The sequence below is a fragment of the Auritidibacter sp. NML120636 genome (assembly GCF_003185945.1).
GTDB lineage: Bacteria > Actinomycetota > Actinomycetes > Actinomycetales > Micrococcaceae > Auritidibacter > Auritidibacter ignavus.
Genome location: NZ_QHLO01000005.1, coordinates 1 through 57,671, shown reverse-complemented (window position 1 = coordinate 57,671; position 57,671 = coordinate 1). Strand labels below are relative to the sequence as shown.

55 protein-coding genes, 1 tRNA gene and 2 pseudogenes (1 of these 58 running past the window's edge) are annotated in these 57,671 nt (G+C 59.6%); 19 read left to right on the top strand and 39 right to left on the bottom strand.

The genetic code is table 11. The features are described from left to right. The 3 genes in view from DCC25_RS06040 to DCC25_RS06030 are tightly spaced (at most 39 nt apart) and all read left to right on the top strand, a layout consistent with a single transcriptional unit that may run on beyond the window. A protein-coding gene (locus DCC25_RS06040; RefSeq protein WP_110101010.1) for a DUF1846 domain-containing protein crosses the window boundary here: on the top strand, positions 1 to 1,194 show its 3' portion. It extends 342 nt beyond the left edge of the window; the window shows 1,194 of its 1,536 coding nt (coding positions 343-1,536); the start codon falls outside the window, past its left edge; its stop codon occupies positions 1,192 to 1,194. A gap of 39 nt (positions 1,195 to 1,233) precedes the next feature. Further along, positions 1,234 to 2,514, top strand: coding sequence for an amino acid deaminase/aldolase (locus DCC25_RS06035; RefSeq protein WP_146206425.1), 1,281 nt, complete (start codon positions 1,234 to 1,236; stop codon positions 2,512 to 2,514). Then, positions 2,514 to 3,878 carry a D-arabinono-1,4-lactone oxidase gene (locus DCC25_RS06030; protein WP_146206424.1) on the top strand — a complete coding sequence of 455 codons (1,365 nt, stop codon included), beginning with the start codon at positions 2,514 to 2,516 and terminating at the stop codon, positions 3,876 to 3,878. The genes DCC25_RS06035 and DCC25_RS06030 overlap by 1 nt, the downstream gene beginning before the upstream one ends. On the opposite strand, the gene DCC25_RS06025 is transcribed toward DCC25_RS06030, so the two are convergent. The 7 genes from DCC25_RS06025 to DCC25_RS05995 are packed head-to-tail and all read right to left on the bottom strand — an operon-like array spanning position 3,875 to position 9,527. After that, the gene (locus tag DCC25_RS06025) at positions 3,875 to 4,813 is read right to left on the bottom strand and encodes a ribokinase (protein ID WP_110101007.1); all 939 of its coding nucleotides are present in this window, start codon (positions 4,811 to 4,813) and stop codon (positions 3,875 to 3,877) included. The genes DCC25_RS06030 and DCC25_RS06025 overlap by 4 nt on opposite strands. A gap of 33 nt (positions 4,814 to 4,846) precedes the next feature. Further along, positions 4,847 to 5,629, bottom strand: a complete 783-nt coding sequence (locus DCC25_RS06020) for an amino acid ABC transporter ATP-binding protein (protein ID WP_110101006.1) — start codon at positions 5,627 to 5,629, stop codon at positions 4,847 to 4,849. Then, the gene (locus tag DCC25_RS06015) at positions 5,626 to 6,594 is read right to left on the bottom strand and encodes an amino acid ABC transporter permease (RefSeq protein WP_110101005.1); all 969 of its coding nucleotides are present in this window, start codon (positions 6,592 to 6,594) and stop codon (positions 5,626 to 5,628) included. The genes DCC25_RS06020 and DCC25_RS06015 overlap by 4 nt, the downstream gene beginning before the upstream one ends. 12 nt (positions 6,595 to 6,606) lie before the next feature. Continuing rightward, positions 6,607 to 7,551, bottom strand: coding sequence for an ABC transporter substrate-binding protein (locus DCC25_RS06010; RefSeq protein ID WP_110101004.1), 945 nt, complete (start codon positions 7,549 to 7,551; stop codon positions 6,607 to 6,609). A gap of 49 nt (positions 7,552 to 7,600) precedes the next feature. Then, the gene (locus tag DCC25_RS11780; RefSeq protein ID WP_110101003.1) at positions 7,601 to 7,993 is read right to left on the bottom strand and encodes an anion permease; all 393 of its coding nucleotides are present in this window, start codon (positions 7,991 to 7,993) and stop codon (positions 7,601 to 7,603) included. Between the two features lie 26 nt (positions 7,994 to 8,019). Next, positions 8,020 to 9,054, bottom strand: coding sequence for an SLC13 family permease (locus tag DCC25_RS06000; RefSeq protein WP_146206423.1), 1,035 nt, complete (start codon positions 9,052 to 9,054; stop codon positions 8,020 to 8,022). 29 nt (positions 9,055 to 9,083) lie between these two features. After that, entirely contained in the window at positions 9,084 to 9,527 is a 444-nt protein-coding gene (locus tag DCC25_RS05995) for a TetR/AcrR family transcriptional regulator (RefSeq protein WP_233487928.1), read from the bottom strand. A 352-nt stretch (positions 9,528 to 9,879) separates the two neighbouring features. Here DCC25_RS05995 and DCC25_RS11775 point away from each other — a divergent pair, with 352 nt between their 5' ends. The 3 genes from DCC25_RS11775 to DCC25_RS05975 all read left to right on the top strand — a co-directional run bounded on the left by DCC25_RS11775 (position 9,880) and on the right by DCC25_RS05975 (position 14,962). Further along, positions 9,880 to 11,103: a type ISP restriction/modification enzyme gene (locus tag DCC25_RS11775; protein ID WP_255410762.1), complete on the top strand. Its 1,224-nt coding sequence runs from the start codon at positions 9,880 to 9,882 to the stop codon at positions 11,101 to 11,103. Next, positions 10,989 to 12,035: a type ISP restriction/modification enzyme gene (locus DCC25_RS05980; RefSeq protein WP_158524743.1), complete on the top strand. Its 1,047-nt coding sequence runs from the start codon at positions 10,989 to 10,991 to the stop codon at positions 12,033 to 12,035. Before DCC25_RS11775 ends, DCC25_RS05980 begins: the two co-directional genes overlap by 115 nt. Before the next feature lie 269 nt (positions 12,036 to 12,304). Next, on the top strand, positions 12,305 to 14,962 hold the full coding sequence (locus DCC25_RS05975) for a choice-of-anchor M domain-containing protein (protein WP_110101000.1): 2,658 nt from the start codon (positions 12,305 to 12,307) through the stop codon (positions 14,960 to 14,962). 253 nt (positions 14,963 to 15,215) lie between these two features. Here DCC25_RS05975 and DCC25_RS05970 read toward each other — a convergent pair whose 3' ends face one another. Further along, positions 15,216 to 15,497 (bottom strand): hypothetical protein, encoded by a 282-nt coding sequence (locus DCC25_RS05970; RefSeq protein WP_199445890.1) that lies wholly within the window; start codon positions 15,495 to 15,497, stop codon positions 15,216 to 15,218. Between the two features lie 8 nt (positions 15,498 to 15,505). Further along, positions 15,506 to 16,162, bottom strand: a complete 657-nt coding sequence (locus DCC25_RS05965) for a TIGR02391 family protein (protein WP_233487927.1) — start codon at positions 16,160 to 16,162, stop codon at positions 15,506 to 15,508. Positions 16,163 to 16,324: 162 nt separating this feature from the next. On the opposite strand from DCC25_RS05965, the gene DCC25_RS05960 reads away from it, so the two are divergent. Further along, complete coding sequence (locus DCC25_RS05960; RefSeq protein ID WP_233242955.1) at positions 16,325 to 16,534, top strand: BRO family protein; 210 nt, start codon at positions 16,325 to 16,327, stop codon at positions 16,532 to 16,534. Here the strand turns inward: DCC25_RS05960 and DCC25_RS05955 are convergent. From DCC25_RS05955 to DCC25_RS05930, 6 genes and pseudogenes are all read right to left on the bottom strand, one after another. Further along, a pseudogene (locus DCC25_RS05955) lies at positions 16,531 to 16,842 on the bottom strand (integrase core domain-containing protein); the annotation flags it as partial. The gene DCC25_RS05960 and the pseudogene DCC25_RS05955 sit on opposite strands and share 4 nt — an antisense overlap. Before the next feature lie 4 nt (positions 16,843 to 16,846). Then, a pseudogene (locus tag DCC25_RS05950) lies at positions 16,847 to 18,267 on the bottom strand (IS30 family transposase). Between the two features lie 139 nt (positions 18,268 to 18,406). Continuing rightward, positions 18,407 to 18,529, bottom strand: a complete 123-nt coding sequence (locus DCC25_RS11905; RefSeq protein ID WP_370443911.1) for a hypothetical protein — start codon at positions 18,527 to 18,529, stop codon at positions 18,407 to 18,409. Between the two features lie 113 nt (positions 18,530 to 18,642). Next, positions 18,643 to 20,010 carry a group II intron reverse transcriptase/maturase gene (ltrA, locus tag DCC25_RS05940; protein ID WP_233487926.1) on the bottom strand — a complete coding sequence of 456 codons (1,368 nt, stop codon included), beginning with the start codon at positions 20,008 to 20,010 and terminating at the stop codon, positions 18,643 to 18,645. A gap of 602 nt (positions 20,011 to 20,612) precedes the next feature. Continuing rightward, a complete protein-coding gene (locus DCC25_RS05935) occupies positions 20,613 to 21,020 on the bottom strand; it encodes an IS3 family transposase (RefSeq protein WP_158278425.1) in 408 nt (135 codons plus the stop codon). A gap of 80 nt (positions 21,021 to 21,100) precedes the next feature. Then, on the bottom strand, positions 21,101 to 21,283 hold the full coding sequence (locus tag DCC25_RS05930; RefSeq protein ID WP_110100995.1) for a hypothetical protein: 183 nt from the start codon (positions 21,281 to 21,283) through the stop codon (positions 21,101 to 21,103). A 648-nt stretch (positions 21,284 to 21,931) separates the two neighbouring features. Here DCC25_RS05930 and DCC25_RS05925 point away from each other — a divergent pair. Then, positions 21,932 to 22,933, top strand: a complete 1,002-nt coding sequence (locus tag DCC25_RS05925; RefSeq protein ID WP_233487925.1) for a GNAT family N-acetyltransferase — start codon at positions 21,932 to 21,934, stop codon at positions 22,931 to 22,933. Positions 22,934 to 23,451: 518 nt separating this feature from the next. Here DCC25_RS05925 and DCC25_RS05920 read toward each other — a convergent pair. The 3 genes from DCC25_RS05920 to arsB form a co-directional block, all read right to left on the bottom strand. Continuing rightward, a complete protein-coding gene (locus tag DCC25_RS05920; RefSeq protein WP_110100993.1) occupies positions 23,452 to 23,880 on the bottom strand; it encodes an arsenate reductase ArsC in 429 nt (142 codons plus the stop codon). A 108-nt stretch (positions 23,881 to 23,988) separates the two neighbouring features. Further along, positions 23,989 to 24,534, bottom strand: a complete 546-nt coding sequence (locus DCC25_RS05915) for a hypothetical protein (protein ID WP_110100992.1) — start codon at positions 24,532 to 24,534, stop codon at positions 23,989 to 23,991. A 140-nt stretch (positions 24,535 to 24,674) separates the two neighbouring features. After that, on the bottom strand, positions 24,675 to 25,787 hold the full coding sequence (gene arsB, locus DCC25_RS05910) for an ACR3 family arsenite efflux transporter (RefSeq protein WP_183145627.1): 1,113 nt from the start codon (positions 25,785 to 25,787) through the stop codon (positions 24,675 to 24,677). Between the two features lie 443 nt (positions 25,788 to 26,230). Between arsB and DCC25_RS11900 the strand changes: the two genes are divergently transcribed. Further along, positions 26,231 to 26,539: an HIRAN domain-containing protein gene (locus DCC25_RS11900; RefSeq protein ID WP_110100991.1), complete on the top strand. Its 309-nt coding sequence runs from the start codon at positions 26,231 to 26,233 to the stop codon at positions 26,537 to 26,539. A 1,011-nt stretch (positions 26,540 to 27,550) separates the two neighbouring features. Here DCC25_RS11900 and DCC25_RS05895 read toward each other — a convergent pair. The 3 genes from DCC25_RS05895 to DCC25_RS05885 form a co-directional block, all read right to left on the bottom strand. Then, the gene (locus DCC25_RS05895) at positions 27,551 to 28,195 is read right to left on the bottom strand and encodes a TetR/AcrR family transcriptional regulator (RefSeq protein WP_110100989.1); all 645 of its coding nucleotides are present in this window, start codon (positions 28,193 to 28,195) and stop codon (positions 27,551 to 27,553) included. A gap of 82 nt (positions 28,196 to 28,277) precedes the next feature. Beyond that, complete coding sequence (locus DCC25_RS05890; protein WP_158524741.1) at positions 28,278 to 29,942, bottom strand: AMP-binding protein; 1,665 nt, start codon at positions 29,940 to 29,942, stop codon at positions 28,278 to 28,280. Positions 29,943 to 30,039: 97 nt separating this feature from the next. Continuing rightward, entirely contained in the window at positions 30,040 to 31,203 is a 1,164-nt protein-coding gene (locus tag DCC25_RS05885; RefSeq protein ID WP_110100987.1) for an acyl-CoA dehydrogenase family protein, read from the bottom strand. A 265-nt stretch (positions 31,204 to 31,468) separates the two neighbouring features. Here DCC25_RS05885 and DCC25_RS05880 point away from each other — a divergent pair, with 265 nt between their 5' ends. The 6 genes from DCC25_RS05880 (at position 31,469) to DCC25_RS11895 (ending at position 39,870) form a co-directional block, all read left to right on the top strand. Next, the gene (locus DCC25_RS05880) at positions 31,469 to 33,265 is read left to right on the top strand and encodes an acyclic terpene utilization AtuA family protein (RefSeq protein ID WP_233487924.1); all 1,797 of its coding nucleotides are present in this window, start codon (positions 31,469 to 31,471) and stop codon (positions 33,263 to 33,265) included. Then, entirely contained in the window at positions 33,262 to 34,857 is a 1,596-nt protein-coding gene (locus tag DCC25_RS05875) for an acyl-CoA carboxylase subunit beta (protein WP_110100985.1), read from the top strand. The genes DCC25_RS05880 and DCC25_RS05875 overlap by 4 nt, the downstream gene beginning before the upstream one ends. Before the next feature lie 8 nt (positions 34,858 to 34,865). Beyond that, on the top strand, positions 34,866 to 36,971 hold the full coding sequence (locus DCC25_RS05870; RefSeq protein WP_110100984.1) for a biotin carboxylase N-terminal domain-containing protein: 2,106 nt from the start codon (positions 34,866 to 34,868) through the stop codon (positions 36,969 to 36,971). Then, positions 36,968 to 37,753, top strand: a complete 786-nt coding sequence (locus tag DCC25_RS05865) for an enoyl-CoA hydratase-related protein (protein ID WP_110100983.1) — start codon at positions 36,968 to 36,970, stop codon at positions 37,751 to 37,753. Before DCC25_RS05870 ends, DCC25_RS05865 begins: the two co-directional genes overlap by 4 nt. 873 nt (positions 37,754 to 38,626) lie before the next feature. After that, positions 38,627 to 39,445, top strand: coding sequence for a 23S ribosomal RNA methyltransferase Erm (gene erm, locus DCC25_RS05860; protein WP_110101069.1), 819 nt, complete (start codon positions 38,627 to 38,629; stop codon positions 39,443 to 39,445). Further along, the gene (locus DCC25_RS11895) at positions 39,364 to 39,870 is read left to right on the top strand and encodes a helix-turn-helix transcriptional regulator (protein ID WP_110100982.1); all 507 of its coding nucleotides are present in this window, start codon (positions 39,364 to 39,366) and stop codon (positions 39,868 to 39,870) included. Before erm ends, DCC25_RS11895 begins: the two co-directional genes overlap by 82 nt. Here the strand turns inward: DCC25_RS11895 and DCC25_RS11440 are convergent. The 5 genes from DCC25_RS11440 to DCC25_RS05835 all read right to left on the bottom strand — a co-directional run bounded on the left by DCC25_RS11440 (position 39,791) and on the right by DCC25_RS05835 (position 43,601). Continuing rightward, complete coding sequence (locus tag DCC25_RS11440; RefSeq protein WP_199445889.1) at positions 39,791 to 40,147, bottom strand: hypothetical protein; 357 nt, start codon at positions 40,145 to 40,147, stop codon at positions 39,791 to 39,793. The genes DCC25_RS11895 and DCC25_RS11440 overlap by 80 nt on opposite strands. A gap of 31 nt (positions 40,148 to 40,178) precedes the next feature. Next, positions 40,179 to 41,039, bottom strand: coding sequence for a phosphotransferase family protein (locus tag DCC25_RS05850; protein ID WP_110100981.1), 861 nt, complete (start codon positions 41,037 to 41,039; stop codon positions 40,179 to 40,181). Then, positions 41,027 to 41,722: a hypothetical protein gene (locus tag DCC25_RS05845; protein ID WP_146206420.1), complete on the bottom strand. Its 696-nt coding sequence runs from the start codon at positions 41,720 to 41,722 to the stop codon at positions 41,027 to 41,029. The genes DCC25_RS05850 and DCC25_RS05845 overlap by 13 nt, the downstream gene beginning before the upstream one ends. 5 nt (positions 41,723 to 41,727) lie before the next feature. Further along, a complete protein-coding gene (locus DCC25_RS05840; RefSeq protein ID WP_146206419.1) occupies positions 41,728 to 42,090 on the bottom strand; it encodes a hypothetical protein in 363 nt (120 codons plus the stop codon). 923 nt (positions 42,091 to 43,013) lie between these two features. Then, positions 43,014 to 43,601 carry a hypothetical protein gene (locus DCC25_RS05835; protein ID WP_146206418.1) on the bottom strand — a complete coding sequence of 196 codons (588 nt, stop codon included), beginning with the start codon at positions 43,599 to 43,601 and terminating at the stop codon, positions 43,014 to 43,016. Between the two features lie 101 nt (positions 43,602 to 43,702). On the opposite strand from DCC25_RS05835, the gene DCC25_RS05830 reads away from it, so the two are divergent. The 4 genes from DCC25_RS05830 (at position 43,703) to DCC25_RS11435 (ending at position 45,201) form a co-directional block, all read left to right on the top strand. Beyond that, entirely contained in the window at positions 43,703 to 44,056 is a 354-nt protein-coding gene (locus DCC25_RS05830; protein WP_110100977.1) for a DUF3224 domain-containing protein, read from the top strand. Further along, a complete protein-coding gene (locus DCC25_RS11770; RefSeq protein WP_110100976.1) occupies positions 44,053 to 44,211 on the top strand; it encodes a DUF1697 domain-containing protein in 159 nt (52 codons plus the stop codon). Before DCC25_RS05830 ends, DCC25_RS11770 begins: the two co-directional genes overlap by 4 nt. Then, on the top strand, positions 44,198 to 44,584 hold the full coding sequence (locus DCC25_RS05820; RefSeq protein ID WP_158524739.1) for a DUF1697 domain-containing protein: 387 nt from the start codon (positions 44,198 to 44,200) through the stop codon (positions 44,582 to 44,584). Before DCC25_RS11770 ends, DCC25_RS05820 begins: the two co-directional genes overlap by 14 nt. 185 nt (positions 44,585 to 44,769) lie before the next feature. After that, positions 44,770 to 45,201 (top strand): hypothetical protein, encoded by a 432-nt coding sequence (locus DCC25_RS11435; protein ID WP_199445883.1) that lies wholly within the window; start codon positions 44,770 to 44,772, stop codon positions 45,199 to 45,201. Between the two features lie 206 nt (positions 45,202 to 45,407). On the opposite strand, the gene DCC25_RS11430 is transcribed toward DCC25_RS11435, so the two are convergent. The 13 genes from DCC25_RS11430 to DCC25_RS05760 all read right to left on the bottom strand — a co-directional run bounded on the left by DCC25_RS11430 (position 45,408) and on the right by DCC25_RS05760 (position 57,068). Continuing rightward, on the bottom strand, positions 45,408 to 45,563 hold the full coding sequence (locus tag DCC25_RS11430; protein WP_199445882.1) for a hypothetical protein: 156 nt from the start codon (positions 45,561 to 45,563) through the stop codon (positions 45,408 to 45,410). A 34-nt stretch (positions 45,564 to 45,597) separates the two neighbouring features. Next, positions 45,598 to 45,670, bottom strand: a tRNA-Ala gene (locus DCC25_RS05815). A gap of 76 nt (positions 45,671 to 45,746) precedes the next feature. Then, positions 45,747 to 46,394: a histidine phosphatase family protein gene (locus DCC25_RS05810; protein ID WP_158524738.1), complete on the bottom strand. Its 648-nt coding sequence runs from the start codon at positions 46,392 to 46,394 to the stop codon at positions 45,747 to 45,749. A gap of 20 nt (positions 46,395 to 46,414) precedes the next feature. Continuing rightward, the gene (gene rsfS, locus DCC25_RS05805; RefSeq protein ID WP_110100974.1) at positions 46,415 to 46,804 is read right to left on the bottom strand and encodes a ribosome silencing factor; all 390 of its coding nucleotides are present in this window, start codon (positions 46,802 to 46,804) and stop codon (positions 46,415 to 46,417) included. A gap of 32 nt (positions 46,805 to 46,836) precedes the next feature. Further along, on the bottom strand, positions 46,837 to 48,177 hold the full coding sequence (locus DCC25_RS05800; protein ID WP_110099774.1) for a hypothetical protein: 1,341 nt from the start codon (positions 48,175 to 48,177) through the stop codon (positions 46,837 to 46,839). Next, positions 48,174 to 48,866, bottom strand: a complete 693-nt coding sequence (gene nadD / locus DCC25_RS05795; RefSeq protein ID WP_110099810.1) for a nicotinate-nucleotide adenylyltransferase — start codon at positions 48,864 to 48,866, stop codon at positions 48,174 to 48,176. The genes DCC25_RS05800 and nadD overlap by 4 nt, the downstream gene beginning before the upstream one ends. 114 nt (positions 48,867 to 48,980) lie before the next feature. Then, positions 48,981 to 49,202: a hypothetical protein gene (locus tag DCC25_RS05790; RefSeq protein WP_110099775.1), complete on the bottom strand. Its 222-nt coding sequence runs from the start codon at positions 49,200 to 49,202 to the stop codon at positions 48,981 to 48,983. A gap of 67 nt (positions 49,203 to 49,269) precedes the next feature. Next, a complete protein-coding gene (locus DCC25_RS05785; RefSeq protein ID WP_110099776.1) occupies positions 49,270 to 50,565 on the bottom strand; it encodes a glutamate-5-semialdehyde dehydrogenase in 1,296 nt (431 codons plus the stop codon). A gap of 31 nt (positions 50,566 to 50,596) precedes the next feature. Then, positions 50,597 to 51,769, bottom strand: coding sequence for a glutamate 5-kinase (proB, locus tag DCC25_RS05780; protein ID WP_110100973.1), 1,173 nt, complete (start codon positions 51,767 to 51,769; stop codon positions 50,597 to 50,599). A 55-nt stretch (positions 51,770 to 51,824) separates the two neighbouring features. Continuing rightward, positions 51,825 to 53,387 (bottom strand): GTPase ObgE, encoded by a 1,563-nt coding sequence (gene obgE / locus DCC25_RS05775; protein ID WP_110100972.1) that lies wholly within the window; start codon positions 53,385 to 53,387, stop codon positions 51,825 to 51,827. 144 nt (positions 53,388 to 53,531) lie between these two features. Then, complete coding sequence (gene rpmA, locus DCC25_RS05770) at positions 53,532 to 53,792, bottom strand: 50S ribosomal protein L27 (protein ID WP_110099779.1); 261 nt, start codon at positions 53,790 to 53,792, stop codon at positions 53,532 to 53,534. A 34-nt stretch (positions 53,793 to 53,826) separates the two neighbouring features. Further along, a complete protein-coding gene (gene rplU, locus DCC25_RS05765) occupies positions 53,827 to 54,135 on the bottom strand; it encodes a 50S ribosomal protein L21 (protein ID WP_110099780.1) in 309 nt (102 codons plus the stop codon). A gap of 236 nt (positions 54,136 to 54,371) precedes the next feature. After that, entirely contained in the window at positions 54,372 to 57,068 is a 2,697-nt protein-coding gene (locus DCC25_RS05760) for an Rne/Rng family ribonuclease (protein WP_110101067.1), read from the bottom strand. Between the last annotated feature and the right edge of the window lie 603 nt (positions 57,069 to 57,671).

Below are 57,671 nucleotides of genomic sequence, written 5' to 3'. Positions count from 1 at the left end.
GTGTTTCGCGAACGCGGATTCCTGGTGCAGAACGTCGTGATTACACAATATTCAGACGATAATGCCCTCGCGAAAGACTTCTCTCGTCGCCTCGGCAATGCCGGACTGCAGGTCTCGCACCACTTCACCATTCCCGGATACCCCAATGACACGTCCCGGGTGATTTCCGACGAAGGATTCGGACAGGACGAATTCGCCGAAACGACCCGAGACCTGGTGGTCGTCACCGCACCGGGACCGGGGTCTGGCAAATTGGCGACCTCGCTATCGCAGATCTATCACGAGTACCAACGAGGTGTCGTCGCCGGCTATGCCAAGTTTGAAACCTTCCCGATCTGGAACCTCCCCCTAGAACACCCGGTTAACCTCGCCTATGAGGCCGCTACCGCCGACCTCGACGATATTAACGTGATCGACCCGTATCACTTGACCGCCTATGACGAAAAGGTGACCAGTTATAACCGCGACGTCGAGGTCTTCCCCCTGCTAAAGGCGATGCTGGAAAAGCTCTCGGGAACATCGCCCTATCAGTCGCCCACCGATATGGGCGTGAATATGGCCGGTCGGTGCATCAGTAACGATCTCGCCTGCCAGCACGCCGCTCAACAAGAGATCATCCGGCGCTGGTATAAGGCCAAGGTCGATGAATTCAAAGCCGATATCGACGACACCGTATCATCCCGGATTCGGATTGTGATGGCCAAAGCCGGGGTGGAGCCTCATGACCGCGTGGTGGTCGCACCTGCCCTGGAGCGGGCTGAGAAGAGCGGCCAGCCGGCCAGCGCCATGCAAGTCGCCGACGGCAAGATTATTACCGGCAAGACCTCACCGCTGTTGGGGTGTTCCGCGGCGATGTTGCTTAACGCACTGAAGTACTTGGCCGGCATTGACGATCACCAACACCTGCTGTCTCCTGAGTCGATTGAGCCGATCCAGACCCTGAAAACCCAGCACTTAGGTTCGAAGAACCCGCGTCTGCATACCGATGAGGTGCTCATTGCGCTATCGGTCTCGGCCGCTTCCAATCCCACGGCAGCCCGAGCCATTGACCAGATCAAGAATCTGCGTGGCTGCGATGTACACACCACGACTATTCTGGGCTCGGTGGATGAGGGCATCTTCCGGTCCCTGGGGATGCAAGTCACCTCCGAGCCAAAGTATCAGCGCAAAACACAGCTGTATCACAAGCACTAAAAACCATCCGCTGGGCCGGTGGCACGATATGCTATCAGTGTGACAGAACACACATTGCTTGCTCATCGCCAGCCCGCCACCCCGGACGCTGCCACCGAGTTGCTCGGGCTCAGCGACCTGGCTACCACCAGCGATACACCCAGCGCGCAGCAACGGTCCGGCTTTGCGGAGATGGCTCGCGCTATCACGGGGTTCAGCGCGCCCCTGGGTGTGCTAGACCGGCGGGCGTTCACCACCAATGTTGCTACCCTGCGCAACCGTGCCGACGGGGTCCCGCTGCGGGTGGCTTCTAAATCGGTGCGTTCTGTGCCGGTGCTTCATGCGGTGTTGCGTGTGCCGGGTTTTCAGGGGGTTCTGGCCTATTCACTGCGCGAGTCGATCTGGTTGGTGCGTGACGGTCTGGATGATGTGGTGGTCGCCTATCCCAGCGTCGATACCGCGGTACTGACAGAGCTGATCAGCGACCAGACACTCAGCGATGCCATCACCCTGATGGTCGACCACCCTGACCACCTCGGGCTGCTGGCTTCAGTGCACCGCCAGGCGGGCTCGCCGCCCCACCGGTTTCGAGTCTGTTTGGACCTGGATTGTTCCTACCGGTTTGCGGGCTTGCACTTAGGGACCCGGCGCTCGCCCATTCACCACCGCCAGCAGGCGGTCAACGCAGCCCGTGCAGTGATCGCGACCCCGGCGCTCAACCTCGTGGGGATCATGGGCTATGAGGCTCAAGTGGCCGGGGTGAACGACACCAGCCCTGCGGTGCGGATGCTGAAGAAGCTCTCGGTGCCTGAACTGACCGCCCGCCGTGGTGCGGCGGTGTCCGCTATCGGCGAGCTGACCGAGCTGGAATTCGTCAACGGCGGGGGCACCGGCTCGGTGGAGTCCACCAGGATTGATCCGTCAGTCACCGAGATCACGGTCGGCTCAGGGCTCTACGCCTCCCACTATTTCGATCACTACACCACCTTCACGCAGCGCCCGGCTACCTACTTCGTCTTGGATATCACCCGGATACCGGCACCCGGGTACGTCACCGCCGCCGGTGGCGGATGGATTGCCTCCGGAGCACCCGGTCCAGACCGGTTACCGGTTCCGGTCTACCCCGAGGGGTTACGCCTGACCTCGCGGGAGGGTGCCGGCGAGGTGCAGACCCCAATGACCGTAGCTGCCGGTCACCAAGTGGGTATTGGCGACCGAGTGTGGATGCGCCATACCAAGGCCGGAGAGCTATGTGAGCATCTCAATGAATTGCACGTCGTTGATGGCGCTGACCATCTCGGAGTGGTCACGACCTATCGCGGAGAAGGACAGATGTGGTGATGGCAATACCACGGTGGTTACCATGTCGAAAACCCATCGGATCACAGCGGAATTGGTCGGGTCATTACCGGTGGAGCCCGCGCACCACCCTGAATCCTAGGTCGGTGGAGGAACTACAGGCCATTCTCACCCGGGCCCGAACCACCGGCCGGCAGGTACGTCCGGTCGGTTCTGGACATAGCTTTTCGGCCGTCGCGGTCGGTGAAGACATCCAGGTGCTCACCGATCATCTCAGCGGGCTAATCGACTTCGATCATCGCGCCGGGCGGGTGACGCTAGCAGCCGGTACAAAGTTGTGGCAGATCCCGCACCTGTTGGCCGGCACGGGGTGGGCGATGGAGAATCTCGGTGATATTAACCGCCAGTCCATTGCCGGGGCCATCTCCACCGGAACTCATGGCACCGGACTCCGGTTCGGTGGGCTTTCCTCCCAACTTGCCGGATTGGCTATGATCACCGGCGACGGCGAGCACCTGAAAGTTTCCGATCAACACCCGCAACTGCTGGACGCCTTGCGGGTGACCCTGGGCGCTTGTGGTGTCCTCACCGAGGTCACCCTGCAACTGGTCCCCGACTATGATCTGCACACCAGCCAGTGCTTGCAACCCATCGACGAGGTACTCGATGGGTGGGAACAGCTGAACACTGACAACGACCACTTTGAGTTCTTTTGGTTCATGCGTAGCCAGCAGGCGGTCACCAAAACCTCTCGTCGGCTTCCCGCCGGAACCGTGGCACAGACTCAGGCCGGGCATTCCCGCCTCGTGCAACGAGGTCAAGACCTCACCGGGCTGGTGCGCGAGGAGGTGATCAGTAACGCCGGATTCGCTGCGATCTGCCGGCTGGGCAATCTGGCACCGCAGGTGACCCCACGGCTCAATGACCTCACCACTCGGGGGTGGGGTCAATCCGAGCGGATCAAGAATTGGGCGACTGCTTTTGCTTCACCGCGGCGAGTACGGTTCAACGAGACCGAGTTCGCCGTAGATTTCCAGGCAGTTCCCGAAGTACTACGCGAACTTGACCGAGCCCTGCGTGATCGGGGCTTATCAGCCACATTCCCGATCGAGGTGCGTAGTGCGGCCGCCGATAGCGGATGGTTAGCCACCAGCCAGGGTCGAACCACCGGCTATATTGCCGTGCACCGGCACGCCCCAGAGGATTTCGCCGACTACTTTGCCACCGTCAGCGAGGTGATGTCGGCGTATCAGGGCCGGCCTCACTGGGGTAAGTGGCATACACTGACCGCCGAGCAGTGTGCTACACGCTATGAACACTGGGAGGATTTCCTCCGGGTGCGTCAATGTCTGGATTCCTCCGGGACGATGCTGAGTCCGCATCTGCGCGAGGTGTTCGGTCTCTAGCGGATAGCGTCCAGAATGGCCGGAACCTTTTCCTCCAGGTCCGGCTGTCGTGTGGGGTAACCTTGGGTGCCCTGGGACTCACAGGCGAAGGATCCGGCGACGGTGCCCCAGGCGGCTGCCGTGACCACGTCTTCGCCAGCGACCAAGGCCGCCACCAGGGCTCCCGTGAAAGCATCCCCGGCGCCAGTGGTATCGACCACGTCGGTGTCTCGCGCCGGCACCGTCACCAGCTTCTGGCCCTGCTGAGTACACACCTGGCTCCCGCGCTCGCCCAGGGTCACCACCACATCAAGGTGATAGCGCTGGGAGAGTCGAGTAGCCAGATCAACGGTGCCCAGACCCGAGGTATCGCCACTCAACGTGGTGGCTTCAATCTCATTGACCACCAGCACGTCGGTGTACTCCAGCACCTCAGCGTGAGTGGTTGCCGGGGCAGCGTTGAGCACAGTGCGAGCACCAGCCCGCTGCCCAGCGCGGAGTCCGGCCACCACGGTGGGGTAGGGAATCTCCAGCTGGGCCAGGACGAGATCATCGGTGCTGACTTGGTTCAACGCCGCGACGGCATGGTCGGGATGCAAGGCAGCATTGGCTCCGGCGGCCACAATAATGCTATTTTCCCCGGCCGGATCACGCTGGATGGTGGCAATGCCGGTGGGATGGGACTCCACCTGGGTCATCAGCGAGGTATCGAGACGGGGTTCGGACGTGATGGTCTCGAAGATCAACTCAGCTTCGACATCAGTTCCGAGACATCCCACCAGATGCGTTCTCGCCCCGTAGCGTGCGGAGGCCACCGCCTGGTTGAGTCCCTTTCCGCCCAGTGAGGCGGAAGTGTCCTGGGCAAGAATGGTCTCCCCTGCCCGCACGATGTGTTCGACCAACAGATAACGGTCCACATTAGCGCTACCCAGCACGTAAACCTGTGGCTCGGCCATGAGCTGCTCCCTTCCCGACGGCCCAGCCCGACACTAACGTCGGATACTGGCTAAGAATTCCTGGGTGCGACGTTGCTGGGGGTCTTCGATGACCTGCCCGGCCTCCCCTGCTTCGACCACGACTCCCCCGTCCATGAACACCACCGTATCGGCGACATTCCGCGCAAAGCCCATTTCGTGGGTGACCACCAACATGGTCATTCCATCCTCGGCGAGCTCGCGCATCACGGTCAAGACTTCTCCGACTAGCTCTGGGTCCAGCGCCGAGGTGGGCTCGTCGAACAGCATCAGTTTCGGGTTCATCGCCACCGCCCGAGCGATGGCGACACGTTGTTGCTGACCACCCGAAAGCTGGGCCGGATAGGCGGTGGCTTTCGCAGCCAGACCCATTTGGGCCAAGAGCTTCTTCGCGGTGGCTCGGGCCTTATCCAGGGGCTGCTTTTTCACCTTGACGGGTGCCTCGATGATGTTCTCCAACGCCGTGCGGTGCGGGAAGAGGTTGAACTGTTGGAACACCATGCCAATCTCAGAGCGCTGGGCGGCGGCCTGTTTCGGCGTGATTTCGTGCAGTACCCCGTTCTGTTCCCGGTAGCCCATCAGTTCTCCATCGACGTAGAGTCGGCCGGCGGTGATCTGCTCCAGGTGATTCACGCATCGTAAAAACGTGGACTTGCCCGAGCCCGAGGGGCCAATCAGACAGGTGACTTCTCCGGGGTCAACCTGTAGATCGATGCCTTTGAGCACGTCCAGATCTCCGTAGGACTTCCAGATCTGCTGAGCATCAATCATGGGTGTCAGGCTGGCTTGAGCATTCATCGGTTACGACGCTCCTTGTCTGCGGAGTTGACCAGGGTGATGTTGGAGGGGAAATCACCTTCCGCGTCGGCCAGTGCGGCCAACTGACGTGGCGTCAGTTCGCGGGAGACTCCCTTGTTGAAATGCTCTTCCAGGTAGTGTTGTCCGATCATCAGCACCGAGGTGATCGCCAGGTACCAGGTGGCTGCCACCAACAGCATCGGCACCGGATCAAACAGCGCATTGGCAATATCCAGCGACCGGCCGTAAAGCTCCAGCGAGTACGGGATTGCCACGACCAGGGAGGTCGTTTTCAGCATCGAGATCAGCTCGTTGCCGGTGGGTGGAATGATGATGCGCATCGCTTGCGGCAGGATGGTGCGACGCATGGTCAGCCACCAGCCCATGCCCAACGCTTGGGAGGCTTCCACCTGTCCTTCGGGGACCGCTTGAATGCCGGAGCGGACAATTTCGGACATGTACGCGCCTTCATTGAGCGATAGGCCGACCACGGCCAGGACGAACATATTCGACAGCAACGACTGCACGTCGATCTCGGCAAATCCGAGGTTGATTGACTGGTACAACGAGCCGGCCAGCCCCCAAAACACCAACTGGACGTAGATCGGGGTGCCACGGAAGATCCACAGGTACAGCCACGCCACCGATTTGAGCACGATATTCGGCGACATCCGCATCACCGCAGTGACCGAGCCGAGGATGACGCCGAACAGCATCGACAGCACGGTCAGTGCCAGGGTATGTCCGGCGGCGTTGATGATGCGGGTGTCAAACAGGTAAGACCGGTAGACGTCCCATCCGTAGTTCTCGTTGTTCAGCGCCGAGATCACGAACCACAACAGCAATCCGGCCACCACGGCGGCGGCTACCCACCGACCGGGATGGCGCAAGGGCTTGGCGCGAATGGGTTCGGGCCTAACCGCTCGGCTCTCGGGTGATGTCTTAGCTGTGGTGTGATCTGTCATGTGCTGGCTCCACTAGGGCGCGAGTGTGTGGGATAAGGGGATCTCGACGGGTTTTTCGTTGACTAAGGGTTCTTCAATCAGACCGTCCTGAATATTCCATTGGTCCAGAATCTCTTCGTAGGTACCAGTTTCAATGAGATGATCCATGGCTGCGACCAGCGCGTTGGTGAGTTCTGCATCTTTCGGCACAGCAAAACCGTAGGGAGCGGCGTGATACATCGGCCCGACCTCCTGAATCTCGCCGTCAGCTTGGTCTTCAACCCAGCTGACAATCGGAGAATCCGCGGCGAAGGCATCAGCCCGCCCCAGCACAAACGCGGTCGCGGCATTATCCGAGGTGTCATAGGCCAGAATCTCGATTGGTTCCTCGCCGGCTCCTGCACACGCTTGGGACTTGGGAATGATTTCATCGGTTTGGGCCACGGTATTACGTTGCACGGCCACGGTGAGTCCACAGGAATGTTCGGGGTCGATCTCTGCGTCGCGCTCGGCGTGCTGGGCCCACTGAATGCCGGCGTAGAGCGTATTGACGAAATCGTAGTTCTGCCGACGCTCTTCGGTGTCGGTGAATCCGGAACCGCCCACATCCACGGTGCCGGATGACACCGAGGGCAGGATAAGGGCGAAGTCCTGTTCTACCGGTTCAAACTCTAGACCCATCACTGAGGCCAAAGCCCGTCCCAGGTCCATTTCGGTGCCAATGATGGTGCCATCGGAGTCTTTGAATTCGAAGGGTGCAAAGGGCGTGTTGGTGCCCATCCGGAGCACGCCACGTTTTTGCAGGTCCTCGGGAACCAACGCAGCAATCTCCGGGACGGTCTCAGGCACGATCTCGACCCAACCATCAGGATTGCCCCGCTCTTGGTTGGTGCAACCGGTCAGCACCAGGCTGAGCGCTACCAGAGTAGCCCACAGCTGCCACAGCGAGACGACACGTCTGGTTTGGGTTCTGGACATGGTCGAATACTACCTGTTTCTCCAGGTCAACGGCGCATCCTGTGATCGGCTACCGGAGAATGACCGGAAGAACGAAGAGAGCGAGGGAACTGACTAGGATCAAGCCGACCACAGTCATCCAGAGTCCGGCTTTGACCATATGTGAGATCTTCAGCTCCCCGGTAGAGAACGCAATCGCATTGGGCGCGGAAGCAACCGGCAGCATGAAGGCACATTGGCAGGCCTGGGTCACCATCATCGCGAAAATCACCGGGTCGTGTCCCACGGAGGCGGCGACCACAGCCACGATCGGTACAAAGGTGGTGATCGTGGCCATCGAAGACGTGAATTCCCTCTGGATGATCACCAGTAGCACCACCATTGGGGCCAGCACCCAGACTGGAACGGCACCAAGGCCGCCCAGGGAAGCACCTAGCCAATCAGCCAAGTAGCTGTCGGTCACTTGGGCCGATAGCGCTCATCCGCCACCTAAAGAATCAGCACACCCCACGGTGTCTTCAGCTCGGTTTCCCAATTCATCAGCATCACACCTTTGGATGGCTGAGCTGGGATCACGAAGGTAGCCACGCCGGCAATCATGGCGATCACCGCGTCGGTGGCCCAGGGGTCGTCAAAGAGCACCGGGACCACGATCCAGGACACTGCAGCGCTCAGAAACATCATCGTGATACCCAGTTCGCCCGAACCTATCGGGCCCAATTTCTTCAGTTCCGCAAGGAAGAGGTCGCGACCTCCAGGGAGATCTTTCACCTCCGGGCGGAACAAAACCTTGGTGATGATCAGCCAACCCAGGACGAGGAAGACGATCAAAAACGGAATGCCAAACAGCATCCACTGTAGGAATCCGACCTGGTAACCGACCGTTTCCTGCAGGTATCCCACCACGAAGATATTGCCTGGTGAGGCGATGATGGAACCACAGGCACTGAGCGTGGCGGCATAGGCAATCGCAATCATCAGCCCAATACCGAATTGTGAGTGGCCGGAATCGGCGTCCCCCACATCATGACCCCCGCCTTCCTCGCGCACCAGTGCAACCAGCGAAGAACCCAGTGGAATCATCATCAGCGCGGTGGCGGTATTGGAGACCCACATACCGAGCGCAGCGGTGGCCATCATCAACCCCAGAATCATCCGGGAAGGTTTCGTCCCCACGACCAAGACGATGAGTATGGCGATGCGACGGTGCAGGTTCCAGCGCTGAATGCCACGTGCGAGCAGGAATCCGCCGAGGAACAAGAAGATGATCTCGCTGGCATATGATCCGGCGACTTCATCCAGGGGAAACACCTGGGTGGCCGGGAACGCAATAAGTGGCACCATGGCGGTAACCGGCAACGGCACGGCTTCGGTAACCCACCAGGTTCCCATCAGCACGACGACCGCGGCGGTCACCCGTGCCGCTATGGCTAGCTCATCGGGCATGAGAAAACCCACAAGCACGGTCAGCCCCAGGCCGAGCAATAATCCCGCATACCGGATGTTTCGGGTTCTGGATGTCACGCTTTAGTGATAGGCACCGAGCAGCTCCCTCACATCGTGTGGCATCGTGACAGCAGCGCGTCCACAGCATCTGCCAGAACTTTGTGGGGACTGATCTGGTGTGTGGCCTTGAGTCGAGCGTAGGTCGGCGCCCGCTCGGCATCGACGGGCACGCGTTTTTCATCGAAGGCCATGGGCGCAGTGAGCGCCGACCCTATCACCACATTGGACAACTGATAGGCGGTCCCGAGCGGATCGGCCACTCCTGCGCTGTCCAATAACACGCACATCCGCTCGGACAGGGCCAAATACGCTGGGCCCCGAGGGGCCCGCATGCCGATGACCTGACCGGCCCACCGATGAGTGGTGAGATGTGTAAAAAAGCACTGCATCAGCAATGGCAGCTCAGCCTCACGGGTCGCTACCGCCATCTGTGCGTCGTCCGCTAATGCTATATCCAAGGCAAGATCGTAGAGATCATCTACCGATTCCACGCGTGAGTAAAGACTAGCGGGAGCTACACCGATGTCTTGAGCGACAGCACGCAGGGTTAGTGCTTTCAGCCCCCAGCATCTAATAATCTCACCGATGCTCTGGCAAGATCTTGGATATCCACCGCGCGGAGGCGTTGCACAGGCTTGGGGTGTTCCCAATAAGTCATCGCACCATCCTGCCGATCACCGCCGAGAACACCCGCCTGCGTCTCCTATCCGAGCTAGATACAGAAGCGTATGCGACCGGCGCCAGAGATGAGTCGGTGCGACGCTACGGCCACCTCCCCGAGCCGGACTACACATCGGAGTCTGTGCAGCGGATGATCCGTTCACGGGTACAGGAACCTTCATTGTGCGCCTGCTGCAGTCGGGCATCATCAACACGCACGACCTGGCTCGCAAATATGCGAACGAACTCCACGCGAACGAACTCATGCTGTTGGCCTACTACGTGGCCGCTATCAATATTGAGGCCACCTACCACGGTGTTATGGGTGGTGAGTACACGCCGTTTGAGGGAATCGTCCTGGCTGACACATTCCAGATGTCAGAAGACGGCGACACCCTCGACACGCAAATGTTCACGCAGAACAGCGAACGTGCCACTCGCCAGCTGGACTGCCCCATACAGATTATTCTGGGCAACCCGCCGTACTCAGCCGGACAAACGAGCGCGAACGATAACAACCCAAATCAGACGTATCCGACACTCGATAGCCGAATCCGCGACACTTACGCTGCCAAACGAACAACCAAGGGCGGAAACGTCAACAGCCTGTACGGCTCCTACATTCGGGCTATTCGCTGGGGAGCTGACCGTTTGGACGACCAGGGCGTTTTGGCCTATGTGACGAACGGTGGGTATATCGACTCGAATTCAGCCGACGGGTTGAGAAACAGCCTCATCGACGACTTTAACCACCTGTATGTGCACAACTTGCGAGGTAATGCTCGAGCCTCGGGAGAACAGCGTCGCAAAGAAGGCGGAAATGCGTTCGAAGCGGGAAGCCACGCGACTGTTGCCATCATGCTGGCGGTCAAAGACCCTGCTCACGCAGGGCCGTGCGTGCTGCACTACAACGACATTGGCGACTATCTGAGCCGTGAAGAAAAGCTCGAAATCGTAGAGACATCCGACGTTGGCACTATCGAATGGTCTGAGCTTGAGCTGAACGAGCGTGGCGAATGGATCAACCAGTCGTCAGACGCGTTTCAGGGGTTTTATCCGATTGGCGATAAGCATCGTGATGAAACTACGAGGGCATTGTTCTCAACGTACTCAGCAGGCTTGCAGACTAATCGTGATGCGTGGGTCTACAACTTCAGCGAGAAGAAGCTGAGGTCAAATGTGGCCACTCTAGTGGGACATTTGATGAGGTGCGCGTTTCCTACCAGGCTGAACCGCGTGAGCACCGTGACGAAGCCGATGTCCAGAAATGGCTTGGAGACAATCCAGAGTATTTGGACGCAACGAGGATCAAATGGTCCCGCTCTTTGCGTAACTGGGCGGCCCGGGACAGACAGATTGAAATCAGCTCAGACACGTTCCGCAGGAGTATCTACAGGCCCTTCATGAAATCCAGTCTCGCTTTTGGGCCGGGACTCAATCATGAACGCAGCCAGGTTCCGCGGATGTTCCCGGAAGCGGGAATGGAGAACTACGGGTTTTATTGCTTGTCGGGTGGAGGAGGACACCACTTTGCAGTTTTGGCTGTCAACGTGATCCCAGACTTGCATCTAATTGAGACTGGCCAGTTCTTCCCACGGTTTACCTACGAAAAGCTGGATGACTCATCAGGGCCGAGCGATCCGCAGGGGACGTTCGACCTGACCGATGGCCGCGTTTCGGGTGACACCGTCGTCAACGGATACAGGCGGATCGACAATATTTCTGATGACGCGCTCCAGCGCTACCAAGCAGCGTTCGGTGACGGGGTGACGAAGGACGACATCTTCGCAAGCATTTACGCTCTGCTTCATTCGGAGCTGTATCGGAGCACCTATGCGGCTGACCTTAAACGGCAGCTGCCGCAGATCTCGTTGCCGGACACGGCGGAGGATTTCCGTAAGTTCGTTGAAGCCGGTGAGCAGCTGTTGGAACTGCACATTCGCTATGAGGAGCAGCCGGAGTATTCGTTGGGTGAAGAAGCCGTGTTTGGCGATACTGACGACCTAGATTTCTATCGTGTGCAGAAGCTGCGTTGGGGCGGGAAGTCTCGTACGCCGAACAAAACGCAGATTGTGGTGAATGACAACATCACGCTGACGGGCATTCCGGATGAGGCTCACGAATACATGCTCGGGTCACGTTCGGCCTTGGAGTGGATTCTGGATCGATACCAGGTGAAAACTGACAAGGACTCCGGCATTGTCAACGACCCCAGCGACTGGGGTCTGGAGCACGGAAACCCGCGCTACATTGTGGACCTCATCAAGAAGATCACCTATGTGAGTGTAGAGACGGTGAAGATCGTTAATTCGCTACCGAAACTCACGCTGCGGAAATAAGGTGTAACACCTTGGGGTCATGTGCAAGGAGATCAGACCCCGTGCGTTCCCTAGTCACTACCTCCCGCGCCTAAACCGCTATCTAAGGGAGCGTGCACTTTAGCGTCACCCCCGTCGCGTTGACCCTGTTTTATCGGTTTGAAGCGGCGTATAAGCGATACTGCATAACATTCGTGGATGCTTATGCATACGGCAAGTCTCCTTGTGTCATGGTAGTGTTATTCCGCTGGCTCTTGTCAGTGAGAATACTTACATTAAAGGAGAGGTTCATGCGCGTATTTCGTGCAACCTGTGCCTCACTCGCGGCTGTTGCAATTACGGCTTTTTCGTTCGCCACCACTCCTGCCTTCGCGGGACCAGATGACGATCGTAGCGTCGAGACGAAAGCACACATTGACGCGCCCAAAGTTTTTTGGAACAAAGAGGCGAACACATTCGACATCAACTCACAGTCGAACGGGAAAACAGCTCCGCTGGACAAGACAGCAAACTGGGTGGGTCGTGGCTACAACTATGACGGTAGCCAGAACTACGTATTCCCAGTTACTAACGACCACCGCCTCGGCTTTCTTGGCAAGGACGGCCAGCTTCTCTACATGGCCCCACAGGTCCCTGGGCCTGGCAATAGCCCCATTTGGTCAGGTTTCGGCGCTGACACCGCAGTCCCTATTGAACAGTTCCGTGACGGGAATTTCGCCCTGGAACTCGTGGGCTTTAATGGCCCCGGCCAAATGAACATGTTCAACTATTCGACATTCGGCGACCTACCGGTGACTCGCTTGTTCTCCTCCCACGACAAGGTTTCTCGGACAGTGTGGTTAGACCCAGGTACGCACACCCACAACATCACCACGTTTACAAAGCCGGGCCGATACGAAGTCACTTTCGATGCAAGTGCGCGGAAATCTGACGGTTCTTTCACGGCTTCAAAACCAACCACGTTAGTGTGGCGGGTAGGTGGTACCAACCCCGCCGACGAAAAGCTCGGTGACGTGAGGGTCGCGTATGACCAGGCCGCAGGTGTCACGGGCAATTCCGCTCCGAGCTTCACGATCGCCCCACACGCAGGCAATGAAAAAGACGGCGATAAGAACCTCACTGATCTTACTTTCAATGCTGGTAACGACGCCGCTGAAGGTACGGTCGTGTTCTACATCGACGGCTACCACCTCGCCGAAATCCCTGTTACGGGTGGTAAAGCAACGTGGAGCGAAATGATCGGCTCTCACACATCAAGTTTCCAGGCCGTGTTTGTGCCCACCCAGGGTGCTGCACGCTGGATCAGTGCACCCCTGACCTCAAGCACCGGGCAGACAGCAGTGTCCACCACGAACACAGGGCAATTCCCCACAGAAACACCTGACACACCTGCCGGAGACTTCTCAACAGGCGAAGTAACGGTGAGCTCGCGCGATGTGTCCGTCAACGCACACACCCAAGGTGACGGCAACCGGGTCACAATTGACACGAAACCCGCTGATGACTCTCTTATCTACAACATCACGGGTGGCTTTTACGAAGAAGGTTACGACGAACCAACGTGTGCGGTAGATGGTGTAAGTGGCCCTGGGCGCCGTACGCTCGAAGTTAGTCGCGAGTACTGCAAGGGAGACGAGTACACGCTACGGCTCACATTGGAGCCACAGCCGCGCGCCGCAATTGGTAATACAGACACCATTGACCTTGGACAGGTCAGTAACACGGGCAATACAGTTCAGACCCAGTTTTCCGAAAGCGGTGCCACCACCACACCCGACCCAGGCGACGGTAGTGAAACACCAAACCCAGGCGACGGAAACGACGGCTCTGACGAAAGTCTCCTCAACACGCCTGTCACGATTAATAACGGACACGTCGACCTGCGTGCCATGGACCTCAATGGTGAACTGACCGTAGCGCTCGGTGACGATTCGCGACAGCACGCACAGGAATCCGTGACACGCACTATCGACTCGACGACCCTGGAAGTCACGAAACTTGCGAAGGTTAAGCGTGAAGGCAACGTGCTTGCCAACCCAAGCTACGACGTCCTCGGTCCCAAAGGCACTGAACTCTACATTCTGCCGCAAGCTCAACAACCAGGCCGTGTGTGGCCAGGGTTCTCAAGCGAAACACTCGACCGCATGAAGTATCCCGAAGGTGCGACGATGACACTCACACCTGTGAGCGCACCTGAAGGCGGAAAATGGTTTGCCTACACGGAGAACCTCGGCTCCATTCAAACGATGTACGCATCCAGCGAGAAGGCTGCAGACATTCCTCTTCCGCCCGGAACCCACATGCACACTGCGTGGGCATTCACCAAACCTGGAACGTACACGATCGACGTGACGGCGCGCGCCAAGCAGGAGGTGGGCGGTGCACGAAGGGCTGGTGGCAGTGTGACAGCGAAGACGCAACGTCTCACGTTCGTCGTGGATCACAAGCCAGGTGGTGAAGACGGAGACGTCTCGACTCCGCCAAGTGAAAAGCCGAGTGAAGCACCAGGCGAACAGCCAACGCAGGAACCACCTGTGGAGCCGTCGCAGGAGCCAACTCAAGCCCCGTCACAGGAACCGTCAGAGGAGCAGCCTGGCGAGGAGCCCGGTGAAGCACCTTCGCAGGAGCCAAACGAACCGGCTCAGCCTGGTGAGTCCGACAACGACGACAGCAGGAAGCCTGACGACAAACAGACGGAAGCTCCTGCTGAAGGAGACGGAGGCGACTCCGACAACGGTGCGAACAGCACCTCGGGCGGTTCAGGTGACAACACTGGTTCGAATGATTCGAACGGCACTGGTGCAAATGGTTCAAACGGCACCGCTTCGAACAACGGCAACTCCCTGTCCCGTACCGGTGCCACGGTACTTCCGGTTGGACTGACCGCTGGTGCACTTGCTGTTGCTGGTGTTGCGCTACTTGTAGCTGCACGCCGTCGCAAGAGCTAAGTCCTGCACAACGAGGGCCCGCACTTTCCTTTAGCGCCTCCCGCCAGGTGAGAAATCAGTTCATCCTGGCAGGTCGCGGTTGGGGAGGTGCGGGCCTACTTTCTACCACCTCGGGAATGGCCACCCCAGCAGATAAGCGACTCTAGTGGGTTGTCCTCAGAGTCAGCTGCTTAACGAACAGTGCCAATACAAGTGCGGCTGCAACGAAGGGCACGCCACTTACAAAAACTAAATGCATCGCTTCGCCCATGCCCTAGTGAATGGCATCGGCAATTGGGCCTGGTAAGGCTTCAAGTTTCGCCGGATCCAAGGCAGAACCAACCCCTGAACCCGCACCCATCGAGTCGCCCATATTCTTGGCCCCCGCAGGCAGGTGTTCTTGAATCTTAGGCATCATCGCCGAACTCATGATCGACCCCAGCACCGCAATTCCAATCGTGGACCCGACGTTACGGAAGAACTGCACCGCCGCAGTTGCAACCCCCAGTTCAGTACGGTCCACCGCATTCTGAACCACCAGCGTGTACGTCTGCATGCACCTGCCTAAACCCTTGTGTTCCGATTTTTCCGACTCCGTGAAAAGCTATTAATCACGAACTTAGGGGCAGAATTGTTTGTTCCCAAAGCTGCGTCCAACAACTTTTGACCATCGTATGTAGAGCCAGTAAGGATGCGGATGCGGTCAGGAATCGACTTGGCTGTCTCGGATACCGCGTGGAACAGAGACTCGGCGATCAGTTCTTGGCTGCAATACTCCATCAGGCGTTCGTGGGTACTGCGCCGCTGAAGCTCCTCCACGAGAGAGCTGGTGAGACGCTCGATATCATCGAATGTGCGTGCCGCCTCAGCGAGTTGGGTCAACTCGCCAGCATCGTCGATATGCCATCCTTCGGTCGCCAGCACCTTGTTGAGCAAGCGGCGCAAATCATCCCAACGCTGACGATCGGTGGTATACCGTGTCGGGCTCATCGCCGTCGCTATGAACTCACGAGTGTGTTGACCTGCTTGCGCTACCGACATTCCCTCCGTAAGCGCGACAAACAGTCCTTCTCGCTTACTCCCGGCAACACGCGGTGGCGCTCCAATGTCGAGGAGAAGTTCGTCGATTTGGTTTCCGCTTAGGCTCGGCAAATCAGTACTGGCCAGGACATTCGCAATACTGCGGATAGTCGAGCGTTGGGAGAAAGAATCGGACTGCATCACCGCTCAAGCTTCTCATGTGAGCGAGTGGCCTGAGTATTTCAGCAAGACCGGGTGTCCGGATTCTTGCACGCTCAGGGGCGTATACGTGAGAGCCCGAAGCGGCCGCACCCGTGGCTTGCTGGAATTCACGTCAATCCTGGCTCTTAGAAGGAGCCAGACATGGCTACGAGAGATCTTCAGGTATTCACTAACGATGCCTTTGGAACGATCCGAACTGTCGAGCATGAGGACAAGGTGTATTTCTGTGGCCGTGATGCGGTAACGGCGCTTGGATACACCAATACGAGCAAGGCGATTCAGGATCATTGCCGTGGGGTTCCGTTTCGTTACCCGATCGTCGATGTGAACCGTCCTGGGTTTCGTTCCTAGATGGTTGGTAAAGACAGTTCATCGTTGGTGAGGCTTTCGGTGTATTGGGCTTCGACTTCTGCTGGTGTCTTGTAGCCCAGTGCTTCGTGCAGCCGGGTGGTGTTCCACCAGTGGACCCAGTTCATGGTCGCGAACTCGACATCGGTCAGGCTGTTCCAGGCCGGCTGGGAGTAGATCAGCTCGGCCTTGTACAAGCCGTTGACGGTTTCAGCAAGGGCATTGTCGTAGCTATCGCCGACTGTTCCGACTGATGGGGTGATTCCTGCGGTGATGAGCCGTTCAGTGTAGGCAATGGCAACGTATTGGGCAGGTTCAACCGGTGGTTGCAACACCGGCCTGTTTCAGGGATTGTAGTGCTTCGCCGAAGACTTCGGCGGGGGTCTTCCAGCCGAGAGTCTTGCGGGGTCTGTTGTTGAGGGTGTGGGCCACCGCTTCGAGGTCGTCTGCGCTCCAGCGGGACAGGTCGGTGCCCTTGGGGAAGTACTGACGTAGCAGGCCGTTGGTGTTCTCATTGGTGGGCCGTTGCCACGGGGAGTGCGGATCAGCGAAGAACACCTTGGTGCCAGTCTCAAGAGTGAACGCGGCATGTCCTGATAGTTCCTTGCCACGGTCCCAGGTGATCGTCTTGCGTAACTGCTGGGGCAGGGTCGTGATCGCAGCGGCCAGAGCCGCGTTCATCGCGACTGCACCGTAGCCGCCCAGCGCGGGGCCGTTCTTGACCGGAGGGTGCTCGCCCCAGCCGTCGAGGCGGGGCAAGTGGACCAGGATCGTCGCGCGGCTGCGACGCTCGACCAAGGTCCCGATCGCAGAGCGGCCGGTCCCGATGACCAGGTCACCTTCCCAGTGTCCTGGAACAGCACGATCAGCGGCTTCTGCGGGGCGTTGGCTGATCACGACCTCGGCGCCGACATGACCGCCGGGTTTGTTCCGGGAACGCTCACGGGGCTGTCGCAACGCCCTGCCCGTTCGCAGGCAAGCCACCAGCTCACGCTTCAGTGCGCCGCGGCCTTCGATGAACAACGCCTGGTAGATCGCCTCATGACTGATACGCATTGACTCATCATCAGGGAAATCCAGCTTCAAGCGGTGACTGATCTGCTCCGGGCTCCAACTGGTGGCCCACCGTCGATCTTGCCGACGAGGCTTGTTCAACCCCTTCCACGTCGGCGTGACCGGCCCTTCCACCGGCGTCCCGTCCGGGCCAGTGACCTTCCCAGAGAGTCTGTCCTGGACATAGTCGCGAAGCCGCAGGTTGGCCACCAGCTTCGCGGTCTTGGGTCGTTTCGCGGCCTCCTGGGCTTTCCATTGGGCCACCGTGGCGCGATACTCCAGCTTCCCGCTGCGGGTAGCAGCGTTGCGGCGCAACTCCCGACTGATCGTGCCCGGATCCCGCCCAAGGGTACGCGCGATCGACCGGACACCGCGTCCCTGAGCACGCAAGATCGCGATCTCCTCTCGCTCCTCGAAACTGAGATAACGACCAGTTGGCTCCGTCAACGTCAGCGGTGGCATACCGCCAGCGTGACGGAACCACCGCGATCCGACCGGCACCGACACCCCCCCACCGCCAGCGCTGCCTCCGCTGTCGTGACCCCGGCCGCGATCACGCGCCAGAATTGTCGCTGCACCGCCCTCGATGGCTGCGGTCTGCCCGGAGAACGCATTGCTGGCCGCAACGCCCGGTCCGCGCGCCACTGCCGCCGCATCCCCTCCGGGACCTCGCCGATCTTCATGCTCCAGTCCTTGGTCACCATCCTTGAACACCTTTCTCACCTCAAGGTGTTGCGACGACCAGTTGAATCCGCCTTGCGAGCCACGATCGGAGTGATGGACCAGTTCAGCACTGCCTGTGGTCGCGGTGTTCAGCGCGTGCTACAGCGCTTCTAAGGACAGCGCGTGCGTCGTCATCGATGATCTGGTCGCCCAGCCGGCGAAACGACGGGAGTACGCATCGATGACGAACGCGGTGTACACGAAGCCATACGATGTGCGCACATACGTGTAGGGTCGGCCAGCAGCGCCCTGCCCGCGTTGCCGCTGGATGGGTTTCTGCTGGCCGCCCTCCGAACCGGACGTGCCCATTCCTGAGCATCCGGCTCTCCATGTGATCACGCCGTGACGCTCGCCCAGGGGTTTGGGATGCGGGTTCCTCGGTAGCGGTAGCGGGTCACGGGAACCTGCCAGGCGCGGAAGAACTCGATCCCTTCGGCGCGGATCTGCCACCGGGGCAGAAGTCGCCTGACGAGGGTGCGCATGTTCAGCTTCGGGTGCCGCTTTTTCAGCCAGCCCACGATCCGCCAGAAGGCGAACCGGTCGAGATAGCTGAAGAGGTGTTTGACGACGCCGTGCTGGAAGTAGGCGCACCAGCCCCGTAGCGCCGGGTTGAGTCGGCGCAGCAGGTCTGCGAGCGTTCGATGGGATGCCCGGCGGGTCAGCGTCCGCACCTTGTCCCGGATGGAAGCCAGCGACTTCCGTGAGGGGTAGGTGTAGATCGCGGTCTTCCCACCGTGACCTCTGATCCGGCGGCGCTGGATGTGCCACCCGAGGAAGTCGAACCCGGTGTCTATGTGCGTGACCGTCGTCTTCTCGGCCGACAGGCGCAAACCCATCGGCGCGAGCACCGCGGCGACTTCGTCCCAGAGCGCGTCGGCATCCTCGCGGGTGCCTCGGACGAGGACGACGAAGTCGTCCGCGTAGCGGACCAGCTTCATCGTCGCGCCCCCGGCGCGTTGATGCTTCGTGCGCGACCATTGCGGGCCGAGCGCATCCCACTTGCGTTGGAAGTGCTCGTCCACCACGGACAGGGCGATGTTCGCCAGTAGCGGCGACAGGATCCCGCCTTGCGGGGTGCCGGTGTAGGTGTCCCTGTTCACGCCGTCCTCACTGAGGACACCCGCTCTCAGGAACCCGCGGACCAGGCGCAACACGCGCTTGTCGACGATCCTCGCCCGGACGCGCTGCATGAGCGCGTCGTGATCGATCTCGTCGAAGCACGCGGTGATGTCCGCTTCAAACACCTGCACGTAGCCACGTGAGGCGTAGAAATGGATCTCCGCGATCGCGTCCTGCGCCCGCCTGCGCGGCCGGAACCCATACGAGGACGGCTGGAAGTCGGCCTCGAATATTGGTTCCAACACCAGCTTCAGAGAGGCTTGAACGATCCGGTCCGTCATCGTCGGAATCCCGAGCTTGCGGACCTTGCCGTTCGCTTTCGGGATCGACTTCTGACGCACCCGTTCGGGGACGAACTCGCCGCGCTTGACGCTCTCGCGCAGCTCGGCGAGCATCCCGTGCACCTTCTCCGGTGGGACGGATCGCGGGGCGATTCCGTCAACTCCGGCGGTGCGACCTCCCTTGTTGCCCGCCACCCGATTCCACGCCGCAACGAGGAAGCCGGGGTCATAGACCAGGTTGAACACATCATCGAAACGACGACCGGGGTCGGTCGTCGCCCATTGGTGCAGTTTCGTCTGCATTCTCAGTACCCGTGCCCACGCCTCCGAAGTGTCGGCTGGCCACGAAACATCCGCATTCACGGCTGTGTCTCCTTTACCGCTTGCCGATCCTGCGATCACACTGGACCCCTTCGCCATGCGACCGGCTTTCCCAGCCTCGGACTACTACGGGCCCTCCGTCCCATCCCGGCCCGATCAGCAGGCCGTGCGCTCAGCCGTCGATGTCGTCGCTGGCGGCGACGCACCTCCGGCGAGACCGGGATGGTTCCCACGTTCACTCTCGAACCCTTCGACGGGATCGGCACCCAGTTATGCCCCAGCATCCTCGCCACGGCTACGCCGCAGGCTTTCACCGTGGCCTCCCGACTGGCGACATCACCCAGTCCAGGAGTTCCCCTCACCGCCGAAGCAGTGAGGGTGCGCGATGCAACCCGACCCGCATCCGCCAGGTTGGAGTCGGTGGTCTCGTATTGAGGGGCTTTCAGCCACTGGTTCCTATCCGTATGCCTCTCCGTCTCGCTAGCCGAGCCCGTACCATCTGGCAGTTCTGGCACGACTCGTCGTTGTCGAGGACTGCTCCACCCAACCCGCTCACGCCAACGGGCCAGATCGTCCTCCAGCTATCACACGCCTGCTGCGACAGGCACCGAGCGGTGTCCTTTCACCACCGCAAGGTTCGAGAGCACCTCGTGGCGCTCGATGTCAGCGACCCACAGCCGATTCGGGGCCGGTGCTTTGAAGTCCCGCATCACCAGATCCGGGCGCTCATCCGGTGTGCGCCCGGGTACCGTGGTGCGCGGTTTCCGGCCGCGGACCACGCCGCTGATTCCGGCCTGACGCATCGGCCGTGCGACCTGGTCACGGCCGACCTTCCAGCCGCTTCGGCGCATCGCATGCCACATTTTGCGAACGCCGTAGACCCCGTAGTTGCGGGCATGCAGGTCCTTGATCACCACGGTCAGTTCCCGATCACGGATCTGGCGTTCGCAGGCCGGGCGGGTCTTCGCTGCCCGATAACCACGCGACGTCATGAATCCACACTCGCGTGCTGCAAGTGTGCGGCAGATGAGCTCGACCCCGAACCGATCACGGTACATATCGATGTAGGCGATCATTTCGGCGAGGGGCGGTCGAGCTCGGCTGCAAAAAACGCGGACGCAGTTTTGAGAATCTCATTGGCCCGGCGCAGCTCCCGGTTCTCACGCCGTAACCGGCGCAGCTCTTCAAGCTCATCCGTTGTCGCGCCCGGCTCAGTGCCGGCATCACGTCTGGCCTGCTTCAGCCACCCGCGCATCGTACTGATGCTCTACCGAAGCTCAAGGGTCTCGCGCAGTTTGCCGAGGACTATGGTTCTGAATTCCGACGCATCGAGTCAGTGGCCGAGGCTGGTGGGAAGCTTCGCGTCCTCGACATCGGCCGACCCTCAGTTCGCGAGGCGACCGCTCAAGCGACCGATGCGAAGTCGCTCTAGACTTGCGACCTCGCCGATGACTATCAGTAGCCCTATGACGGTGGGCCCACAGCTCAAACATCTTCGGTGAAGTCGCAACCGCGAGTGCCATACCCATGCGTCTACCGGTACTTCATCGTTCCCTTGACCCTCTGCAGCAAATTGAACTGCAACATGGGGACCTCCTAGTCGTTGCGTGGAGTCCATACACGCTCTGATCAGGAGAAATAGCAAACGGTGTCGCGCACTCAGGCAGGATCTCTCGGAGCCTACCCAGAGGAGCACGTCGTCACACCACCCGAGAGCATTGTTGCGCGCGAAATCCCGCCTGGTTCACCCTTCTTTGGAGGCCAGCCGGGGTAGCGGTGTGCCGGGCACTTAGCGGTTCAGCAAGCTAATCTCCAAATGGCAGCACTGGGACGAATTCCCAGTTCATAGCCGGTATAGACGCTATTCGAGGCCTCCGTTCCGCACTGGGGTCTTGTATCCATCGTGACCGGTTGTGCGATCCGTGACCAGGCTCCGGCGGGCTTGTCGTCCGGTACATTGGCAGTCCTGGCACTCGCCGACGCCGAGACAGACCATTTTGTCGGCTCCTTGGTGCTCTTTGACATCAGGCACGACGATGCCGAAGTCGGTTTTTGGATTCATCCCGATGCACGAGGAACCGGGCACGCTCGCCGAGGCTTGGAACTGGCGTCACGTTTCGCTCATCGTAACGGGCTGCAGACACTGACAGCGCGCACGCTACCTGACAACGAGGCGTCACAACGGTGCCTGGCAGCAGCTGGCTTCCGTAAGGTGGCGCGAAGTGTCGGGGCCACACCCGCCGGAGAACACAAGGAATTGATCCACTACCGACTCAATCTGGTACCGCCCGTTATATTTCCGTTGCGCACGCAACGACTGCGACTCCGTCTACATGAGCAAAACGATACCGGGTGGCTGTATCAGCTCTACTCGCAACCCGAAGTGGCCCGGTATTTACTGGATGATCCGTGGACGGAAGAGGTGACCGGACGCAAGATAGCTGACCGTCTGAGCAAGTCCGATATCGGTGGTGAGTGCGGAGCGGTGGCACTGGTCATCGAACACGAAGGTGTGCCGGTCGGCGACGTAATGCTGTGGCTTACCGATCACCAGCACCGCCAAGCAGAAATCGGCTGGGTGCTGGACCCCCGCGTAGGCGGACGGGGACTTGCCACCGAAGCCGTTCGAGCTGTCCTGGCCCTGGGTTTCGAGCACTATGGACTTCACCGAATTACTGCGCAGATGGACGCACGCAATAGCGCCTCCGCGGCCTTGGCTCGCCGCGTCGGTCTACGACTCGAAGCACACCACATCGCGGACTGGTTTAGCAAAGGCGAGTGGACCGACACTCTGGTATTTGCTCAACTAGCCTCCGATTTCATCGAACCCAGCGGCCAAACTAACCCAAACTCACCCCTTCTCGAGGTGAGGTCGGGTCAGTGGGTCTCCGCCAGGAGCCAATAGCTTCTATATTTTCACACCTGCAAGCTCGTCGGGACGTGGCTCATCGTGACGTCAATTCCGTGTGGTACGGCTTGCCCGACGGTCACCCCTTGGTGTTGGAGGTCGGCTACGGTCTCGAAGCTGGGCAGACGCGCTGGGAAGATTGGTGCGAACCGTGGACGATATCCGAGGACGTACCGACGAGGCACTAGATGCTTTGCCAACTGGGGACAAGGCCGTTAGTCCATCGACACGTTGCACTACGAGAAGGCAATCGTGATGGTCGACTTGATGGTGGAGTTAGGGACCGAGCTCGTATTTGGCGAAGGGTCCGATCGTGGGCCATAGGTCTGCATCGGTGTTGCGCGAGGCACGTGAGTGTTGGACTGTCTGTATTCCGAACCTTATGGCCGGTGACCTTTACTTCAGCCAGCCCATCCGTGCCCTGCGGGCACCACCCAGACCCTTCAGAGGCATTCGCACGACCATAATGTGATGGAAGTTCCCCGCCTGTTGTGTCTTCTCCACACCACAGAAACTCACAAACCCGTTTTGGGCTCCAAGAGGCTGCCAATCAAGGCCCGTACTCGCGTTTTGATCTCGTCACGGATGACACGCACTGCCTCGAGGTCTTGGCCTGCCGGGTCGTCAAGTGTCCACTCTTCATAGCGCTTGCCCGGATAGATCGGACAGGCCTCCCCACATCCCATCGTGATGACCACATCTGAGTCCTGCACGGCCTCGGTGGTGAGCACCTTGGGTTGCTCAGCGGTAATGTCGATTCCCTCTTCGCTCATAGCAGCAACGGCAACAGGGTTGATCTGCTCAGCGGGCATCGATCCTGCCGAGCGCACCTCGATCTGGTCTGCTGCCAAATGGCGCAGATAACCGGCGGCCATTTGGGAGCGCCCGGCATTGTGGACGCAGACGAACAGCACAGAGGGTGTATCGGGTCTTTGGGTGGTCATGGACGGGTCCTCTTTCGGCATGAAGGAAGTGCTGGGCCCAGCGTGCGAACACGTGGTTGTATCTCCGGCAAGATGGCAATCAGCCCCTCGGGTGAGGCCAGAACGGGATCACTCACGGCCCAGTCTTGATAGCGTACCCCAGGAATAATGGGGCAGATATCGTCGCACCCCATCGAACGTGAGAGGCTTGGGGAAACGCTCCCGCGCAGTCTGGCTTTCGACGTCGGTCAGCAGGGACACCACATTCGGGTGCACGGTGTCGGCCGGAGCAGAACCAGCAGAGCGAGCCACCGCGTATCCGTCGGTGCTATCGTGCAGAACGGCAGCTACAAGCTGGGAACATCCAGCGTTGGCCACACAGACAAACAGCACTTGTCGTGCGACGGCGGTGTGAACCCGGGTCAGATCAGCCAGTCGTTGGGTGGCGAAGCATTTGGTCCGCCGCAGAAGCTCCGGGGCGCTCGTCGTGGTGTGCACCGCGACGGTATATGACTCCCGGATAATATGGGTGACGAGTCGCTTGGGCACAGTGGTAGCCGTGCCAGACAATTCCGTGACGAGACCACCCAGTTGGTCATCGATCTCTTGTGGTGCAACAGAAGGTTTCCGCGCCGGTGGCGTGTCCGTGGCGGAAGCCGGGTCGAAGGTCTCCACACCCGGGTCACACGACCTTCCGAGTCGACGAGACCAACAGTCCTGAGAACGGTCAGGGGGTGCGAGACGGTCGGCTGAGTCGGCACGCATGGCCTGGAGGGCGGTGGGTGTACATTCCGGAGAGGTCAGTGTCGGCTGACTCATGAGACACTCGTAACTTGTGAGGCGGATTCGGGCGGATACGGATCGGTATTGAACCAATCGCGGGCAATCCAGAGGGAGACGTACACCAGTCCCAGCAACACCGGGACCTCAATCAGTGGCCCAACCACCCCAGCCAGAGCTTGTCCGCTGGTGGCGCCAAAGGTACCGATAGCGACCGCAATGGCCAGCTCGAAGTTATTACCTGCCGCGGTAAACGCCAGCGTTGTTGACCGCGCGTAGCCTAGACCCAGACTCTTGCCTGCCACGATGCCCACAAACCACATCACCACGAAATACACCAACAAGGGCAGAGCGATCCGTGCCACGTCAAGCGGGTTGTTGATAATCGCTTCCCCTTGGAGCACAAAGAGGAGCACGATGGTAAAGAGGAGCCCATATAACGCCCACGGTCCGACACGTGGGAGAAACCGGCGTTCGTACCAGGCCCGACCCCGGTACCGTTCGCCGATCCACCGGGAGGCGAATCCGGCAAGAAGCGGAATCCCCAGGAAGATCACCACGTTTAGAGCGATCTGACCCATCGAGACCTCGAGCCCGTCTGTTCCGAGGCCGAGCCAGCCTGGCAAAACGGTGAGATAAAACCAGCCAAGCACCGAGAACATCAGCACTTGAAACACGGAGTTTATCGCCACCAAAACCGCCGTGGCTTCACGATCACCGCAGGCCAGATCATTCCAGATCACCACCATCGCAATACACCGAGCAAGCCCAACGATAATGAGTCCGGTCCGGTACTCAGGTAGATCGTGCAAGAACACCCAGGCGAGAATAAACATGACTGCAGGACCAACAAGCCAGTTCAGCACCAGAGACGACACGAGAAGTTTTTTATCTCCGGTAACGGCGACGACTTTGTCGTAACGGACTTTGGCCAACACTGGATACATCATGACCAATAGCCCCAACGCGATCGGCACCGAAACCCCACCGATCTCCAGCTGGGTCAGCACATCAGCAAGAACCGGCACGAATCGTCCCAATAACAATCCAGCGAGCATGGCCAGCCCGATCCATACCGGAAGCCATTTATCCAGCGCCGACATCCGCCGTGAAGACGCCGCCACAGTAGGCATTTTTGTTGCAGTCATCTGTCATCTCCTGACGTGTTCCACAGCAACGACTAACCACGTTCTCTTGGTGTACTCCACCGGACCGGTCCAACGTTCGGCAGACCGTGATTCGATCTGCCTCTATGTTAGTGACTATCTCATGAGCGTGGTCGATTCAGGTGTCATGGCTTGTTTCGCCTACCTCCGTGACGCGTTGGCCTGCGTTGCATCTCAGATCGGATCTACGTTGCCATCACGACTGCAGGCAGGAGCTTGTGTTTGTTTCGATAACCGGCACGCGAGTTATCTGTACCAATCTGAGGACCAAGACCACTTGACCACAAGGGAAAAGAACACAAAAGCCATAGTGCAGCAATCAGCTACAGGGCCATCAGCACCTCGTCGTAGAACCTTTCCAGCTCCAGGATGGGGTCCCAGCCGCTCCATCGAGGTCGTGGGCACTTGTCTCTACACCAAGAACATTGCCAACGTGCTCGATTTTTCCGCGACAACAATTTGTTCACGCCAATCTTTCCCTGTCGTTGGTGCCAAATCCCGATAATCCGCATGATCCCATGGCGATCAGTGTTCGAAACAACGGCAAGTTGCTGGGATACCTCAGTCGTGAGGACGCTCTACGCTACGGTTCTGAAGCACACCGGTTGGCAACCTCAGGGTATGCGCGCGAAGTTCAGGAATATCTCTTCAGGCAGAGCACTCAATCCCAAAACTGGTACCCCTCCACCGAGATTCATTTCGTCCTCCCAGAGCCGGGACATGGGCTCCCTTGAATCAGTCCATTCCCGATAGCCTCTCTGTCTTGCCTCACGGCGACGTTGCACAGGTCTTGAAGGAGGCAGACCACTTCGAAGTCCTCTGTGATGACGTTCCACCAGCAAAGGGGTAGCGCAGGCCACAGAACTTACCATTCATGCGCTTCGGTCCTCTGAGCTCAGCAACGACTGGAACAGTACCATGCCGTTCTATCCGGTTCCGGTTGCTGAGTCCGATAGCTACGATGTACCGCCTGCTTATCAGTATGAACCGGAACAACCAGCCAGGCACTATAGGCCCACTCATCACAAGAAGTGGCCCCAGGGCACTCCCCACGATTTGCCAGCTTCGCTCCATCACCGCAAACAGTTCCCCGATTCCTCATTCACTCCTGGGGCTCCAGAACCAATCATCGATTTTCCAGAACCAGCCAATCCTGAACTGATCATTCTTCAACGTTCCAATAAGGGTGATAAGACCGTACGCGTCCTCTTAGACGGTCCAACCGGGGGCCTGACAACGAGACTCGCTACACCGTCGATCACAACAACACGACTGGCACAGACACACATCGAGAAAAGAGTCCTGATGTTCTGCGACGTCGTGGAACCATACGGTTGATCACTCTCCTCATCATTGGAACCGTTCTCCTCGTCGTGATTCCCGATGTGGGGTGGGTTCTGGGCCCGTTAGTAGCCCTGTTTGGTGTTTACGACAAGAACGTGCACAATCGTTAGGCCTAGGTTCTAGAAGACGAAAAGCAATGGGGACAACCGGATTCACACCGCTTGAACGGCCCCCGCAGACCGAGAGGTGTTTGCTTGCGGCCTCGCTGATCAGCGTCAAAGACGGCAAGCCAAGAGGACTCACAACTCGAGATCTGCTGTTCGTTCCGGGCACGTGATTCCCAAAGCCCAACGCGTTAAACCAGCAGGTGTGCATCTTCGTGAAGACGTTTCGGTGCTGTACAACCACTATTCAAAAAACGATCCATACCAGGGTTGTAGATCCACCGGCAAGGTGCGGGTTTACCCCTGTTCTTCCGGATCCAGCCGCTTAATGGTGCGCATCTCTGCGGCCCAGAACTGCGCTATCTTCTTCCGCCGGTCCGAGTCATCGCTCAACAGATCAGCCAACCCGAGTCCGCGAGCCAAGTCCAGCGTCGTCTGGATGAAACGACGAGTACGCTCATCGGAGACATCGGCGTTGAGAATCCGCACCGTTTCTGTATAGATGCCACGTGCGAATTTATCTTCCAGTGGCCGGATACGCTCTTTGAGGGCCAGTTCGGACGCAGCGACGCACCAGATCTGCAGGGCGGCTTTAAAGACGTCGGAAGCGTAATATTCCAGGACTTTCTCCACGATATGGTCGAAGTCATCCCCCGGGGTAGCCTGCGATCTAGGTGCTTGGAGCCCTGCCTGTTCTCGTTCCTCAAACATGTAGTCGATTGCTGTCAGAAACAGATCTTCGCGGGTCGGGAAATGGTGTTGCAACGCACCACGGCTCACCCCGGCTTCTTGAGCGATCAACGTCATCGTCGCACCGTGCCAACCGGATTCTGCCAGGCAACTGATAGTAGACCGCAGGATTCGATCTCGAGTAGCACGGCTACGATCCTGCTTAGGCTCGTGCGACCGGTGGGACTGTGAGGAAGCACTGGAAGTGGTCATAAGTTTCAATCCTAGACCTCAGACGCCACCGCGCCGGGTGATGACATCATCACCACACACCCGAGATAGAGCTTGAGGGGCGTCAAAATTCTTCGCGCAAAACGTTCTTGCGAATTTTGCCAGTTGACGTCTTCGGCAAGGCTTCGACGAACCACACTCTCTTCGGTGTTTCCACGCCGGACAGGTGGTCGCGCACATGAGACAGAATCTCTGCCTCGACCTCGGAGGCAATCTGTTGTCGCTGTTCAGCACTCACTTCTGAAACGGCAGGAACCTTATCGCTACAAACTACGGCTGTGACGGCCTCACCCCAATGATCGTCAGGTGTCCCGATTACGGTACATTCGATGACTCCGGGGGCATCGGCAACGATTCGCTCAACCTTCATCGACGAGACATTCTCACCGCCGGTTTTGATGATGTCCTTGACTCGGTCAACGAACCACACAACGCCTTCGTCGTCCATGTAGCCAACGTCGCCACTATGGAACCATCCGTGACGAAATGCCTCCTGATTGGCATCGGGCCGATTCCAGTACCCCGCGGTGACGTGTGGACCGCGGTAAACGATTTCACCAACCTCTCCGGGAGGTAACAATCTACCGTCTGGAGCCATAATTCGGGTGCGCACCGTTGGGGAGGGCACTCCCCACGACCCGTTCTTACCGTGTCGATGATCAGTACGTTGAAACGTCGTCGCCGGCACAACTTCTGTTTGTCCCGATCCCAGCACTTTCCGTGCATTCGGCATCATGGCATCCATACCTGCCAAAATCCGTTCGGGCATCTGTGCCATTGCGTACATGGCGGTCTCCATCGATGACAGGTCCCGAGCTTGGCGCTGGTTTTCGGCGATCAGGGCTGCCCACATCATCGGTAGACCCGTGAAAACCGTAACTTTCTCTCGCTCAATGGCGTCAAGAACAGTAGCGGGATCGAACCCTTGCTGAAGCACCAACGTGCCACCCAGAAATAACACGGGCTTAGCGAGGGTGTTCAGCCCCGTGACATGGAACAGCGGCAAACATAACAGCATGGTGCCAGGGTGCTCACCCCAATCTTTTCCGATCAACACCGCATTAGACATCACACCGGTCACCACCGCGCTGTGCGTTGCTAGGGCACCTTTTGGTCTAGCGGTGGTTCCCGACGTGTAGAGACACTGAACGATGTCGTCACTGGAAATGATGAGTCTCAGTTCATCGTCCACCGGTGTGGCCAAAAGATCTGTCAGATCTACTCGCGCATAGTTCGTCGCCATCGACAATGCAGCCTCGTTCTCGACCGCACCGGTTCCGGTTTCGCGCACAACGACATTGTCAATCGTGACCCCTTCGGCAATCGTTGCTTCCAGCAGGGGTAGCATAGCGTCGTCGATGATGACAGTCCGCACACCGGCATCGTCGAGAATCCAGGCGATGTCTGACGGCGTTAGCGCGTAGTTGATGGGTAATGCCACTCGCGCGGATTTGGCGATCCCAAAGTAGATTGCCAGAAAATCCGCGCTATTGGCCACCATGATGGCGACCGGTTCTCCCTGTTCCGGGGCGTCGGGGAGATTAATAATCCCGCGGGCCATCGCTTCGGCATCGTGGTCCAGCTGGGCATAACTGATACGTCGTTCTCCTTCCACAACGGCAATCTGTTGTGGATGTTTCTCGGCGGCGCGGGTCAACGCGTCGCCCACCGTATGACGACGGGCAAGATTGAGATCAACGGGGTCGACGGTACTGGTATCGGGTTTCATAATGTTCACTTCCTGGTGAATGTATGGGTCAGTAAGAAGCAGTAGAGGCGCAAACCGCAGGCCAGGATCCAGTAGCGCAGAGCATCGAGAAGAGAGGTTAAACCGGATAGCCATCCATTCGGGCAAGCACCTGGAGCATGACCTCGTCGGCGCCACCGCCGATCGAGGACAACCGCACGTCGCGGAGGAATCGGCTCGTCCAGTTCTCCTCCATATAACCCATGCCCCCATGGACTTGTAGCACCGTATCGGCGACATCGCGTAGCAAGCGTCCAGCTACGAGTTTGCCCACGGTGGCTTCCCGAGTAATGTCTGCACCGGCATGAGATAGCCGGCACATCTTTTCGTTGTGCGATCGCAATAGTTCCAGTTGGGCAGAAAGCTCGGTCAGCTTGAACACGGGGTACTGGCGAGCGGCAAGGGGTGCCCCGAATAGCTCACGTTGTCCCAAGTATTCCCGGGTCTTAGCGAGCGCCCACTCACTGGCACCGACGGCTGTGAAACACGCCGAGAGACGCTCGACCACGAACTGTTGCATCTGTTGTTGGAATCCCCGACCGATCTTACCGATCGTATTTGATACCGGAACCCTCACCTCATCGAGGTGTAGCTCAACGGTGTCAGAGGAACGATTCCCGAGTTTGTCGAGCGGGCGCGAGACGGTGAACCCAGCAAGCCCTGAGGGCACAATAATCTGCGACATCCCCCGATACCCGCCCTCATCGGACGTCCGGACCAACATGCAGAACCAGTCGGCCTGAGTGCCGTTGGTAATGAAGATCTTGCCACCATTGATCACCCAGTCGTCACCGTCGCGACGGGCCTTGGTGGACAGACCTGCGACATCTGATCCGGCCCCGGGTTCTGTCACCGCGATGGCTGCCACTTGTTGCCCTTCAAGGGCCGGGCGTAGATATTGCTCTTTCAACTCCGGACTACCAAAACGGGCCAAGGATGGCGTAGCCATGTGCATCTGGACGTTGATTGCCATCGACACTCCAGCGGTATTCCCCTTGGCCAGTTCCTCGGCGAAGACCATCTGGTACTCCATGGGCGCGCCTTCCCCACCGTCTTCTTCGGGATACCCCAGCCCTAAGTACCCTGCTGCGGCCAACTTAGGAAACAGTTCGTGGGCGTCGAAGACTCCGGCGTCCTCCCACTGGTTCATTCTGGGGACAATTTCCTTGTCGCAGAACGATCGGACGCCTGCGCGAAACTGTTCGAGGTCAAACTGGTCAAGATCGTCTGGTTCTTCGGTCATATTTGCCTCTCTGACGCCAACGACATGGTGGCTTACACCGGTTACACCGTGTCTATCGTGATGCAGGTCACATTAGCACCCTTAATGAAGAAAAAACAATCACGCTTGCTTGTTGTCAAAAAATGTGCCAACATGAGGTCCACGACTCGTTCAATCCGCTCCCACGGGAAGGCACGTGAGCATGGACTCCGAGCACAGCAGGAACAATCCCTTACCCACCCGAACTGGCCACTGTCCTCGTGGTGTTGCGAATGCGGACGCTATCTTGGCTGACCAGGATGGCCCGGTGGTGAGGATCGGTAATGCTTCCGGGTTCTATGGGGATCGCTTCGCCGCTTTCGACGAAATGGTTCGGGCCGGCGTGGACGTCATCACCGGTGACTACCTTGCAGAACTCACGATGCTGATCTTGGCCCGGCAGAAGGCAACGGATCCCACCACAGGATTTGCGCGCACGTTTTTGTCTCAGCTGAAGCACTCGCTGGAGGCCTTGGTTGCCACCGATGCCCGTGTAGTCGTCAATGCGGGCGGGATGAATCCGTCCGGGCTAGCTGAGGCGATCAATCAACTGGTGACGAAGACCGGAGCTGAGCTTCCGGTGGCCTATGTGGACGGCGATGACCTGACTGACCGCAGTCAGCAACTCGGTTTGGGCCAACCACTAGCTGCCAATGCCTACCTGGGTGGTTTTGGCATTACCTCAGCCTTACGGGCAGGGGCACGGATCGTGGTAACAGGGCGGGTGACCGACGCTGCGCTGACCACAGGTGCAGCTGCCTGGTATCACGGGTGGGAACGGGATGATCTTGATGCCCTGGCCGGGGCGATGGCCGCCGGCCACGTCATCGAGTGCGGGATGCAGGCCACCGGTGGAAATTTCTCCTTCTTTACCGAGATCCCCGACTTGATCCGTCCCGGATTCCCCATCGCTGAGATAGCCACCGACGGTAGCTCGGTGATCACCAAACCCGTCGGCACCGGTGGTGCTGTCACCGCCGAGACGGTGATCTCTCAGTTACTGTACGAGGTGGCCGGGGCCAGATATCCCGGCCCGGATGCCACCCTGCGACTAGATTCCATCACGGTCACCGATCTCGGTGCCGATCGAGTGGCGTTGAGCGGAATCCTCGGTGAAGCCCCACCACCGACCCTCAAGGTCTCAGCTACCGAACTCGGTGGATTTCGACAGGAGATGACCGTCTATCTCACCGGCCTGGACGTCGATGCCAAGGCGAATCTGATTCAAGCGCAGTTCCACCACGCCCTGAACACCGCTGGATTACCGATGCCGCAGCAGTTGCAATGGACGTTGGCGCGCACCGATCACTCCGATGCGACCGTGCAAGAGGAAGCGAGCGCCCGCCTGACCCTGGTCGCTCGCGACAATGACCCCCAGGTGGTGGGACGAAAATTGGCAAATATTTTTGTCGAGATCGCACTGGGTAGCGTTCCCGGTATCTTCTTATCTTCTCCACCTAAAGAAGCCGAAGTGTATGGCCGGTTCCGTCCGGAATTCGTTCCCCAGACCATCCCAACTCACCGCGTGCATTACCCCGACGGGTCGGCAGAAGTCATTGTGCCACCTGAACGCACTCTGCGACTTGAACCCACGGATCTGGACGAGCACTCCCCTGCTACCGGGCAGGGACCCACCATCACTCAGTCCTCGTCCGATGCCACGGAATCCTCTGTTGCGTTGGGCCGATATTTCGGTGCCCGTAGCGGCGATAAGGGCGGGACGATCAATGTTGGTGTCTGGGCCCGTAGCAACCCGGGCTGGACTTGGCTACGCCAAGAGCTCACACCGGAACGACTGCGAGAGTTGCTCCCAGAATTTCGAGATCTCCCGATGGACCGTGTCGAGCTGGCCAAGCTACGGGCGGTGAATTTCGTCATTCACGACGCACTCGGGGAAGGCGTCGCCTTCGGTGCCCGCTTTGATGCACAGGCCAAAGGTGTGGCCGAGTGGTTGCGCAGTCGTCACGTTTCACTACCGTCCGACGTCACGGAATTTTCGGGCCTCGACGATAACTTCACGACCGGATTCGGAGTATCCTCATGACTCGTCTCATCAGCACCATCGACACTTCCTCCCCGGAGTTCCAGCGGAGCGAAGAAGCGATGCTGCACAAAATCTCCGAGATCGATGCGGTCTTCGAGCAACTGGCTGCAGCCGGTGGTCCGCGTGCCGTGGCCCGTCACCGCGACCGCGGTAAGCTCACCGCACGAGAGCGCATTGAGCTCCTCATTGACCGCGACAGCCCCTTTCTTGAGCTTTGCGCCGTCGCGGCCTGGGGATCAGATTTTCCCGTCGGAGCCAGCATCATTGGTGGCATCGGAACCGTGTGCGGGGTTGAATGCGTCATTATTGCTAACGACCCCACGATTGCCGGCGGTACGTCAAATCCATTCACGCTCAAAAAGCAACTGCGCATCATGGATATTGCACTGAAAAACCGGCTTCCGCTGATGACCTTGGTCGAATCAGGCGGGGCGAACTTACCGACACAGAGTCAGGTCTTTATCCCGGGGGGTGATTCCTTTCGGCGACTAGCCCAGCTGTCTAAAGAGGGCATCCCCACGATCTCAATCGTGTTTGGCAACTCGACTGCGGGAGGCGCCTATCTTCCGGGCATGAGTGATCACGTGATCATGATCGAAGGCCAGTCGAAAGTCTTTCTTGGCGGACCACCACTGGTGAAGGCCGCCACCGGCGAAGTGAGCGACGATGAATCACTGGGTGGAGCCGGAATGCACGCGCGAACCTCGGGGCTTGCCGATTATTTCGCCCACGACGAGCAAGACGCATTGCGTATCGCACGCCGTGTTGTCTCCCGGCTCAACCACCGCAAAGCAGGCCCCGCGCCTGCCACCTCGATGCCACCGGTCTTCGACGAGGAAGAGTTGCTCGGCATCGTGCCCGATGACCTCAAGATTCCATTCGATCCGCGGGAGGCTATTGCCCGGGTCGTTGATGGGTCGGATTTTGATGAATTCAAGCCTCTTTATGGTGCTGGCATGGTGACCGGTTGGGCGAACATCCACGGTTACCCGGTGGGCATGATCGCCAACGCCAAGGGCGTGATTTTCAGCGAGGAAGCACAAAAGACCACCCAGTTTATCCAGATCGCCAACCGGCAAGCCACTCCCCTGGTGTTTGTACACAATACAACCGGATACATGGTCGGTCGCGCCTACGAGGAGGGTGGGATCATCAAACACGGTTCGATGATGATCAATGCGGTGTCCACCTCCACGGTTCCCCACATCTCTGTGCTGATCGGGTCCTCGTATGGGGCCGGCCACTACGGGATGTGCGGCCGTGCCTTTGACCCGCGTTTCCTCTTCGCCTGGCCCTCGGCCAAATCGGCAGTTATGGGTGGCGCCCAATTGGCCGATGTGGTGACCTCCGTGGCGAAAGCTTCGGCCCAAGCCCGTGGTACACCCGTCGATGTCGACGCGCTGGAACATCGCCGAGCTGCCATCGAGCAACAGATCGAAGACGAATCTCTGCCACTGTTTCTCTCGGGTCTCGTCTACGACGATGGGATCATCGACCCCCGAGATACCCGCACGGTGCTGGGGCTGTCGTTGTCGGCCATTGCGAATAGACAGGTCGAGTCCGATCGGTCTTACGGAATTTTCCGGATGTGAGGAACCACATGACTGTCCAGACCACAACACGCCCGATCACCCGGGTGCTCGTCGCCAACCGTGGGGAAATCGCTCGACGGGTCTTCGCCACATGCAAAGCCCGCGGGATCGGAACCGCAGCGGTATTTTCCGATGCGGATGCCCATGCTCCGTTCGTCGCCGAAGCCGATCTTGCCGTGCGTCTGCCGGGTACCGCCCCAGCAGACACCTACCTGCGTGCCGAGCTCGTGATTGCGGCCGCCCAGAAAATGGGCGCCGATGCGATTCACCCCGGCTACGGGTTCCTGTCCGAGAACGCTGGCTTCGCCCGAGCTGTTATCGAGGCCGGATTGATCTGGATCGGTCCGGATCCCGCTTCTCTTGAACAAATGGGGTCCAAAATCGAGTCCAAGCGCCTCATGGAGCAGGCCGGCGTACCGGTCTTGACGGATCTCGACCCCGAATCCATCACCGAAGCTGAGTTACCGGTGCTCGTCAAAGCCTCAGCAGGTGGTGGCGGTCGCGGGATGCGGATTGTGGAACGTCTCGATGAGCTTGCTGACACCGTGTCCTCGGCCTCGCGCGAGGCCGCCAGTGCCTTCGGCGATCCCACGGTTTTCTGTGAGCGCTATATTCCTACCGGGCACCATATCGAGGTCCAAGTGTTTGGTGACCGGGCCGGCAACGCCTGGGCAGTGGGAGAACGAGAATGTTCGATTCAGCGTCGCCACCAGAAGATTATCGAAGAGGCGCCCGCTCCGCTGGTTGAACGCCGGGGCGCGCGAATGCGTGAACGTCTCTATCAGGCCGCTCGCAACGCGGTGCAACGGCTGGGGTATATCGGAGCAGGAACCGTTGAGTTCTTGGCCGACGAGGACGGGTCCTTTTACTTCCTGGAAATGAATACCCGCTTGCAGGTCGAACACCCGGTGACTGAATGTACCACCGGGCTCGACCTCGTTGGGTTGCAGTTGGACATCGCGGCCGGGGCAGAGCTGGTCGGTGACGAACCCCGGGCTCAGGGACATGCCATTGAAGTGCGCCTCTACGCCGAGGACCCCACGCAGAATTGGTCGCCCCAAGCCGGACCGATCCGAGAGTTCTTGGTGCCGGAAGTGGACGCTGTCTTCAACAACCCAGCACCCGGACACCCGGCGATTCGTCTCGATGCTGGTGTCCAAGCCGGAGATGTGATGGGCACCGATTACGATCCGATGATCGCGAAGATGATTGGTGTTGCCCCAACCCGGCACGGTGCCGCACGCAAACTTGCCTCAGCTCTGGAAAGGATGGTGTGGGACGGCCCCGTCACCAATGCCGACCTGCTCGTGAGCATCCTGGGCGAAGAGGATTTTCTCTCGGGGCACACCGCCACCTCCTACTTAGAGGATCATCCTGCTGTGTTCACGCCGGCCACTGACGAGACCACCACAAGGTTGTTTGCCGTGGTGGCAGCCATCGCTACGGCGGCAGCTGTGGCCGAAGGCGCTCCCGCGTGCCCCGATGGCGTGGTGGTGCTCGGCGCACCAGAGAACGCAGACCAGGCATTGGCCCGCCACATCGCCGAGGAGAATCCGCGACCGCGCATTGGTGGGTGGCGGTTGTTCCACCCCGACTGGCGAACTCGCGCCTTCCTTCTCGGTAGCCAGGAGATCTCCATCGACTATCGCCAACGTCGGTATGGCTGGGAGATCTCCCCCAGCTCGGTGCCTGACGTTAACAGCGTGGAGGTCGTCTCGGCATCCTCGGCTGTCGTGCGGCTGCGCATCGACGATGTGGAGCGACGTTTCGTCGTGTCACGAACGGGCCGTCAAGTGGTCGTCACCGGGTCCGAACGGTCCGTAACGCTCACTGAGGTCGAACACTTCACCGATCCGGAGACGGTCTCTGCACCGGGTAGCCTGATCGTGCCCATGCCAGGCACCGTGGTACATATCGAGGCAACAGTTGGTGACGCCGTGGTGGCAGGCCAAAAAATCCTGTGGGTGGAAGCTATGAAAATGGAGCACGCCATCACCAGCGATGCTGATGGCATTGTCGAACAGCTCACGGTCAGTGTCGGTGATCGTGTTGACGTTGGTGCCGTGCTGGCCGTAATTGTTGCCCAGAGTGAAAAGGAGGCTGTCACAGCATGACGAGCGTGGTCTATACCCTCGAGGGGTCAACGGCGACCCTGACACTCGATGCACCGGAGAATCGCAACGCGATCAACCAGGCACTACTGCAGGGCATCTCTGAGGGGTTGGACCGGGCCAGTGCTGATGATTCGGTACGCAGTATCGTGCTGACTCACACCGGTTCGGTGTTCTGCGCTGGTGCAGATCTGAAAGACCACTCCTTAAACGACACCGAAGGTGGCACGCCGACGACAGGCGCTTCGACTGCGAACGCTGTCATCCGTGAGTTGCTAACATGCCCTAAACCGATCATCGCAGCGGTCCACGGTCATGTCAGGGCCGGTGGAATGGGCTTTGTGGCTGCCTGCGACTTTGTCGTCGCGGGTCCGCAGTCCACTTTCGGGCTCACCGAAGTGCGGATCGGGGTCGTCGCCGCCATGATCGCGCCCGTGGTCTTAGCCCGGCTTGGTGACCGAACCGCAGCAGGTTGGCTTCTTCGGGCACGCACCATCACCCCAGACGAAGCGCTGTCAGCAGGCTTCATTTCTCATGCCATCACTGACACCGATGGTTCTGTTGACGGCACGGTCGAGGAGATTCTGACCGACTTACGCAAAGCTGCTCCGGCAGCGCTGGAAGCATCAAAGATGCTGGTCAACCGTCATGTTCTCGAGCTTATGGATACCCGTGAGCAGGACATGGTTGAGCTCTCCCAGCGCTTTTTTGGCGGAGATGATGCCAAAGCCGGGATGACGGCGTTTCTGAACAAACAACATCCGCCGTGGGTCCTGGACGCCTGATCCCACGATGCCTAGTCACCGATCATGGCCTGATCACCCAGCTCGCTACTGGCATACGCTGTGAGGTTCAGCTACTAGTTGTGAAGATGGCTGTGAACTGATCATTTGGAGTCAAAGCACCGAGATTTCCGATATCAGCGATAACGGGGACCAACTGGACCGGTCAATCTGTGGTATTTGTCAGCATCTCCATGCCCTTCGAAGATCCATCCAGCGTCGACTCAGCATCCCGGCTGTACACCGGGTCGGATAGGCCTGCCCCGACCGCAGTCCATGAGCGTGTCCCCCAGACGCTGAAGTTGTCCCTCGATACCTGCGCTCCCCGGGCACGTAGACCATATCCCCAAACAGTCATGCCACAACCGAGCCAGCCCGCCCCCGAGCAGGCTACCCACTTCGGCGAAACAACGAGGTAGGAACACCGAGCACCCATTGGTCGTTGCCGTCGGTCGCGATGGGGCGTGGCAGAAATTTCGAGCCGACATCTGCCCACATTATCCGCTCCTCAAACAGGCGCGTCGAAAGCGTTCCACCATCGGCCGCTACGGCGCCTAGCAACCTTATCGAGATCTCTCACGGAGCTGACCTCGATAGTGCAGAGCACCTGTGGTCGCAGAGGCGCATGGATTCGTGATGGCCCGCGATGATACGCATCTGCGCATCTTTGATGCATGGACGGGCTATGGGGTCGTCGAGTGACGGTGGGTCACCTACACTAGTTGGCATGTTGTTTTACGGCACTGCTTCACTGCGTCTGCGCCGCCGCTAACGGCGGCGAGCACACTCCCCGTTGTTGCTCCTGCCTCCGGAGAAATCACCCGGCCGGGCGGTTTATTCATCGTGCCCGGTTCCACAACCACCACGGAGCAAACAGTGCCTACCTATCACGGTGGCCGTCATGAGTACGGCCAAAACTTCCTTACTGACCCATCAATCATCGCCACGATAACCCGACTCGTGGCAGCGACCAAAGGCCCGATTATCGAGATCGGCCCCGGTGATGGAGCCCTCACCACGCCACTGGCCCAGCTGGGGCGAGCGGTCACTGTCGTCGAGATCGACCCTCAGCTCGCAAAGCGCTTGGCAGACCGTCTCCCGTCACATGTGGAGGTCATTAATGACGACTTCCTGGCCTACCGGCTTCCGCCATCTGCGCAGGTGATCGTCGGCAACCTGCCATTTCACCAGACCACCGCCATACTGCGACGCATGCTGCACGCCCCAGCATGGAATGAGGCGATCCTGCTCGTACAATGGGAGGTTGCCCGCCGCAGAGCGGGCGTTGGTGGTGCCACAATGATGACCGCACAATGGGCGCCGTGGTTCGAGTTCAGGCTACACAGTCGTGTTCCCGCTCGCGCGTTCACCCCACGTCCGAGCGTGGACGGTGGAATCCTCACCATCCAACGTCGCGAACACCCGTTGTTGTCCCCGGCACACAGACGTCAGTTCCGCGCCTTGGTCCACCGTGTCTACACCGGACCTGGACGCGGGATCGCCCAAGTTCTGGCACGCAACACGACGCTCGGCTCACTGCAGACAGTTAAAGCGTGGCTAACACGCCACCAGGTGAGTGCCACTGACCTGCCGAAAGACCTGCCGGTCCCGGTATGGGTGGACCTGTTCAAAACCGCACGCTCCTCGCCACCGCGTCACCGCACACCGTCCTCTTCCACAAGGCGACGCCGATGAGTATCAGACCCTTGCGACGACCCTTAGCTGAGGAGAATGCAGCAAGCCATGCCGACCCGACTGAGACAGCCACACATCGGGTAGCACGCCTCCTCTGTCAAGATCCCGCCCAGGACTGGCGACTTCGTGACCTCGCCGACCTTGTGCACCTATCGATCTCGCAGCTGGGCAGGGCCTTCAGCCAGCGCTTTGGAATGTCGCCCATTCAGTACCTGTCTCACGTTCGAGCCCACCGTCTTGCTGAGCTCTTGGTGACGACTGACCTTCCGATCGGTGTCGCTATGGCACAAGTTGGGTGGCATAGCCGTGGCCACGCGGCACGTCAGTTCACCGCGATTGTTGGGGTCAGCCCATCCGCGTATCGACGCGCCGCAACCCAGCGAGCAGACCTAACATGCCCGTGCTGCGGACAGTGCCGGGAATGATCCCGGTGACACCCACACAGTATCCGAGCTCCGGCGGTGCCAATAGACCGGTTGCTGGCATGGCCAGTCGGGTGCCGGCTTGGGCACGCGTTTGACAGATGCGCGGAACGCTACCTTGCGTTCCGGAGCATCCTTGACCCGTTGGGACATCCCACCGTCGTGATCTTGCCTGCGCTGTGTGGTCGAGGATGCTCGAGACCTCACCGCTGTCACCTGCGAAGCGGACCTCAACGACGACGTGAGCATCTTTGACGAGCTCGCGGAGGTTAGGTGCCACAACAGTCCCCGCTGACGGCAAGTCCCCTCAGTCATGATGCGCTACCAAATGTATGGTCGAACGCTCTCCAGGCGTTGTCGAGATACGGTCTGCGCGATAGCGGATCTCTGAGACCGAAGACGACGTCCTCAAGCCATCTGCACCGGGCGTGGAAGCGGATGCGATGTAGCTCGTCTTCAGTCAGAGGCCCGTTCAACGCTTCCCCAATGTGACTGGCCGCCTCAGGCCCCAGGTCCCGGTAGATGGATCCAATGTCACGGGCAGGGTCGGTGAGCGCCACATCGGTCCAATCGATGATGCCAGTCACTGTTCCGTGGTCATCGACGAGAATGTGTTCGGCCCCCAGATCGTTGTGCTGTGCGATAAGGAGCGACCGTGTCGGCGGGGGCGGCTCGTCCAGGAACGCGCGAATGAGACGTCCCTGCCCCGCACTTAGGTGACCACGCACCGCCCGGTAGCTACGCACAGCGTCCTGATGCCAGGCGTGATATGGATACCGATCAGCCGGCAGTTGCGAAGCCGGCAGAAACCGGCGGAAGGCCGATAACGCATCGATGATGGCCTGCCGAACCTCCGTCGAGTCCCGCTTTCGTCGACGAAGCAGTGGCGTGCCACGAAGTCTCCGGTAGGCAAACGTGCCGAGTTCGGCCTCATAAAACACTGGTATCGGGATTGGGGCCGAGGTGACGCGCGCGAGCGTATCGAGCAGGTGCACTTCGCGGTTGAGGGCTTCGTGGTCAGCCGAACACCGCACGATATAGTCCCCGACAGCGATGGTCGTGTTCTCTGCTCCGCAGGCGAGGAGGACTGGCTCGTCGTTGGGCGACCAGAGTTCATGCATTTTTCCCAGCTCCGCCAGGCGGGCGCGGTCCTTGGGGGTCACTGCGGACATCGCGGTCGCGCCGTCGCGTCCTGCCTACGCCGAGAGACGTCGAAGACCCACCAGAGGGTTTGCGCCAACAGCACCGTTCCTCCACCGAGGAGCGCAACCCGCACCAATTGCGGGTGCCAGGCAGTACCGATCCCGATCAGCACTGCGATCAAACCCGAAATGACCACGGCTATCAGCATCACGATCTTCGGAAGCGCATCTCGGCGAGTTGCCGTCCGAGTAGCGAGGTATACGAGCTCGCCCCCTTGCAACAGCCCGATGACCACAACTGCGCCGAGAGCGAAGACGAGCACCGCGAGTGGGACCCGGTGAGCGTGAGCAACGAGCACGAAAGCAATCGTCGCGGCGACTAGCGCGACTGCATCGATGCCTGCCGCGCCCATCCTCCACCCCATCCCGTCGCGCTGCAGCTGTCGCTTTCGGGGTACAAAGTCCCACGCCCGAGCGGTGTACCAGCGCCCGGCCGCGATGCCGATAGCGTAGGTCGTTAGCGCTGCCAGGAGGGCCGGGATTAGGTTGTTATTAAGTAGCCAGATCACAGATCCGAGTGCAACCGCCACGAGGATTGAGCCCAGGCGTGCGAACCACCATCCGCGGATGTAAACAGCTCGTGCCTGCCCGATATGTATCGGATGCAACAGCTGTCTTTCAGCCGGAACAGGGAGCTGGATTTGTTCTTTCATGTCGTTCATTCCATCCTCCAAGGGGAATGGTCCAGGTAGTCCTTGTCCGCCTCGGGTTTGGCAAGCTCGTAGACTTTTTGCCGAGCCACGCCGATCGCTCCAGCGACCGTGACGGCGCTAAATTCCTCGAGCATTGCCTCCACACAGACAGACCGAATGCTTGCAGCCCGTGCGACAAGGTGGGACATCAGTGCGCTGATCTCCGCTGCGAGAAGAGCGACCGCTCGTGGGCCACCGAACTCGTCTGCGCACCGGTCATCGTCTGAGGTGGCAGCCGCATAAAGACGGTCACCAGCATCGCGCAGGTGCGATTCAACATCGTCGGGTCGAACGCCTGTGGCACGAAACCGTTCGACAACCTTGTCCATAACGTGTTGTCCTTCCCTCTGCCGGTGCGCCAATACGCGCACCCACTCGGCTCCGAAAGCGTCATCCGGAGTCTTGTCACCCCTGGGGTTACTCCTCATGCCTGTTAGCATGGCAGGTCGTCATTGTCCCCGTCAACCCTGGGGTGAAAAAGCGGCGCGGCAGGTACTGATGTCCCTATTGGTGCAGAGCTACACGCAGACCTCGAGCCTTGCGCGTCCGAGGTGGTGGTACATCCCTGCGTTCCCGGCAGCATGGGACGCTTGGTGATGTGATCGAGCGGAGTGGCGTCACCCGCTCATCACCGTCAGGAATCCGTCACCGTGGTCGACACGAGCAAGATTCGAGAGCCATGAGCACGCAGACGATGCGAAATCGGTGCGGGACGACGAGCGTCGTCGCCCGTCCGTAGCGGGTCGAGCTCGGAAGCGTCGAACTCAGCCTTCCTCCCAGCGTGGTGCCCTTCGTTCGGTGGCCTGCGATGAGGTATCTGTCACGTCGGCGCTGTGGGGCCCAGTTGACCGAAAGCATACAGAGCTGCGGAATCACAGGGAGGCGTGAGGGCTCAAGGTGTTCGCTGGCGAAATCCAGAAGCCTCCGCAATAGTCGCGGAGGTTCGCGGGGAACTCCCGACACCGGAAACACGCTGGTCTCAGTCGCCGAGTCTCCAATCTGTACCTGACTCGAGAGACCACCAAGGACCAAGGGGCTCATGCAAGAGCGACGACCGGTGTGAGGCTTCATCAGGTGCCACTTGACCACCGCAAAGCCCGCAAAGTCCATGCGACGGAGCGCGGGGTGCGAGACAACGAGGCTCGAAGCCGAGACGGTCAGGTCCTGGAGTCCGCGCAAGACTGCGGTCCCGCCCTTCTCACCGTGATCAGTGCCCGGCTCCACACCGTGAAAAACGCCGCCAAACGTGGGATCAATCCCAGCCGAGAACAAGGACGAGGAGTCCACATATACGAAAAGTCACACGATCTAACCGGAACGATGTCGTGGGAGATGACAACGTGGACCTAACAGAAGGCTCGTCGAAACTCGCTCCCACGCCGGCAACACTCAATTCCCCCGGCGCGGTGATCGATACGATAAATATGCTGTCCGGTCGCATGTAGCCATAGCTCTTACCTATCCCCACCACCTGGGTGGCCTGCGCATCGTGGCGGTCATGTTTGATCTTGGTAGCCATGCTCGGGGATGACTCTATGACCAGATCCGAGGCAAACGCGCCTAGCTCGACCTCGATGCCTGACCATTCGCCGTTGGGTAGTTCCATCACCGCATCAACCTCCTCGAGATCCGTCTGAGAAGCATGCCCCGATAACAACCTGTCACCGGACTCATCTTTAGGTAGAATCAGAGTTGTTAACGAGATAGGGACGACACTCTGCAAGGGCAGATCCCACGTCACGAAATCTGCGTTCATCCGACTTTCAGCGACTTCTACCAGCTCGTCGTCACTACCGCCGACGGCGGCCCACACGGCATGATGTGTGCTAGCTTCCAGCACGAGAGTGCGACTACCGAGACTTTCAGCCCCCGAACCTGAGCCCAGACGAACCCCTTCGCAATCGGCGTTCCGTCATCACCACCATTGCAAGAGGAGTAACCATGGCCACCCTTCGCGGACCCTTCGAAGTCACCACAGACAGCGAGGCCCCGTTCCACGACCAAGACGGGGTGGTGTTGAATCGCAACACCGTGTACAAGACCTGCTCAGGGCCTGTCACCGGAACCTCCGAGGCTCAGATGATTGCAGTGCGCACCCCTGACCGCCAGTCAGCCGGATATATTGCGCTCGAGCTGTTCACCGACACGACCGATGGCAAGCACGGCTCATTTGTCATGGCGCACAACGGGATCCTCACCGCCGGCGAGCCAGAACTGTCCATCGTGATCATTCCCGGATCCCGCACTGGTGAGCTGACTGGAATTCTCGGCACGCTCGAAGACGAGCTCGCATGACCCGCTGGCTTGCGATGCCACGTGGCATCAACGTCGGTAAGTCCAACCGAGTTCCGATGGCTGAATTGCGGACCACGCTCGCAGGTGCTGGGTTCGAGGCAGTCGTGACCATCGGCCAAAGTGGCAACGTCATTGTCACGGGTGGCGACTCCTGAGGAGGGGGTCTGCACCTCGATCCGTGGTGCGATGAGCGGCGGTTTCGGTGTGGATGTGCCTCTTCTGGTGCGCTCGGCTGACGAGATCCGCGAAGTCTTGGACGCGAACCCGCTCAAAGAGATCGCCAACGATGCCTCGAAATATCTGGCCGTCTTTCTGTCGAAGGCTCCCTCACCGGCGCAAGTGGCCGAACTCGAAGTCGAGGATTTCCACCCCGAGGTGGTCAAGCTCAGTGGCCGAACGGCTTTTGTCTGGACCCCGAACGGCGTCAAGGACATGCGCGCCTCTTCTACAGCCCTGGAGCAGCGCTTCGGAGTTGTCGCGACCGCTCGCAGCTGGAACACGCTACAGAAGATCGCGGCAGCGTTCTGAACAACTGGTCAGGGGGCCGGAAAACGTAAGGTTGCTTCTCAGCCTCTGACTTCGTCCGAAGCGGTCCTACGCGGAGGTAGGCTTGCGATACGTACGCAGGACGAGCAGTGCGACACCCGCCACAGGGGTTGCATCGCCCCCGGTACTCCCGTACTGGTTGAGCGAGGGGCGAGACCGGGATACTCATGGACAGCATCGTGGACTTCGTGGTCGCGTTCTACTCGCTGAACCTAGCCCAAGAAATCCCCCGCGACATGACCCGGAGGACCACTATCGGTGGCACCCCCCACCAAAGCACCCCTGGGCTACCTCACCGCCCGCACCGTAGGCGACTGGTCCCCACCGCACCTGGCCAAGGGAACTCACAGCCCGCCAAAACAGTCACCACTAACGGGCCGCCAAAGACCAACCCCTCCTACCAGGGCACCGTCACCTTCCGTAGCGTCACCGACGACGGCACCCACCAGCCCCTCGTCGACGCCACGACCTCGGTGTGTGTCCACGCCAACCTCGACGCCAACAACACCCGTGGCGAACAATCCCAGAAGTATCACCACTACCGCAAAGGCACCCTGTTCTACACCCGTGGCGCCAAGCTCATGATCAAACGCCCCTAGGACAAGACCGGGAACCGCTACGAGTAGTTCCACGGCTCCGCGATCCTCGCCGCACACGCCGAAGCTGAGACGGAACACGCCTACCAGCACAACTCCGTGAGCCAAACCCAGGCCACGCAAGCCCGGGCGGACCGCAACGACGTCTTCGACAAACGCCCAACTTAACGCCTGGAGCTGATCCCAACCCACTACACCGACACCCGATCTCACTCGGCCATTTCACCGACCTCCTGCCCGACCTCGGTGACCTCTACAACAAGTGCGAACCAGCCGAACGACGCATCTTCAACCGCGCCCTGTTTACCCGCATCACCATCGACGCCCCGGCCGAAGTCACCGCAGAAACAAAACTGCCCCGCCATCAGGCGGGGCAAGTTCCGATTTTCTCATCTTACGTGGAGGTAAGGGGACTCGAACCCCTGACCTTCTCCATGCCATGGAGACGCGCTACCAGCTGCGCCATACCCCCGTAGTGAGTAGTTGCAACCTCTCGGAAGCAACTTCTCTACTATACAACCGCATCTTTTAATTGTGCAAATCGGCGGTTAAACGTTCGCATCGATGAGCTGAAATTCTCGGGACGCCCCGGGTGTATAGGTCAAGATGTGGGCTCGACAGTTGTCGAGCCGGGGGATGCTACCGTAGTGAGAATCGGGTTGTCCCAACAGTACATGAGTCGCGGCCCGTAAGGTGTTGCCGTGCGCGACAAACAGCACAGTAGCCGATGCTCCATTATGGCCCAGCTTCGGTAAGACCCCACTCAGCGTTTCCCGGATTGCTTGGGCGCTGCGAGTGCCGGATTCTTTGGGTGTTTCGCCCTGGACCGGCCCGCAATTGATATCGGGCCTGCGCCATTGAGCAAATTCTTCTGGCCACTGGGTAGCAATCTCGGAGAAGTAGAGTGATTCCCACTGTCCCCCGGCCGTTTCGGCCAGACGCGCGTCCACGGTGACAATCTGCGAGACTGGACGACGTACTCCACGAGCCTGCAACACATACTCCGCCGTGGTCCGTGCCCGCATGAGTGGAGAACTCCGCACGGCCAGGAAATCGGTCCCGAGCCACCGTTCGGCTGCTTCTTTCGCCTGGACGACTCCGGTCTCATTGAGAGGCACGTCGGTTTGCCCTTGATATCGTTCACGAGCATTCCATTCCGTTTGACCATGTCGTAGCAAAACAACGCGGAATGTCATGGGACGTGCTCTTCTCCGGTCTAGTCCAGCTCGCTGTCGTGTTCGGGGCGTGCCACATCTAGCTCGATCTGCGGTGCTTCTGCCCATAAGCGGTCCAGGGCAAACAGTTCACGTTCTTCACGGTGTTGGATGTGAACGACAAAATGGCCATAGTCCAGCAGTATCCAGCGGGCTTCTTCAGTGCCTTCACGCCGGATTGGTTTCAGATCTTCCTGCTGCCGCAGGGCATCTTCAATCTCTTCGGTGAGTGCTTTTACCTGGCGTTCTGAGCTGGCACTGACGAATAAGAAGGCATCGGTAATTCCCAGGCGCGCGGCCACGTCAACAGCGGAGATATGCTCCCCCTGTTTGCTATCGGCCGCCTGGGCGGCAACGTTGAGTGCTGTCAGGGTGGTCTCGGGAACGCTCACTAAGCTCCTTAGCAGGTTGAGATCGTCGTTACTTAGAAAAACAGCAGAACCAGGCCGATAATCAAGGTGGCCACACCGATTATTAATACCACGGTAGACCACATCATCATTCTCCGCTCAGCAGCAGCGGAATCGCGGGTATCCAGGGGGTCCAGCCCGTGGGCAGAGCCAGCACCGACGGGGTTCTTCTTGACTTTCGCCGGCGCTGGCACCGGTTCGCTCGCCGACGTGGCGGTGGTACGGGAACGGGGTGCTGGACGGTCCTGAGTGGCAGGTTCCACCACCGATTGGGTTGCTGTGGCCTTGGCCTGGAGCTCATCGTTTATTTTCGGCGGTGCGGTGTCCTCGGTGACAGCTGGCAACCCGGTATGTGACGTCCACTCTTCATCGGAGATCACCTGACTCTGGGCGCGCTGATTAATCTCGCCCATTCGTTTGGCCAGATCTTGTTGCCGTTGTAACAGGCGCGGATCAATCCGGTTGGGGTTCGTTTCACCGATCCGGGCGATCTCCTCAGAGACATGCTGAATTTCGCGCTGAAGTTCGGCACGCTCATCCTCGATCGGTTGGGTCAACCCAATTCCGGTGATCTCGGTGGTGGCAGTGGAGGAATACTCGTGAAACGACTGCACTGCTTGAGGTTCTGCCGGGTGGTCTTCGACGGTTTGTGGTGCCTCAGCCCGGCGCGGATGCTGTTGCGGGCGTTCTTGGGCGGCCACATCGTCAGCGTCGGGACTGAAAATATTCGAAGACTCTGCCTCGGCGTAGGCTTGGACACGCTCTGCTCGCGCCTGTCGTCGGGACCGTGGGGTGGTGTCCTGCGATGGTGCGGGGCTTGGCTGAGGTTGCTGAGAGATGACCGGGATACCACCGGTGGCGGTGGCGTCTGCATCGGCACGACGGTGACGCCGGGGAGTCGCCGGCGGGGTGCGTTCGGCACTGGGCGCACGACGAACTGGCTCGGGTTGTCCCGTCACGTCAGTTCGCCGGAAACTCTCGGTGACCTGATCAACAGGAGCTGACCGCGCTGAGTGCGCTGCGGTTCGGTGGTGCTGTGGAACGGTGGTGTGCCTCGGCGCATCGGGTACCGCTTGCGGATCAGCGTGTTGTCCGGGATGGCCCGGAACACTTCCGCGCTGAGTATCGGCGACGCGGTGTCCTGCGGATCGATATTCCTGCTGGATCCGAGGAACCCGACCAGAGACCATCGACGGAGCATCCGTGGGTGAATCCGCAGCCCGACGCGCGCGACGGGGCTGGTTGTTTTGTTCGCTTCGTCCGGTCTGCTCAACCGCAGTGCCCTCGAAGATGGCCCGTTCACGGCGACGACGTAGCTCACGACGGGACAGCGGGCGTGATGACTCGTTGCTCACGAGATCACCTCCTGATCAGTCGCGTTGGTCGGGTCCATGTGTCTGACGACCGCTGGGCGAAGCGGGTCTGTAGCGGCCTCTTCGGTGTCTTCGCTCAGGTATAAACCGTACTTGGCGATATATTGTACGACTCCGTCTGGAACCAGGTACCACACCGGCTTGCCGGCTCTGACCCGGGCCCGACAGTCCGTGGAGGAAATAGCCATGGCCGGAATGGACATCAGCGAAATGTCATCGCGCCCAAAGTCATCGAGGGCATGACCGGGCCGGGAGACACCGACAAAATGCGCTTTACCCCACAAATTCTCCACGTTTTTCCAGGACATGATGCTTTCCATCGCATCCGCACCGGTGATGAAATAGAGCTCGGCATCGGGCCGCAAGGCGTGGAGGTCATCGAGGGTATCGGCGGTGTAGGTCGGCCCGGGACGGTCAATATCCACCCGTGAGACGGAGAACCGCGGGTTGGCCGCGGTAGCAATAACGGTCATGAGATACCGGTGTTCGGCGGCGGTGACGTCTTTATCGGCCTTCTGCCAGGGACGTCCGGTCGGCACGAAGACGACCTCGTCCAACTCGAATTCGGAGGCAACTTCCGAGGCTGCGACCAAGTGGCCGTGGTGGATGGGGTCGAAGGTACCGCCCATAATGCCCAGACGGGGCCGGCGCTGGGCACCGTTACCTGCCATCTGGGACTGATCAGAGTGAGTCACGACTTAAACTACTTTCACATCCCGGTCCCACCCTGCAACGATCGTGGGTCCGAGACCGGGATGGCGACGGAGAGGTTTCCAGAACGGTCTTTAGTGTCCAGACTGCTCGTCGAAACGCTGGTGTGCGCGATCGCGGGTGACGACCTCGCTGCCCGGGGCCTGGTGACGACGCCGAACGGAGCGTAGGGACATGGTGGCAAACAGCAAGCACATCAGGATCACGAAGACTGCAACCCCGTAAGCCCAGGGTTCAACCGGTAATTCGTTGACAATCTCCGGACCGGAGCCAAGGGTGGTGAGATGTGAGAGCATGGGCGTTCTCTTTCTTATCGCTCAGCGGTGTGCAAAATCATCACCTAGTCTACTCACATTGTTTCCACTACGTTCTGATTTGTCCTTGACCGCGCAGAATCCACTTGGTACTGGTCAGCTCTTCCAGCCCCATGGGCCCGCGGGCGTGGGTCTTTTGGGTGGAGATTCCAATTTCTGCGCCCAGCCCAAATTGCCCACCATCGGTGAACCGTGAGGAGGCGTTGACCATGACCACGGCAGCATCAATGCCAGCGATGAACGTGTCGGCATGGGAGAGGTCGTTGGTGATAATCACTTCGGTGTGGCCGGTCGTGTGAGCTTGGATGTGCTCCATGGCGGTCTGAAGATCATCGACGACGCCCACCGCCATCTCCATGTCAAGGTATTCGGTATCCCAGTCCTGTTCGGTGACCTCCAGCAACATCCCGGCGCTCGGTGAGTCGGTGGCGGCAATGAGTTGCCGAGCTGCATCGTCCAGGTGCAAACGCACCCCGGCTTGGGCCAGGGCGCGCAGCGCCTCACGGCCGGCCTGGACCGCCTCGCGGTGGATCAGCAGGGTTTCGGCCGCATTGCACACGGAGGTGCGGTGGGTTTTCGAATTCAGCACGATGTCGGCGGCCATCTGTGGGTCAGCACTAGCATCCACATAAACGTGCACGTTACCCGCCCCGGTCTCAATGACCGGGACCCGGGCGTTGTCCACCACCGAGCGAATCAGCCCCGCTCCCCCGCGCGGGATCAGCAGATCGACTCCCCCGCGCAATTCCATCATGGCCCTCGCCCCAGCGCGACCGTGCTCGTCCACGGATTGAATGACATCGGGGTCAAAGCCTTGATCAGCCAGGGCAGAGCGCAAGATGGCGATGGTAGCCCGGTTGGTGTGTTCAGCCGCCGATCCACCCCGTAGTAGCACCGCGCTACCGGCTTTGAGCCCAATACCGGAAATATCGACAGTGACGTTCGGCCGGGCCTCATAGATGGCGCCGACCACGCCGATGGGCACCCGGACTTGTTGCATCCGGATCCCGTTGGGAAGGTTACGTCCGCGGACCACCTCACCGACGGGGTCGGGTAACGTGGCCAGCTCGTTGAGCGCGGAGCGCAGTCCGGCCATACGCTGTTCGGTGAGCGTGAGCCGGTCGAGTAGCGCCACCGAGAGACCGTTGTCGGCTCCGGCGCTCAGATCCGCTTGATTGTGGTCCAAAATGTAGCGACGTTGGTCCCAGATTGCCTCACCGAGTGCCTGCAGGGTACGATCTTTGCGAGCTCGTGATGCCGAGGCCAATGTCTGCTGGGCGCGACGGGCCCGCTGAGTCATCTCCCAAACTGCCGCGCGTACCGTGGAGTCCTGCTGTGTGGTCATACAGGCCAGTCTAGCGTCGATGGGATACATCTCACGGGCGGATAGTGAGACCGAAGGAATCGCGGGTGACGGTATCGTCGGTGTGGACCACTGCCCGATCGTATTCAGGCCCGAGTGCCTCCCGTAGCTCCGCGGTGGACTTGCCCAACATCTCGGGTAGCTCATGGGAGGAATAATTGATCAAGCCTCGGGCAACGATGGTGCCGTGCACATCGCAGATTTCGACCGCGTCTCCAGGCTCAAATTCTCCGCGGACGTCGACCACTCCGGCAGGGAGCAAGGAGCGATGCCGCTGGGTGACCGCAATGACCGCCCCGTCGTCGATGAGAATTGATCCTCGAGTCTCGGCCATCAACCCCAACCAGGCCGAGCGAGCGGTTTTGCGTTCACCGCGCACATCAAACCAGGTGCCCACATCCTCGCCGTCCAGTGCCGGGGCTGCCAGTGACGCCGCGGTCAGCAGTGCTGGAATCCCGGACCCAGTGGCGATCGAGGCGGCTTCGACTTTGGTCACCATCCCTCCGGTGCCCACACCGGCAGTGCCGGTGGTGCCAATCGTGACGTCGTGGAGGTCCTCGGCAGAGCGGACACGGGCGATGCGGGTGCTGCCGGGTCGGGTGGGTGGTCCGTCGTAGAGGGCGTCCACGTCGGTCAGGAGCACCAGCAGGTCGGCTTTGACCACATTGGCGACCAGTGCAGCCAGGCGGTCGTTATCGCCAAACCGAATTTCTTGGGTGGCCACCGCGTCGTTTTCGTTAACCACCGGGATCACGCCCAGATGCAAAAGCCGTTGAAGCGAACGGAAAGCATTGTTGTACTGGGTGCGGCGCATCAATTCATCGGCGGTCAGTAACACCTGGGCAACGGTATATCCGTGGCGGTGGCAGGACTGCGCATAGTAGGCCATCAGCTGGCTCTGCCCCACCGCGGCAGTGGCCTGTAGCGTTGCCAGATCCTTGGGTCGTTTATCGAAGTCCAAAACCGGTAACCCGGCAGCGATCGCGCCAGAGGAGACCAGCACCACCTGGGTGCCAGCCTTCCGCAGGGAGGCGATCAACGCGGTGAGCCGGTCTATAGCCTCCAGCGACACACCGGAGGGAGTGGTCAACGATGACGACCCAATTTTGATCACGATCCGACGCGCCTGGGAAATGGTCGAACGGTCAGTGACCGGGTTGTGCGAGACAGGGGTTCGGGTACTCACGCGGGTATCGCCTTCGGTGCTGGATGGATGTGATCTGTGCGGGGCAAGGACCGGATCAGAACTGGTCGTCGTCTTCGTCGGTATGATGCCAGTCGGTCCACAGACCGCAGCGACGTTCCTGTTCCATTTCGGCCTGGGTGGCGGCCCGGGCCGCTTTGCGTTCTGCCCAGTCCTGACGTTTTTCTTCACGGGTCGGACGGTGTCGCTCGTCCATGCGGTAGTCGGAACCCCGTGGACCGGTGAGGTGTTCCGACCCGGTCGAAATCGTCGGCTCCCAGTCGAAGACGACTCCGGTGTCGTCATCACCGATCACCACAGTAGCCCCAGGCACTGCGCCGGCTTTGAACAGTTCTTCTTCAATACCGATTCGCTCTAAGCGGTCGGCCAGATAACCCACGGCCTCATCGTTGGCGAAGTTGGTTTGAGCCACCCAGCGTTCCGGCTTGTCCCCGCGGATACGGAACAGTGGTTTCGCGCTCCGTTCCTCGGCGGTAATCGTAAAGTCTTGGGTACGATCACCCCGACGGCGCCGGGGCGTGATCTGCACAACGGGAGCAGGCTCGGGTTCGGGGGCAACGGCCCGGGCTTGGTTGACTAACTCAGCCATGGCGAATTTCAAGGCGTCCAGGCCTTGGTGGGCAATCGCTGAGATGTCAAAGACCCGCAGTCCGCGACTTTCCAGGTTATCTCGAACCATCTCAGCCATCTCCTGGCCGTCGGGAAGATCCGTCTTATTCAGCGCGACCAACTGCGGACGTTCGTTCAGCGGTTTCATTTGCTCGCCACTGCTACCCTGGACTGGTTTGACCGAATATGCGGCCAGTTCGTGTTCCAGGGCTTCGAAGTCCGAAATCGGGTCGCGGTCAGATTCCAAGCTCGCACAATCCAGCACATGGACCAACGCCGCGCAACGTTCGACGTGACGCAAAAATTCTAGCCCTAAGCCCTTACCCTGACTGGCACCGGGGATCAGACCGGGCACATCGGCGACGGTGAACCGGGTTTCACCGGCTTGAACCACTCCCAGGTTAGGAACCAGTGTGGTGAAAGGATAATCGGCGATTTTCGGTCGTGCAGCCGACAGCGCAGCGATCAGAGAGGATTTCCCTGCCGAGGGGAAACCGACCAGGGCAATATCGGCCACGGATTTCAGCTCCAGCACAACACTACGTTCTTCGCCTGGAATACCGAGCAATGAGAATCCGGGTGCTTTACGTTTTGGTGACGCTAACGCCGCATTGCCCAGCCCCCCGGTGCCACCGGCGGCCACGACGTATTCCATGCCGGGATGCACGAGATCTGCCAACACGTTGCCTTCTTGGTCTTTAACCACCGTGCCAACTGGGACCGGTAGATACAGTGATTCACCGTCTCGACCATCTTTATTCCCTCCCTTACCGGGCTCGCCGTTGGTGGCTGAGCGGTGGGGACCGTGGTGATAGTCAAGCAATGTGGTTTCTTGGGAGTCGGCCACGACCACCACGTCTCCACCGCTACCGCCGTTGCCTCCGTCGGGTCCGCCAAGTGGTTTGTATTTCTCCCGGCGCACCGAGGTTTCCCCGTGGCCACCGTTGCCACCAGTGGCGTGCAAGGTGACATGATCAACGAACTGTGGCATTGGTTTCTCCCTCACGAGTCAGGTGGTCTCAGTCGGTGGCGGTTCGGGGGTTTAGATAGCGCAAGCGGGGGCGGACCCAGGCAGGCCCGCCCCCGCTGGAGCGTTGGTCTATAGTGACAGCTATGCTCTCACGGTGCGCAACGGCTATTCTGTCGTTGCCGGTACCACGTTGATCACGCGGCGACCACGGCGCTGACCGAACTCGACGGAGCCGGATGCCAGAGCGAACAGAGTGTGGTCTTTGCCCAGGCCGACGTTGTTGCCGGGGTGGTACTGGGTGCCGCGCTGGCGAACGAGAATCTCACCAGCGGAGACTGCCTGTCCACCGAAACGCTTGATTCCGAGGTACTGCGGGTTGGAGTCACGACCGTTTTTGGTCGAGCTTGCACCTTTTTTCGTTGACATCTGCTAAATCCTTTTCTTTGACGTCTCGATCGACCTAGGCGATAGAGGTGATCTTGACCTTAGTCTGGTTCTGACGGTGACCCTGACGCTTCTTATAGCCGGTCTTATTCTTGAATTTCTGGATGACGACCTTCTTACCACGGAGGTGTTCCAGAACTTCGGCAGACACCTTAACGTTGTCTAGTTCCTTCTTCTCCGAGGTGACCTTGTCCCCATCCACCACCATCAGTGCGGGCAACTCGATGGAGCTACCGGCCTCAGCGGGAACGCGGTCAAGGGTAACGAGGTCTCCAACGGAAACCTTTTCCTGGCGGCCACCAGCGCGGACAATCGCGTACACCACTTGGGACTCACTTCTCTCGACGTTAGAAAATTGTTCTTTTGCTGTGGCTGAGGCCCGATACGCCACACGGAGGTATTTTGACCTTCTCAGCCTCGACTCGGTGGGTGGACCGGCATGTTTTACGCACACTTAACGCGTAACTTCACAGCACCAAAGCTATACCTTACCTTGTCTGTTACGTGAATTTCAAATGACACACCGGGAAAGATGCGCCACATTTTCGCGTCTGCTGACCGTTATTGCGGTGAGGAAATATCCTCTGCACTCACGCCAACACCCAGCATCACCGCAGCAGCCTCTTTGGTCTCGGTCGATTCCTTCGGGGCCTTGGTACTGGAGGTCGTTGACCGGGCGGTGAACTGCGCGCCGGAATCTGGGGTGGACTCTACCGGGGCGGTCTGGACAGTTTCTGCCCCCACATCCGAGGTCGCCCGCCGCCGGCGTGGTTTCGCGCGCTGAGCCGTGTCGGTTGTTGTCACTGAGCCGGAGGGAGTCGAAGCGTGCTGGCTCTCCTGGGACTCGTGGGCGCGCTGCACATCATCCAGTGCGGAATTGATGTCGTCCAAAATGGACTGTTGCGACTGGACAGCACCGTCCGAGTCTGCCCGACGAGGCTTTCGCCCACGGCGACCTCGAGAGGAATTCTGCTCGCCCTTGCCGCACTGGCCTTCATCCTGTTGGTCGTTGGAGCCCTTCTGTTGCGAGGACCCATTGCTGGCTGCGGCAATGGAGTTCATCGCATTGCGAGTCTGCTCGGCTTTCGCATCCCGCTCGGCCTGTTCTTCACGCTGGTGTTGCTCCTGGTTCGAGGTGTCGTGCTCGTGTGAGGAGTTGTGGTGGTGATGGTCCGAACGGTTCTTGTCGTTCTTGCGGTTCTTGCGTCGCGACCGCGAATCCGAGGCCGAGGAAGAATGGTTGCGGTGTTTGCGAGGTTGCCCGTGGGAGTCGTAGGACACCGATTTCTCCACCGGTTCGTCGTGGACGATAATGCCACGACCGGCGCAGGCCTCACAGGTTTCGGAAAAGACTTCAACCAGTCCAGTCCCCATCCGCTTCCGTGTCATCTGCACCAGGCCCAGCGACGTCACTTCAGCGACTTGGTGCCGGGTCCGGTCACGGCCCAGGCACTCCACCAAACGACGCAACACCAAGTCTCGGTTGGATTCCAAGACCATGTCGATGAAGTCGATGACAATAATGCCACCGATATCGCGCAACCGAAGCTGGCGCACAATCTCTTCGGCCGCTTCCAGATTGTTCTTGGTCACCGTTTCTTCCAGGTTGCCGCCAGAACCGGTGAATTTCCCGGTATTGACGTCAACGACAGTCATCGCTTCGGTGCGGTCAAAGATCAGGGAACCGCCCGACGGCAAATTGACTTTACGATCCAAGGCTTTGTGGAGCTGTTCATCCAGGCGGTGTGAGGCGAACAGGTCCTCACCGTCGTGGTCGTCCGGGTCCCACTTGCTGAGCCGATCCACCAGGTGCGGTGCCACATAGGTTACGTAGGCTTCCACGTTGTCCCAGACCTCATCACCCTGAACCACCATGGCGGTAAAGTCCTCATTGAACACGTCACGGACCACTTTGATCGTCAGGTCCGGTTCAGCATGCAACTGCTCGGGGGCCAGCACCTTCGTGGAAGTGGAGGCGGATTCAATCTCTTCCCACTGCGCCCGCAACCGGTTGATGTCGTTCATCAATTCCTGTTCCGAGGTGCCCTCGGCGGCCGTGCGGACAATCACCCCGGCGTTGTCCGGCATGTGATCTTTCAGGATCTTCTTGAGCCGGGAACGTTCCGTATCGGGGAGCTTACGGGAAATACCGGTCATCGACCCACCCGGAACGTAGACCAAATAGCGACCAGGCAACGAAATCTGGGAGGTCAGCCGGGCACCCTTATGGCCCACCGGGTCCTTGGTGACCTGCACCAGCACCGAGTCACCAGACTTCAGCGCATTCTCGATCTTCTTGGGCTTGCCCTCCAACTGTGCCATATCCCAGTTGACTTCACCGGCATACAGCACCGCATTGCGACCACGCCCGATATCAATAAAGGCCGCTTCCATCGAGGGCAACACGTTCTGGACCTTGCCCAGATAGATATTGCCGATCAACGAGTCTTGGGTGGTGTTGGATACGAAGTGTTCAGCCAGCACACCGTCTTCCAGCACGGCAATTTGGATCCGGTGCTCCCGCTGGCGCACCATCATCGTCCGCTCCACGGACTCCCGACGGGCCAAAAACTCAGCTTCGGTCAACACATTGCCACGACGGCGACGTCCCCGGGCCTGCCGGCGACGCTGACGCTTTGCTTCCAGGCGGGTGGAGCCACGCACCGAGGTGACCTGGTCCGAGCCGGTCCCCGATCCCCCGGCCGGACGCGGTGCACGCACTTTGGTGACGGTGTTCTCCGGGTCATCACCGGTGCCACCGTCAACTTCCAGGTCGGTGGTACCCCGACGACGCTTCCGACGGCGGCGGGCTACCGGCTGATCATCGCCCTGGTCTGCTGGACCGGATGGGCCGGTCTTCTCCGAACCATCTTCAGCACCCGAGCGGTCACCCTGTCCGGGATTCGAACCATCATCACCCTGAGATGACGATTGCTGCTCAGCGTTATTGCGACGACGACCGCGGCGCTTACGGCGTGAGCGACCGGATTTTTCTCCGTGAGAGTCCTTACCGTGTCCGGACCGCTCAGAATCAGAGGACTCTGCATGGCCCCCGTCGTTCTCAGAGTCATCCGCCCGGCGGGTACGAGTTGGAATATCGGAGAGATCAGGGGCGTGAAAGAGCACATCCATCGGGTCGTCGGGAACCTGCAACGACGCCACCTGGTCGTCGGTTCCCTCGTTGCCCTCCGTCTGATTCTCGGTGTTCACTTGTGGTTCGTTGTCAGCTGCCACTGCAGCTCCTTCATTCCTCGGCATCAGCCACACACTGACCGCGAGGCGGTTCGGGTGCCGTGACGGGCGCGTTTCCCCCGATCGTCCGGGGTGCGCCTTGGATGGCACACAAAAAGCTTGGTCTGAACCGGCTCCACCGGGTGAGGTGCCACGGTGAGGCACGGAACCTGTGGCGTCTGGGCGGCGACCGATCTCGTGCTAGCTCAGTCTGTTCTCATCTCCGACGGTCTCCGCGGGATGCCGGTCGGGAACGTCACCCGGGACCGATCCACTTCGCACGATTGAGCTCGTTTCCTCACGTACACTCAACGCGGTTGCGGTTCATCATCGGTGGTCGCGCAAACTATCGCCACAGGACAGCGGTGAGATGGTGTGGACATCTTCCGTGTCGTCTCCCATTGTGGCACAGATTCACCCAGCACGGGGACATTTCCGGCTCTTCGTAATTGAGGGTGTGGATCAGTGATTCCAGGACACGGCGTGGCGCTGCCCGGATAGACGTCGAGGTCTTCCGATGATGGAAGTTCTTACACAGTCCATCCGAAAGACCTCGACGTGTCCAAGCTTACTTTCTCATCTCCTGATCTCACGACGTTCTGCCGGCTCGACTCCCTTGACCTCACGTGC

Bases quoted from the DNA above. Each gene is read 5' to 3' on its own strand.
- DCC25_RS06030 (WP_146206424.1), top strand. From the start codon at position 2,514: ATGGCAATACCACGGTGGTTACCATGTCGAAAACCCATCGGATCACAG.
- DCC25_RS06025 (WP_110101007.1), bottom strand. From the start codon at position 4,813: ATGGCCGAGCCACAGGTTTACGTGCTGGGTAGCGCTAATGTGGACCGT.
- DCC25_RS06020 (WP_110101006.1), bottom strand. From the start codon at position 5,629: ATGAATGCTCAAGCCAGCCTGACACCCATGATTGATGCTCAGCAGATC.
- DCC25_RS06015 (WP_110101005.1), bottom strand. From the start codon at position 6,594: ATGACAGATCACACCACAGCTAAGACATCACCCGAGAGCCGAGCGGTT.
- DCC25_RS06010 (WP_110101004.1), bottom strand. From the start codon at position 7,551: ATGTCCAGAACCCAAACCAGACGTGTCGTCTCGCTGTGGCAGCTGTGG.
- DCC25_RS05975 (WP_110101000.1), top strand. From the start codon at position 12,305: ATGCGCGTATTTCGTGCAACCTGTGCCTCACTCGCGGCTGTTGCAATT.
- DCC25_RS05970 (WP_199445890.1), bottom strand. From the start codon at position 15,497: ATGCAGACGTACACGCTGGTGGTTCAGAATGCGGTGGACCGTACTGAA.
- DCC25_RS05965 (WP_233487927.1), bottom strand. From the start codon at position 16,162: ATGCAGTCCGATTCTTTCTCCCAACGCTCGACTATCCGCAGTATTGCG.
- DCC25_RS05960 (WP_233242955.1), top strand. From the start codon at position 16,325: ATGGCTACGAGAGATCTTCAGGTATTCACTAACGATGCCTTTGGAACG.
- ltrA (WP_233487926.1), bottom strand. From the start codon at position 20,010: ATGCAGACGAAACTGCACCAATGGGCGACGACCGACCCCGGTCGTCGT.
- DCC25_RS05935 (WP_158278425.1), bottom strand. From the start codon at position 21,020: ATGACGTCGCGTGGTTATCGGGCAGCGAAGACCCGCCCGGCCTGCGAA.
- DCC25_RS05930 (WP_110100995.1), bottom strand. From the start codon at position 21,283: ATGCGCGGGTGGCTGAAGCAGGCCAGACGTGATGCCGGCACTGAGCCG.
- DCC25_RS05920 (WP_110100993.1), bottom strand. From the start codon at position 23,880: ATGACCACCCAAAGACCCGATACACCCTCTGTGCTGTTCGTCTGCGTC.
- arsB (WP_183145627.1), bottom strand. From the start codon at position 25,787: ATGACTGCAACAAAAATGCCTACTGTGGCGGCGTCTTCACGGCGGATG.
- DCC25_RS05895 (WP_110100989.1), bottom strand. From the start codon at position 28,195: ATGACCACTTCCAGTGCTTCCTCACAGTCCCACCGGTCGCACGAGCCT.
- DCC25_RS05890 (WP_158524741.1), bottom strand. From the start codon at position 29,942: ATGAAACCCGATACCAGTACCGTCGACCCCGTTGATCTCAATCTTGCC.
- DCC25_RS05885 (WP_110100987.1), bottom strand. From the start codon at position 31,203: ATGACCGAAGAACCAGACGATCTTGACCAGTTTGACCTCGAACAGTTT.
- DCC25_RS05875 (WP_110100985.1), top strand. From the start codon at position 33,262: ATGACTCGTCTCATCAGCACCATCGACACTTCCTCCCCGGAGTTCCAG.
- DCC25_RS05870 (WP_110100984.1), top strand. From the start codon at position 34,866: ATGACTGTCCAGACCACAACACGCCCGATCACCCGGGTGCTCGTCGCC.
- DCC25_RS05865 (WP_110100983.1), top strand. From the start codon at position 36,968: ATGACGAGCGTGGTCTATACCCTCGAGGGGTCAACGGCGACCCTGACA.
- DCC25_RS11895 (WP_110100982.1), top strand. From the start codon at position 39,364: ATGGGTGGACCTGTTCAAAACCGCACGCTCCTCGCCACCGCGTCACCG.
- DCC25_RS05850 (WP_110100981.1), bottom strand. From the start codon at position 41,039: ATGTCCGCAGTGACCCCCAAGGACCGCGCCCGCCTGGCGGAGCTGGGA.
- DCC25_RS05845 (WP_146206420.1), bottom strand. From the start codon at position 41,722: ATGAAAGAACAAATCCAGCTCCCTGTTCCGGCTGAAAGACAGCTGTTG.
- DCC25_RS05840 (WP_146206419.1), bottom strand. From the start codon at position 42,090: ATGGACAAGGTTGTCGAACGGTTTCGTGCCACAGGCGTTCGACCCGAC.
- DCC25_RS05830 (WP_110100977.1), top strand. From the start codon at position 43,703: ATGGCCACCCTTCGCGGACCCTTCGAAGTCACCACAGACAGCGAGGCC.
- DCC25_RS11770 (WP_110100976.1), top strand. From the start codon at position 44,053: ATGACCCGCTGGCTTGCGATGCCACGTGGCATCAACGTCGGTAAGTCC.
- DCC25_RS11435 (WP_199445883.1), top strand. From the start codon at position 44,770: ATGGACAGCATCGTGGACTTCGTGGTCGCGTTCTACTCGCTGAACCTA.
- DCC25_RS11430 (WP_199445882.1), bottom strand. From the start codon at position 45,563: ATGGCGGGGCAGTTTTGTTTCTGCGGTGACTTCGGCCGGGGCGTCGAT.
- DCC25_RS05810 (WP_158524738.1), bottom strand. From the start codon at position 46,394: ATGACATTCCGCGTTGTTTTGCTACGACATGGTCAAACGGAATGGAAT.
- nadD (WP_110099810.1), bottom strand. From the start codon at position 48,866: ATGGCAGGTAACGGTGCCCAGCGCCGGCCCCGTCTGGGCATTATGGGC.
- DCC25_RS05790 (WP_110099775.1), bottom strand. From the start codon at position 49,202: ATGCTCTCACATCTCACCACCCTTGGCTCCGGTCCGGAGATTGTCAAC.
- DCC25_RS05785 (WP_110099776.1), bottom strand. From the start codon at position 50,565: ATGACCACACAGCAGGACTCCACGGTACGCGCGGCAGTTTGGGAGATG.
- obgE (WP_110100972.1), bottom strand. From the start codon at position 53,387: ATGCCACAGTTCGTTGATCATGTCACCTTGCACGCCACTGGTGGCAAC.
- rpmA (WP_110099779.1), bottom strand. From the start codon at position 53,792: ATGTCAACGAAAAAAGGTGCAAGCTCGACCAAAAACGGTCGTGACTCC.
- DCC25_RS05760 (WP_110101067.1), bottom strand. From the start codon at position 57,068: ATGCCGAGGAATGAAGGAGCTGCAGTGGCAGCTGACAACGAACCACAA.